This is a genomic window from Corynebacterium sp. HMSC036D02, assembly GCF_001836165.1.
Lineage (GTDB): Bacteria > Actinomycetota > Actinomycetes > Mycobacteriales > Mycobacteriaceae > Corynebacterium.
This window is the reverse complement of sequence record NZ_KV827674.1, coordinates 1-43,644: the sequence shown is the minus strand read 5'-3', so window position 1 is coordinate 43,644 and position 43,644 is coordinate 1. Positions and strand designations below refer to the sequence as shown.

Below are 43,644 nucleotides of genomic sequence, written 5' to 3'. Positions count from 1 at the left end.
TATAGATGCATTCACCGCCTGAACTCGCCTCAAGATCTGGGCAGAACTTTGGCAACAACGACAGTTGGCTCCTGGACTTAAAGCAAGAAGAATGCCCCTCCTGCCCGAGGTGGGGCAGAAGGGGCTGGAGGGCTTGGGGCTTTGACGCTCTAAGCCTTATTCCTCGTCAGACTTAGTCCTCATCGGAGGACGTGGAGGTGGTGGCCGTCGGGTCATCGAGCTTCAGCTCGCGAGCTGCCTTCTCCACGGTGCTGCGCTCCACCTTGCCCTCGCGGGCCAGGCCCTCGAGAACGCCGACGACGATGGACTCGGCGTCGGTGTTGAAGTAGCGGCGGGCGCCCTCGCGGGTATCAGAGAAGCCGAAGCCGTCTGCGCCTAGGACGATGTAGTCACCCGGGACGTAGGGGCGGATCTGCTCCTGCAGGTCCGTGGCGAAGTCGGAGACACCGACGAACGGTCCCTCGAAGCCCTTGAGCTGGGAGGTGGCGAATGCCTCGGTCGGCTCAACGCCCTTGCGCAGTGCTTCCTGGTTGCGGGCGGCGCCGTCGCGAGCCAGCTTGACCCAGGAAGTGACGGAGAACAGCGAAGCCTTGACGTCGTAGTTCTCAGCCAGGATTTCCTGTGCGCGCAGGGCCTCGTACATGCCCACACCGGAAGCCAGGATGTTGGCCGGGATGGAGCCGGACTCGGCGGTGTTGTAGTGGTAGATGCCCTTGTGCAGGCCCTCGACGTCGAGGTTCTCCGGCTCGGCAGGCTGCTTGACCGGCTCGTTGTACACGGTGATGTAGTACATGATCGGCTCGTTGTCCTCGCCGTACATGCGCTCGATACCGCGCGGAACCAGGTGGGCAATCTCGTAGCCGAAGGCCGGGTCGTAGACCTCCACGGCCGGGTTGGTCGACGCCAAGATCGGGGAGTGGCCGTCCATGTGCTGCAGGCCCTCACCGGTCAGGGTGGTGCGGCCGGCGGTCGCACCAATGATGAAGCCGCGGCCCAGCTGGTCGCCGGCAGCCCAGAAGGCATCGCCGGTGCGCTGGAAGCCGAACATCGAGTAGAAGATGTACAGCGGAATCATCGCCTCGCCCTGGGTGGCGTAGGACGTCGCTGCTGCGGTGAAGGACGCTGCAGCACCAGCCTCAGAAATACCCTCGTGCAGAATCTGGCCGTCGGCAGCCTCGCGGTAGGAGAGCATGAGGTCATGATCCACCGGGACGTAGTTCTGGCCGCGCGGGTTCCAGATCTTGAGAGTCGGGAACCAGGAGTCCATACCGAAGGTGCGGGCCTCATCCGGAATGATCGGAACGACGCGCTTGCCCAGCTCCTTGTCACGCATGAGCTCCTTGAAGGTACGCACCAGAGCCATGGTCGTGGCAACGTCCTGCTTGCCGGAACCCTTGCGAACCGAGCGTAGCTTGGACAGATCCGGGGCGGTGAGAGTCTCGAAGTTCTCACGGCGCTCCGGCAGGAAGCCGCCCAGCTCTTTACGACGCTCCAGCATGTACTTGATCTCCGGAGCATCCTTGCCCGGGTGGTAGTACGGCGGCAGGTACGGATCTGCCTCGAGCTGCTCGTCGCTGATCGGGATGCCCTGCTTATCGCGGAAAAGCTTCAGATCCTCCAGCGTCAGCTTCTTCATCTGGTGGGTCGCATTGCGGCCCTCGAAGTTGTGGCCCAAGCCGTAGCCCTTAATGGTGTGGGCCAGGATGACCGTCGGGCGGCCGGTGCCTGCGTAGCTCAGCGCCTTGTCGTATGCGGCGTAGATCTTGCGGTAGTCGTGGCCGCCGCGGCGCAGTGCCCAAATCTCATCATCGGACATGTCCTCCACCAGCTTGAGCGTGCGCTCATCGCGGCCGAAGAAGTGCTCGCGCACGTAGGCGCCGTCGTTAGCCTTGAAGGTCTGGTAGTCACCATCAGACGTGGTGTTCATGATGTTGACCAGGGCGCCGTCCTTATCGGCTTCCAGCAGCTTGTCCCAGCCGCGGCCCCAGACAATCTTGATGACGGACCAGCCGGCACCGCGGAAGAAGGACTCCAGCTCCTGAATGATCTGGGTGTTACCGCGCACCGGGCCGTCGAGACGCTGCAGGTTGCAGTTGACCACGAAGGTCAGGTTATCCAGCTCGTAGAGGGAGGCCATCTGCAGCAGACCGCGGGACTCCGGCTCATCCATCTCACCGTCACCCAGGAAGGCCCACACGTGCTGCTTGGAGGTGTCCTTAATTCCGCGCTTCTCCAGGTACTTGTTGAAGCGTGCCTGGTAGATGGCGTTGATGGGGCCAAGGCCCATGGACACAGTGGGGAATTCCCAGAAGTCCGGCATCAGACGCGGGTGCGGGTAAGAAGGCAGGCCATTGCCCTCACCGCGGGAGTGCTCTTGGCGGAAGCCATCGAGGTCCTCCTCGCTCAGGCGGCCCTCCATGAAGGCGCGGGCGTAGACACCCGGGGAAGCGTGACCCTGGAAGAAGACCTGGTCACCGCCGGAGGGATCATCCTTGCCCTTGAAGAAGTGGTTCAGGCCCACCTCGTACAGCGGGGCAGCGCCCGCGTAAGTAGAGATGTGTCCGCCGACGCCGATACCCGGGCGCTGTGCGCGGTGCACCATGATGGCCGCGTTCCAGCGGATCCAGCGGCGGTAGCGCTTCTCCAACTCCTCATCGCCCGGAAACTCCGGCTCCAGGGAGGTGGGGATGGTGTTGACAAAATCCGAGGACGTCAGGGACGGCAACGGCACGCGCTTTGCGGTAGCGCGCTCGAGAAGACGCAGCATGAGGTAGCGTGCGCGCTCCGGATCGGAAGAATCGAGAAGACCGTCGAGGGAGTCCATCCACTCGCGGGTCTCCTCTGGGTCGGAGTCATGCAGGTATGCTGCCACGCCATCGCGAACGATGGGGAAGTTGGAGTCGCCGTTGTGGGCGTCCAAGTCGGCCATTAAATCCTCCTGGTTCGTAGTACAAAGATCTTTCTCTAGGATACGCGCCCCTTTCAAGGTGGGTCACTCGGAGGCCCCCACGGGTGGTTTTATGGGGGAAAATGTCCACCTCTGGGCAAGATCGGGGGCGGTTCGACGCGAAAAAGTGCACCGTAGACGTTAAAATACTCTGCATGACATCAACGACTTCATCGGAAGGAACTCAGCGAGTGACGGGATTTGCAGCCAAGCTCGGTATCGAGGAGGGCCAGATTGCCCTGGAACTTGGCTGGGACGAGGACTGTGACTCCACGATTTCTGAGTCCATCGAGGACGTGTTGGGGGAGGACTTCCTCGAGGAGGAGACCGACGAGCTGTGTGACCTTGTGCTGCTGTGGTGGCGCGCGGAGGACGGCGACTTGGTCGATGGGCTGGTGGATGCCACCCGTCCCCTGGGTGATTCCGGCCGCATCTGGCTGCTGACCCCGGGCGCTGGAAAGCCGGGCAACCTGGAGCCGGGTGAGATCTCCGAATCCGCACAGCTGGCCGGCCTCGTACAGACCAAGGCCGAGCGCCTCGGCGAGTGGCAGGGTTCGTGCCTTGTGGCCCGTGGCTACACCAAGAAGCCCTAAGGAATAATCGCAGGATATACCTGCTCAGGCGACATTCGCAGCGGCGAATCATACCCCGATTTGTTGCTGCGGGTGCCTATGGGCTAATCTTGTTCGAGCACACCAAGTGCACTGCGGCTTTAGCTCAGCTGGAAGAGCAACTGGTTTACACCCAGTAGGTCGGGGGTTCGATCCCCTCAGGCCGCACCAGGTCAGGGCCACTTTCCACATTCGTAGGAGGTGGCCCTCACGCAATTCCACGACAATTCCACGACATCCCACGAAGCCCCTCATCCATACGGCCCGCCACCTCATCAAGGTCACCATCAAACAAATCCGCATACGTGTCCAACGTGAGCATCGCAGACTTGTGCCCCAACTGCTTTTGCACCGCCTTCACCGACGCACCGGAGGACACCATCAAGCCCGCCGCCACATGGCGCAAACCATGCGGGGTTAGCCGCCCAGGAATACGCCCATCCTCCACACAGCGTTTCACCGCATGAGCGAAGAAAGACGTATGTCCCAACGGGCGCAAGCACCCACCACTAGGACGCTCCCATACAAACTCATCCGGCCCCTTACCTTCAATCGCCCTCTCAATAAGCGGCATAATCGACGCAGGAACCGCCACCGTCCGCTGCTCCCACGACTTCGGCTCCATCGGCACCCACTCACCCGCATCATCACGAGCAATGGCCTGCGCCACCGTCAAACGACGACGCAGAACATTCACATCCCGCACCCTAAGGCCCGCCAACTCACCCCACCGGATACCGCACGTGCCTAGCACCGCGATAATGTCACCACGCGGGCCGCATTCACGCACCAGGGCGTTGAGCTGTTCCTGTGTCAGATACACCTTCACTGGGCCGGGTTTCTTCGGTAGCTTGATACCCTTGGCGGGGTTCTTGCGCATCAACCCGTCATTGACGGCGACTTCTAGAATCTGCATGAGCACCGCATGACAGTTCAGGACGAGGGTTGCTGATGGCGTGCTATCCTCCTCCCCATCGTCGCCGCGCCCGGGGCGGTACTTCTCTATTGACCCTACCCAGGCTTGCACTTCGGACGGCATGATACTGGCAACCTGCCGATGGCCCCACTGGGGTTTAACGTGGTACTCCCACGCGGAGTGAAGCTGGCGGCGGTAGTTGGGTTTCCGAGGTGCGAGGGTGGCCCACCATGCGGCGTGTACTTCCTCGACTTTGATACGCCCGGCGTTGGGGTCGATCCAGTCTTGTTGGTGCATGTGAGTGGCGTTGATGTCCGCCCACTTTTGCGCTTCGTTCTTGGTGCGGAATCCTTGTTTGGTGTGTCTCTTGCCGTCAGGGCCACGGTACTGTACTCGCCACGCCCTACCTTTTGCGGCCTTGTACGACCTAATAGATGCCATTATGCTTTCTCCTTGTTAGCCAGGGCTGAAAGAACGCCCCGGGCGACAACTCCGACCCCAAAACGGGGTTCGTGTTCCGGCCTTTGGTGCTCCTCCACTTCCACATGTTGAGCGCCAGGGCCGGTCTTGTTTTATGCTGTTGCTGGGCCCACATCCCCCCGGTTGGGCCTAGGGTGCCTTCGCGTATTGAGCTCAGCTCCGTGAAGGCATTCCTAGTTCTTGAGGCACTTTTGTGCCGCGCCGGTACCGTCGAACGGTCCGCCGGGGGTTTCCGGCCAGTTGAATAGGGACGCAGTGCCAGACGATGCTGCGGTAATTGGCCCGCCGCCATCTAATGCGGTAGTGAAGTCAGCGGAGAAAGGTTCATCCTCGCCCTCCCACTTGATGCTGGCGGCGACGAAGTTGTTGTCCACGCCCTGGACCATGACTGCTTTTTCGACGGTGGCGTGCGCCCCGTCATCCCACAGGTCACCGTCCATGATGCGGCTCATGGTGTCGTCGGGGACGGGCAGGCATTCCCATTCTTGGCCGGCGTGGCTGACGGTGGGCTGCTCTGGTGCGGCTTCTTCGGTGGGTTTTTCCTCCTCTGGTTGTTCCTCTTCTGGATGCTTTTCGGCTGGCTGCTCTGCCTGCTCCACGGTGGTTTCCTCTGGCTCGCTGGCCTCGTTGTTGGTGCTGCCTTCGCGGAAGAGTGCGGAGACAAACATGATGCCGAAGATGATAAGGGGGAGTACCCACCACTTCTTCCACCACGGCTTCTTAGGCTTCTTGGATGGGGTGCTGTTGGTCATGTGAGAGTCCTTTCATAGAGAGATTGCCAAGTTTTGAGAACTTTGACCGTCACGCCGAGCTCGTGAGCGATGAGTGAAGGTTGTGGTCCGTAGAGTGCTTCTGCTGCTGCGTATTCAGTGGGGGAGACGAGGATGCGGGCCGCAAAGCGGTCGGCGCGTAGCTCGTGTGCCCCGTGGTGGCCGGGCGGGTCACCGTAGTGCGCGTGCCCTAGCTCGTGGGCTAGGGAGCACAGGGTGGTGACATCGTCCATGCCGACGCGCAGGGTGATGGTGTGTTTGTGGGGGAGCCATGCGGCTTTAGGCCCGCCACGGTGCCACCTGATGCGGTAGCCCCGGGCCTGCGCCACGTCGATTAGGGCGTCAAGGTTAATCAATCAAGTCTTCACCTCGTTTCTCGCGCTCTGCCTGCTCGTCGGGGGAGGAGTCAGCGGCGTGCGGGATGCTGTCATCCCACTCCATGACGGTGCCGTCATCCTCATCCGGTAGTGAAGCATGCGGGTCGGACACGACGGATAGATTGTGCGAACCAAGGTTCGTAAGTCCTTGCGCGATTTCGGCCCACTTGTACGGATTCGAATCTGCTTCCAGGGGGCCAGTAAATGCTTGCCATTGTTCGTTGGACATTGTGTCCTTGAGCGTTTTTAAGAGTTGTGTTTCCACGGCGTCAAAACGAACTTCAATCATCTTCTGGGCCTCAAATACATCATTCAGTCTCTTCTCTAACTCTTGAGCGACTTGACGTCGCTGTTGAGCTGAATCGTTTGTTCCCGCCTCTTCCTCGGTTATAAATTCGGCTTCCACAAGAGCTTCTAGAACGTTGAGGTTGAAGGCGCGGGCGAACTTAACGACGAATTCGGGGTCTGCTTTAGCTCCGCTTTTCCAGCGGGTGAAGGCGCTTTGGTTGAAGCCTGCTTTTTTGGCGGCGTCGCGCATTGTCATGTCTCCGATTATGGGCTCGATGTAATCCCACCAGCGTGTTGAACTCATGCCTCTAACCATATTTGCGCACGCGCAAAAGTGCAAGTGATTGTGGCAAAGCAAAGAAAACTTGCGCAGGAACAAACACTGATGTAGTTTCATTTGTGTAAGCCCAAACAGGGTTTGCTAAAGAACAAACAAGGAGGTTGCATGACTTTCCTTCATACAGTTCGAGTCCGCAAAGAGTGGCTAGAGAACGCAGTCAATGAAGCAGGAGGCATCGCAGCCCTCGCAGAAAAACTTGATTGCGCACCATCCACAATTAGCCGCCAACTCAACGACAGGGCAGAAGCCGGGCCGCGCCTCATCGGCTCAATCCTCGCGAACTTCCCCGTCACATTTGAGGACGTATTCGACGTAACCGAAGAAGAAATGCGCATACGACGAGTTCGAGTTCGCTCCGTCGCATAAGAAAAGGCCCGGTGCTGGAACACCGAGCCAAAAGAGAGTTAACAACAAGGAGATTAGCACAATGGGAAACCAGCTAGTAACTATTCCGGTGCCTGGCACCTCAACCCCCATCATGGCAGTGCAGCATGACGGCACGGAATGGGCCGCTGCTCGCCACATCTGCGACGCGCTTGGCATCGACTGGAAGAGCCAGCATCGCAAGCTCAAGGACAAGCCATGGGCAACCATGGTCAGTTTGACCACGGTTGGCACCGACGGCAAGAACCGTGAAATGGCGATGGTTGACCGTCGCACGCTCACCATGTGGCTCGCCACGATTAACGGGTCGATGGTCTCTGAGACGGTTCGCCCGATGCTTGAGGCTTACCAGCTCGAAGCCGCTAACGCCCTCGACGCCTACTTCCACCAAGGCGGCGCCATCAACCCCCGCGCCGAAGAACACCAACTAAACGCGCTCATGCGGCAGTCGCAGATGCAAATGGAACTCTGCCAAGCAGCGAAGGGGCTTATCCACCCTGACCACCTGGAAGCAAAGGCCCGCATCGTCCTGGCCCGTGGCTTGGGCGAAGCCCCGGAACTCGACCCGAAGACCCGGCCTCTGTACACCGCGGACTTCCTCAAGTCCAAGAACCTGTCCACGAAGAAGATGAAGTCCGTGGCGCCAATGTTCGGCAAGCGCATGAAGGCGCTGTACACGCTTGAGCGCGGTCGTGAGCCGGAAAAGTACGACCTCACCCTGTCGAACGGTCAGGTGCGCCAGGTCAACGGCTACACCGAAGCAGACCGACCGTTGATGCAGCGCGTCTGGGACCAGTACTACGCCACCGCATAAAAGAAAACCCCGCCGAAGCGGGGCCAAAACAATCTATTTAGGAGACTACATCATGGGTGAACTAATTCCCATTCAAGACCGTGACGGCATTCAGGCAGTCATGGGCCGCGACCTACACAAGTTCCTGGAAGTGTCGGAGCGATACACACAGTGGTTCGCCCGGATGGAGGAATACGGCTTTCTTGCAGGTCAGGACTTTATCCGAGAAACCGGAAAAAGTACCGGTGGGCGCCCATCTGTAAACCACATCATCAACCTGGACATGGCTAAGGAAATCTCCATGATTCAGCGCACGGACAAAGGTAAGCAGGCTCGCCAGTACTTCATCGAATGCGAGCGCAGGGCGAAGGAACCAGCGCAGCTGTCCCCGGAAGAGCTCATGGCTCGGGCTATCAAGGTTGCTGACAGCACCATTAAGGAGCTGGAGGCAAAGACCGCAGACCAAGCCCTTGCACTCGAAGCCGCGAAGCCAAAAGTGGAGTACTACGACCACTGCGTATCCATCGAGTCCGACGTCATGACCGTCAAAGATTGGGGCGCACACTTCGGGCTGACTGAGCCACAAGCTCGTCAGAAACTTCTAGACGCAAAAATGATTTACCGCAAGGTTCAGACCCGCGAATGGTCATCTCGCAAGGGTGACGTGGTTGACCGCAACGAATACCGCGCCTATGCCGCATACCGGAATCTGTTTGACCTGCGCGCCCAGCACAATGCCCCGCGCTACCACAACGGGCAGGTGCGCCAAACACTGTACGTGCGGGCCGGGTGGGCAATCACCGTAGCCAAGAATGCCGGCATTGAGGTGGACCGCTCTATCTATGACATCTTGCCGGAGTCTGCCTAATGGGCATCTCAGACAGGCGCTACAAGTAGCCCGAAAGAAGGAACCAATATGCCCACCATCACTCGCACCCACTTCGAAGGTGCAACTCCGATCACCGAAAGACTGCCGCACAACACTCTTGCGGAAGCGGTGGAAGCCACCCTTGCCCATGCCCGCGAGGAATACCGCCACGTACACGTGAAACGCATGGACAACACCAGCGCAGACCTGTGGGCCTGCAATAACCCTGACTGGCCTTCCTTCGGTCAAGGGTTCTACCTCGAAACACTATAGCCCGACTTAGCAGGCATGGGGAGTGCAAGCCTCCCCACGGGCACCAGGCCGCTAGCGCCCTCACTAGGGGATAGCTGAGGGACTAGCAGGCCGTGATGAATGACAACTGAATAGTGAAGAGCGCCGGATGATACCGGCCCCGTGAGCATGGTTCTTAGATTGCGATGACCGGGGCGAACCGTGAGGTAGGCACCCCAACGTGGTTGGGAGGGAACGAGCGGCGCTGACATAAATACACGCTTCGCTGGCGGAATCGGCAGACGCACCGCACTCAAAATGCGGCACCCATTGAGGTATCCGGGTTCGAATCCCGGGCGAAGCACTCAGGCCAGAAAGGTTATTGATTCATCACTTATTGCCTATATCGCTGGTGATGATTCTTGCAAGCAATATCGGGGTTCGATTCCCCGGCTGGCCACGAGGGGTTGTTAAGCGCATTCTTCCTGCACTAAGGCGAAATGGAGCGTCAAGGTTGTAACCCGCGGGGTCGGACACTGCTCGCTTGGCTCTGCATACCTGCAACCCCACATAAGAATGCCCCCGCGACTGCACTGAAAAATGCGCGGGGGCTTTGCTCTGTCCACCAGAAAGGGACACCCATGAATACTACACCGGCTTGGCTCACCGTTAAGGATGCCGCTGAGTACACGGGCCTGCATGCCGAAACGATCCGCATTTTGATGCGGCGCGGCGAGATTGAGGCCCGCAAGCCGGGCAAGACCTGGCGCACAACAACCACCTGGCTCGACCAGTACATGAATCAAGGAGCAGCATGAAACGACTACTCAAACACATCTTCCACCGCAGGCACCGCGCCTACTCGCCACGTTTCTACATGATGCGGAGGAGCTGACATGCGGGAAATCACCATCGACCAAGCCATCGCGCATTTCAAAGACATTGAGGGCCGGTACCGCGCCCTGTACACCATGACCCGACTGCCGGAGAGTATCCGCCGCCGCATCAAAGACAACGCGGCACAAGCCCATCTTTTGGCCACCCTGGCTGAGAAAGAGAAAAGGAAAATTGAACATGGATTCTAAACGACCTCCCCGCACGTCCCCTGATGCTCGTCGTGTTGCTTACTGGCAGGATGTCGCTGCGAAACGCACAAGGTTGGCTTGGGCTACCGGCATTCTTGGTGGCCTCGTCGGTTTCGTCGCCCACGCTTTCATCAGTATGCCGCCGGTGTGGATGTGATGACCAGTATCCATAAAGACCTCATCACCGGCGTGTGGCACGTACGCGAGGGGGACGCGGTGTTTCCCGCTGCAAGTTGGGGTGAAGCCCTGCGCTTTGTGCACGAGATGGGGGAGCACCGCACCAAGAACAAGCCCGTGAAGAAGCGGGTGCGGAGCAAGCCCACCAAGGGGCAGATTGTGGCCGAGGAATATGAGCATTTTGAGATGATGCTTGGCCCGAAACTCGCTGTGCAGCGGCTTGCCGCTGTGTACCACACCACCCCGAAGACGATTGAAAGACATATTCAACGATGGAGCTCACCCCAGCACGATTTAAGCGTGGCCGCTGGTGGGTAAACATCCCACGCCCCACCTCTTTTAAGACGCAGCCGGAGGCCACGAAAGCGCTCGTTGCTTACCGCGATGAGCACGGCTGTCTCTACCACGCCTGCACCCGCATCGGAACTGATGACCTTGATTTGGGGCGTGGTTTCCGGTTCTGCGATGAGCATGCCCGCCACGCGAAGAAGATTCTCAACACCCAAAGGATGACATGAATACACCGAATAAGATGCCGCAACATTTGACCAGTATCACCCCGCACTTCCTCTACATGGAGCCGTTGATTGAAGAGGCGGACGACGTGATGCAGGCCTTCATGGACCGTGGCTATGAGCCTGACATTGCGTGCACGCTGACTGACATGACTTTGGCCCGCTATGACGAGAAGGGAAAGAAGTGAGACGCTACGAACCGGCAGACAACGAGGACTGGCTGGCGTTTCGTCAAGGAAAGTTGACCTCGACGGAGTTGGCGCGCCTGCACTGTAGTAGGAATGCCGCAACGTGGCATGAGGTGCGCGACGCTAAGGAACATGGCTCGAAGTTCCACGGCAACCAATACACAGAGTGGGGCAGCGCCCGCGAACCACTCCTGGCCCAGGTGCTGATAGACGAAGTTGATTCACGCCTCGTCTACAACGCGGAGCCACAGACCATCTTCCTACCCGATGATGAACGCCTGTCCTGCACCCCAGACCTCTACGCCGAAGACCTAGAAGTCATTGGGGAGATTAAGACCAGCACTGAGCCGTTTCAAGGTGGCCGCTGGCATGACTGGTGCCCTAATCAGTACTACGCACAGATTCAGGCAAACATGCACTACACCGGGGCAGAAGCCTGCGCCCTGTTGGTGGAGGTACATGAGGACTTCACGCCGGTAGCCCTCGACCACCGCACCATCCTCTACGACCCGAAGTTCGCGCAGGAGTTGATGGACACCGCCGCTGAGTGGTTCGCCTGGTTGGATGGCACCACACCAGAGTGGATGGGCGAAATCACCAGCCTCGACCAGGTGGACAACGTCACCGACCTTGTTGCCCAATACGCCATGCTCACCGCCGAAGTCGACGACCTCAAGAAGCGCATCAACGCCCTCAAGGCGGAAATCCTGGCGCTGACCGGTGACTCACACACCGGTGATTACGGCGGCTACCACCTCACCGTCTCCACCACGCAACCAAGCAAGGTGTTTGATTCTGCCGCGTTCCGAAAAGCGCACGCAGACCTCTACACCAAGTTCAAGACCAAAACCCGCGAAGGCTACACACGCCTCACTATCAAGGAGCAGTAATGACTGACATTTCCACCTACAACCCAGACCAAACCCCAACCCTCTACGACCCCAACAAGGCACCAACCCTCATGGAGAAGGGCGTGGCCAAGCTCCGCCAGCACGCTGAGCTGAAAGCCATGGCATTCGACTACGCCGACTTCATCACCAAGACCGGCGCATGCCCCACCATCTACAAGAACAAGCCCATGGATGCCGCCGCCGCCATCATCCGTGGTACCGCCCTGGGCTTCGACCCCGACGGGGCACTGGAAGCATTCTTCGTCATCAACGGTAAGACCGGCATGTACGCCCGCGCCATGGTCGCGGTGGCGGAGAACGCGGGATGTGAGCTGTGGGAGGTCGAAGCCTCTGACGAGTCGGTGACGTGGGCAGGCCGTAAGCCTGGTGGGCCTGAGCAGTCGGTGACGTGGACGATGGAGCGCGCTAAGAAAGCGGGCTATGTATCCAATAAGCGTTATGGTACGAATCCACAGGAGATGCTGCGCTCTAAGTGCCAGGCTGAGCTGTCTCGCATGATTGCTGCCGGGCCGCTGATGGGCCTTTACTCAGAGACGGAGGACGCGGCGTTTACCCCGAAGCCGGTGACGGCTACCGCGACTCGTGAGGATGTGCGTGCGAAGGCTGAGGCTGCGCCGGTGCCTGCGTTGACCACGAAGAAGGAGCCGGTGGTGGTTGATGATGACCTCATCAACGATGTTCGGGAGACTTTGGAGAGTTTCACCACCTCGGAGCAGGTCAACGATTTCGCCGCCAACCTGAAGCAATCAGGTGAGGTACCAGACGAAGTAATGGACTTGTGCCGCGCCCGCTGGCAAGAGCTGGAAGGGGAAAAGTAGATGGTCAACCACATCACGATTAGCGGCAACCTGACGAAGGAACCTGTGCAGCGCTTCACCCCCAACGGTAAGTCCGTTGTGGAGTTCACCATCGCCCACAACACGAGGCAGTACAACCAACAATCCCAGCAGTGGGAGGACGGCGAACCCTGCTTCATCGACGTGACATTTTGGGGCAAGAAGGGAGAGAACTTCCTCCACGACTACACCCAAAACGGCAAACGCCCCATCATCGTCCTAGGCAGTCTGAAGCAAGACCGCTGGGAAGACAAAAACACCGGCGACAAGCGCAGTAAGCACAAGATTAACGCCGATGATGTCACCTTCATCCCACGCGGGCAGGGCCAGGGAGCGCAGCAGTCTTCGGCTCAGCAGCAGTGGAATCAGGCCGCGTCCCAGGGCCAGACCGCCACTACGGGGGCGTGGGGTGACCCCGCACCCGTAGGCCAGCAAGGCGAACCTCCCTTTTAGGTGACTGGTATGGATGCCGCCTACTACCAAGAAAAGCTGAAAAAGCTAGAGGGCAGACTCCTCGCCTACGCCTACGACATCGACCACCTCAAGCACTACAGCAACGATGATCCAACCCCCGCAGAATTGCAAGACCTCGGGGCAGCAGATATGGCCAAAGCGGCTGCACACGTCATCGCCCTCATCAGACGAGGCGAGTACTGATGCCCTACCAGGAGATGGCGGCGGCAGACCTACCTAATCACAGGGTTTGCCGCATTGTCCTGGACCCCGACACGTATGACCCCACCCTGGTGCCCGACCGCCTGGTCTACGCCACCCAAGACGGCGACTACGTGTACGGGGCAACCCGCGACGGGCGCTTCGCCCTTAAAGCAACCTCCACCGTCCTCGTCGACCCCACCGCATGACCCCGCTGTTAGGACCTCGATAGTCCACAGGCGGGGTTTATTTCAGCCCCAACGGACTTTAACCCATGCCTAACCCTGACCACCGTGCTCGCGAAGACATGCGCGCCTGGCTCGAATCCCAAGACGTGTACTGCGCCACGCCCATGTTCCTCGACGCACTCATCCAACTGTTCCAAAGCATAGAGAAAGGAGGAAAAGAAGATGAGGGATTTTGCTCAGATTAAGTTGTCTATCTGGAACGATGATTCGTTCCTTGACCTGAGTAACAACGCTCAACTGCTGTATTTTGTGCTCATCTCGCACCCCACCATGAACCGCGCCGGCGTGGGAACGTGGCATGCGGGCCGTCTGGCTGGGATGTGCGCGTCCTGGACGCGGCAGGATGTTGAGCGTGCTGCCTGTGAACTTATTGATGGTCGTTTCATCGTGGTTGATGAGGATACGGATGAGTTCTTGGTGCGGACTTTTGTGCGGCATGACGGGTTGATGAAGCAACGGAATTTGGCGACGACGATGGCGCGTGAGTTTGCTGCTGTGGGCTCGAGGGCGATTAAGGGTGTTGTGGTGTGGGAGCTTCGGAGGCTGCATGAGGAGCACCCAGAGTTTAAGGGTTGGGGGTCTGATGAGGCGTTGGCGTTGTTGAAGAAACGCGCTATTGACCCTTCCATTGACCCCTCGGTTTACCCTTCCATTCACCCTAAGGTTGACCCTAGCGTTGACCCCTCGGTTGACCCTTACGTTAAGGGTGCCGTTGACCCTAAGGTTGACCCTTCCAGTGACCCTAGCGTTAAGGGTGAACCTAAGGGTTCGGTTGACCCTAGCGTTGACCCTAGCCCTACAACCACAACCACAACCACAACCTTTTCTAGACGTTCGCAGAGGGTGGAAACGCAGGATGGGGTTGAGGGGGTTCGGGGGAGAAGGGGAAACCAAACCACCGCCAACGAAGGTGCGGAGTCGGACGCATCGAACCCCCCTCCTGAAAGTCTCGACGAGTTGGCGGCGGCTTACGCCGCACGCACTCGTTGCCCGAAGCATCGTCACATCCCGGATGGGGAGTGGGTGGATGAGCCGTGCCGTGAATGCCAAAAGTTGCGTGAGGGCACTGAGGCGGAGGATGCCCGGGCCGCTGAGGCTGAGAAGGAAGCCCGCCGCGCCGCGATTGATGCCTGCGACCTGTGTGACGACAACGGCATGAGGTATGAGGCGGGGGAGGCATGGCGCTGCGACCACAACACCGCAACACCCCCAAATCATGGCCCAGCAGCCCCACAGAGCGACAAACAGCCCGCCGATGGGCAATCACCCCAAACCAACACCCAAACACGCCAGAAACGAAAGAAAGCGCCATTTTGAGCAGAACACGAAAAACCGCAAAACAAGCCGGCGCACGCTTTGAGCGCTCCATCGCTGACTACCTCGCCGCCAACCTCGATGACCGCATAGACCGCCGCGTCAAAACCGGGGCGAAAGATTGCGGCGACATCGCCAACGTCCGCGACAGCCACGGCGCACGCATCGTCATCGAATGCAAAGACTACGGCGGACGACTCCAACCAGCCCAATGGCTACGCGAAGCCCACCAAGAAGCGCTGAATGACAACGCCTACGCCGGCATCGTCATAGCCAAACGCAAAGGCACCACCAACCCCGCCGACCAATACGTAATCACCGACCTCGCCACACTCACCCAACTACTCAAAGGACCAGGACAATGACCGAAGACGACTACTGGGAGCGGGTGCGTGACATCCGCAAAGACGACCAGATTCTGTACGACGAGCGCTACACACCGAAGGAAGAAAATCCTGACAACTGGCGGCAGCGTGACCCGATTGTGCTTGGCCCTCATGACGAGTTCCTAGTCATCGGCGCTGTGCGCTACGCCCGTGGCCGCGCCACCTACACAGTCAAGGAGACCGTGGACTGGGTCATTAAGCACTGGGATGACCTGTCGGACAACACGCGCCGTGTCATCGCCCGCGACGTGCGGGAAGAATGCCGCAACAGGCGCGACACCTACAGCCAGCGCACCACCCTCACCCGAATCGACGACCCCGACTGGAACCGACTCTTAAACCACATCAAGGAGAGCAAATGACTGAACTAAACCGAGAACAAATCGAAGCCGCGCACTACGCCGTAGAAAGGCTCGCACGCCTGGCAACAAAGCCCGGGATTGTACCCCTGAACGAAGGGATAGTAGAGGACTATCAGGAAATGATCCTCAAAGCGCTGCCACCACGACCCCGCCCCACAATGGCTGACGTGGTATGGAACGATGAAGAGCACTTCTTGGCCGAGGCGAAAATAAAGAATGGGCCGCTAGTAGCCATGATTGGGGAGGTCCGAGACCAGTGGATCATCTGCATCCCTATTGAGACTGATCCCTCATTGCTGTGCAAGAGAACGGAGTTTGAGGGATACCTCACACCGACCGGCAAGCGCTACACCCTCACAGAGGTGCAGGAATGAGCACTGGCCCTTGGCATCGCTGGTTTGCATGGTACCCCGTCAGAACTGAAGAGCATGGCTGGCGGTGGCTACGCACCGTAGAACGCGCACTGCACTACCCGCCAGACATACCGTTCGCCCCTTCACCATTCTGGGTCTACCGCCCCACCGCCAACAACCGACACGAAACGGAGAACACCGATGACTGACCTGAGCACCACCAACCTGAAGCGCCTACTGGCTGAAGCCGCACCCGGCCCGTGGCGCTTCAGTGAGGGCATCGAAGATACCCCATGGGGAACCGAGGAAATCATGCACGAAGTCTACGCCGCAGAACGATCCCTGTTTGGTGTCTGTGGTGACTCTGTGACGGATGAATACCCCGGAAATTTGCCCCTCGCAGCAGCCGCCCCAGACCTCGCACAGGAAGTCCTACGCATGAGGGAAGAGCTTATTGCCTGGGCTAACGACGAAGCGCAAGCACACAACGCCCTAGTGAAGCAAGCACCGGAAGCAGGCGGCGCAGGAATCATCACCACCCACAAGACCATCTATAACCGAATCTTGGACATCCTAGGAGACCACAATGGATAAAGACAAGCTTCACCGCGCCCTAGCGCACATCGCTGCTGGTGCCGACAAAATGGCCCAAGCCGTGCAGGTAATCCAAGAGGTCTACGCCCTGGGTGGTGCCAGCCAAGACGCAGCCAAAGCACTCGCAGACGCGGGCCTACTCACCCCAGACCCGCCCGAGCCATGCATCTACCCGGACACGGGAGAACACGAATGGCACATGGAAGACGGCTACGTGAGCGTGGAAGGCGGCATCATTCACGTCATCCACGACGAAGCAGGGGATGACCGGGAGCCAGTGGAGCTAGACCCTGACCCTGGTGAACTCCGCTTCTCCACCACCACCAAGGGGCGTGAGACTGCCTACGCAATCCTCGCCGCCTGCGACCACAAGGACGCACAAGATGACTAACTACGACCAAGCCCTCCACGTGCTTGAAGCCGCCCGACGGCCCGGAGACCTCCGCATCCACCCGAATGATGCGGTAGAAGCACTCGCACAGGCGGGACTCCTAGCACCAGACCTGCCGGAGGCGAACGACCCAAGCATTTTCGTACCCGACGGCAAGGGCTGGCTGCTCGACGACGAAAACGGCCCTGTTGTGTGGACGGCACCTGGCGGGCTGGTCATGGTGCAGCGAATCGAACCCGGCGACCTCACACCAGACGAAGCCAACGCCTTCGCCCTCACCGTCCTCGCAGCAGCCCAATACGCCAAGGAGCAAGAGCATGGTTAATATGGTTGGCTTTCACCACAAGGAACCGGAACACAACACGGCAGGAGTGGGCGAGCCAGGGTATTTCGTGAAAATCCGACCCACACCCACTGCACAGTATCCACTGTGTGCGAGAGTTCGCACCCCTACCGGAGGAATCATCTTCTACACCCCAGAAGAAGCCACAGAATGGTCAGACACCCCACACCGACACATGGCCGAAACCTACATCAAATGGACAAAGGACACCACCAATGACTAATCAAGAACGCGCAGCACGAGAAGCAATGGAGCAAGACAATGGCTAGAATGGTACACGGACACGTGACCATCATCAAAGAATACGGGGACGGCTATCAGGAACCGCATTCAGCGTCTATTGATTGTGCATGCGGTGCGCATATCTGGGATTGGATGCAGTACTACGCTGAAGCTCCCGACTGGGAGCAGAACTGGCTAGACCACCTTACAGTTGTTCAACATTGGATAGACCCCACGCCTATTTATGCGGAGCTCGGGGATGACTATGAGGTTACGTACTCACATCTAAATCAAGAGCTAATACACTTCGGCCGCATTGATTGCAGTATCCCCGGCGTGAGACGCGAAACGGCAGGTGTATTCTAATGACTAAGACACTTGCGGATATGACCGTAGAGGAACGCGCCGAATGCGTAGGTATGTGGGGCAACCATACATTTTGGGGCCAAGTGCTCATTTCAATCACTGACGGCGTGCAATTTCGCGGCGTAAATGTGGAGATCATTTGCTTTGTTGACGGGCGACCCGTGCGCGAATGGGCAAGCACGAGTGAAGTCACCCCGCGCCCCGACCTGCCCCGCGCCTGGGCACCCGACGGAACACCACCAACAGGCCAGTGGGAGCACGCCGAATACCTCGGAGACCACAAAGGCATGACCGATGTGTACTACTTCGACGGCGACCCCACACACCGCCGCTGGATAGGGGAATGGGAGGAAGCATGAGCCGGTGGAGGGTCTACAAAGACAACGAGGATAGGGCATGGCGGTGGCTAGCGACACCCGATCACGCCAGCTGGTGGGAGGAACCCCAAGGGCGCCGCTTCCCGCAGTGGGGCATGGCCGTGGACTACGCCGACCATATGGCCCACCTCCCGCTACCCAGGCCCACCGGGCACCCTATTGAGGTAGCGGAGGCGCTACAAGCCCTCGGCTACAAGCAGGAGGAACAAGCATGAGCGTTGACGAGCAACAGTTCCGTGACACCGCACGACGCCTAGGCCAGCTCTACACCCAACTACATGAGCTGAAATACGCCCGCCCCAAACCACCCGAAGTACGGGTAATGAAGCCAGCGCCTGGCCCGCAATCCCCGGGCAATTGGTTGTACGTCGCCACATACATCGACCAAGAACAAAAGCTAAGAGAGGTTGCGTTCAACGCCTTCGCTGACATTGGCGTACGCATCCACGACACAGACGCAGCAGCACCACGCCTCTGCCAACTCCTGGCCTTTCACGCACAAGCAGCCAGCGAACTCAACTGGGCCACAGACCTCCACGACGAACTCCAAAACCAAACCCGAATCATTGATAGGAGATGCAACCCACCACAACCCAACACCATCGCCAAACAACCCGAACCCAGGCACGGCGCAGAACACACCGCCCGCCAACTCAGAGCACGCGGCATCCCCACAACCGCCGACACCATCCGCGGATGGGCACGCCACGGACACATCACCCAAACCACCATGCCCAACGGGAGAGCAGGATACCTACTCACCGAAGCCCTCAACCACGCCCGCCACCACTAGCACTATTCCCCACTTCCGGTGTACAATCGACGCGACGACACTTCATACCCTGGCAACAGCCGGGGTATTTCGCGTTTTAGGGGGACACGCCATGGGCTGGGCCGACACACGCCACCAAAAGAAACTCGCCGCAGACTTCAAAGCCAAATGCACCAAAAACAACACCCCCTGCCACCTCTGCGGCCAACCCATCGACTACACCGCCCCACCCCAAACCCCAGACGCCTTCGAACTCGACCACTACTACCCACGCAGCACCCACCCCGAACTCACCGAAGACCCCGCCAACTTCCGAGCCGCACACTCCAACTGCAACCGCAGCCGCGGCAAAGGAACCGCGGTGTTCGCGCTTGGTAGCCAGTCCGAGCAGTGGTGACTGGTCGAGGGGTAGGCCCTGAAAATCACGGCAGAAGTAGGCGACGGACGCCTCCGGCGGGGTGAGGTGTCCTCTCTCCCCGAAGCTCGAAGGGGGGCTCGCGCAAGAAGGAGGTATGACCAGTGGCTTTACGGCATGGTTACCCGACAGAAGACGACATTGAGGACGTTGAAATCGGCGATTTTGAGCGTATGCGGGATGCAGTTCGGAAGTCTGTTGAGACGGCGGACCATCTCGAGGATTCTGACGAGGCTGATATTCAGTTGGCGTATCGTTTGGCGGACATTATTGATGAGGCGCGGGCGTCTGGGGACCCGGACGCGATTCATAAGACCGCGTTTGGTCCGATGCCGACGTTGCATAAGGTGCTGACGTCGTTGGGGCTGAACCCTGAGGGGCGTGACAAGCTTGGGTTGAACTCGCAAGAGGACGACGAGGATTGGTAGGCCGTGGCGCCCTTGGTTGGTTCCACGGTGCCGCGGATGTTTACCCCGCCGCTGCGTGAGCTGACGCCGGAGACGTCGTGGGGCTTCGACGTCGTTTGGTTTGCGCGTGAGATTCTTTGTCAGCCGTTGTCACCGTGGCAAGAGTGGCTGGCGATTCATTGCCTTGAGCTCATGCCCCAGGAGCAGGTCAAGGAACTCTATCCGGATGACCCGTCGGTGTGGGGGGAGGAGATACCTCGGTTTAAGACCATTTTGGTTCTGGTGGCTCGGCAGAACGGTAAGACACATTTCGCGAAGGTGCTTATTAAGTGGGCGCTGTTCCGCAAGCGCCTGCGCTACATTCTCGGCGCCGCCCAAACGAAGAATGACGCCTATGAGCTGTGGGAGGACATCGAGAAGGAGTGCGATGAGAATCCGCGTTTGAAGAAGCGGATGAAACGCACTTCGTTTGCTCATGGCTTCGAGGCGTTACGCTCGAACTGGGGTGTCTACCGGATTGCGGGCCTGGACCGAAAGGCTGGGCGCGGCAAGACGGCGAACATGCTCTACATGGACGAGCTTCGTGAGCATAAGGATTGGGCTGGCTGGTCGGCGTTGTCGTCGACGACGAACTCGCCGCTGGTTGGCTTCAATGTGGCTACGTCGAATGCTGGTGATGCACGTTCGGTAGTGCTGCGGCATTTGCGGGATACGGCATCGAAGGCGATCCGTGAGAAGCGGACTGATAAGGCGACGTTGTTCATGGCCGAGTGGTCGGCTGACCCTGACCTTGACCCTTCCGATAAGCAGGGTTGGGCGCAGGCAAACCCGGACTTGGGAAGTAGCCGGTTGACGGTGCGTGATATTCAGGCCGAGTTTGATACCAAGACGGAGGCAGAGTTCCGAACGGAGAACCTGTGCCAGTGGGTTGATGTTCTTGCCCCGTCGAAGTTTCCGGAGGGGTCGTGGGCTTCGTGCTTGGATTCGGAGTCGCGGCGCACTCCGGGCGCCAAGGTACATGTCGGCCTGGATGTTGCAGTGGACCTGAAGGCTGCGCACATCGTTGGCGCGATGAAGCGCCCGGACGGTTTATGGCATATCGAGTTGCTGGCGTCGCGCCCAGGTATTGATTGGGTGACTGGGTGGCTGGAGCAACGCCTTGAATCATCCGATTGGTTTGACGGTGAGGTCGCGGTACAAGCTCGCGGTGCTCCCGTAGGCACGCTCATTCCGCGGTTGCGGGAGGCGGGTCTTACGGTGCGCGAGTGGGCTGGACCTGACCTGACTCAGGGCACTTTGGCGTTCTATGACCTGGTTGCTCAGTCGAAGCTGCGCCACCGCGGCCAGCCCGCGCTTGATGCCGCCGCCACGGGCGCGCAGGACCGGCGCGCTGGCGATGCGTTCATGTGGGACCGCTCGAAATCAGTGGGCGATGTTGCCCCAATTGTGGCCGCGACCGCGGCTGTTTGGCTTGCCTGTCAGCCGGAGGCAGAGCCGCCGAAACAATCGGCGTACGAGACGGCGGATTTGATGATTCTTTAGGAGGTGTTTATGGGGCTTCGTGAGTGGCTTGGCTTCAGTAAATCGACGATGCTGCCGGAGCCAGGCGAGTTGCAAGCGCCGATTGTGTCGGCGTACATGGACGACCTTCTGATGCAGATTCGGAATCAGTCGCCGGCGGACTTGTGGCGTTCGCAGCCGTATCTTCGGATGGTGATTTCGTTCCGTGCGCGGAACGTTGCTCAGATTGGGTTGCACGCCCTGGAGTTGATGCCGGATGGTGGGCGTGAGCGGGTGCGCTCCGGGCCGATTGGTGCGCTTCTGCGCGAACCGAACCCTGACCAAACTTGGTACGAGTTGCTGTTCGGTTTGGTGTCTACGTTTGACCTGTACGATGAGGCGATTCTCTACATTGCCGACGATGGGGAGAAGATTCTGCTGCGGCATATCCCGAGGAATTGGATTCTTCAGTGGATTGACGCGGATGCCTATGGTGTTCGTGGCGCTCGCGTGCATTTCCCTGGTGATGATGTTCATGGGCGGATTGTTCCTGAGGACAATTTGATTCGTATTCATGGGTGGTCGCCGGAGGATGAGCGTTTTGGGGCGTCGCCGATTGAGGCGCTTCGGGTGATTCTCGAGGAGCAGGTTCAGGCGCAGATTTTCCGGCTGCAGATGTGGAAGCGTGGCGGGCGTGTCGGTTCTTATGTGACGCGTCCGAAGGATGCGCCGGATTGGACTCCGGAGGCACGCCAGCGGTTCAAGCACTCTTTCCAGGCGGCGTTCACGGGTGAGAGCGGGTCGCAGGCTGGTGGTGTTCCGGTTTTCGAGGACGGTATGGAGTGGCGAAAGCTGTCTGTTACCGCCCATGAGGAGGAGTTCGTGGAGGCGTCGAAGCTGGCGCTGACCACTGTGGCCGGTGTGTATCACGTCAACCCGACGATGCTCGGCCTACTCGATAACGCCAACTACTCCAACGTGAAAGAGTTCCGTAAATCGTTGTACGGCGACACGTTGGGGCCGCTTCTGAAGCAGATTAGCGAGAAGCTGAACGCCCGAATCCTGCGCTACGTGTCAGAGCGTAGCTATCTCGCTGAGGAGCATCCGAATCTGGAGAATGTCTATTTCGAGTTCAATCTTCGGGAGAAGCTCCAGGGCAACTTCGAGGAAGAGGCCGCGGTTCTTGGCGGGGCAGTCGGCGGGCCGTTCATGACGGTCAACGAAGCGCGCTCACGCCAGAACATGCCGGCGGTTCCGGAAGGCGACCGCCTCATCCAGCCGCTCAACCTCGGGTTGAGGGGTGATGAGGAGTCTTCTGGAGACCAGGAGGTGGTTGATCCGCCGGATGACCAATCAGCTTTACCTGAAGGGGAAGAAGAATGACAGTAAAGAGCGTCATCGCTGAGGTTAAAGCCCTCGGCGATGGAGAAAAGGCCGAGTTTGAGGCGTACGCGTCCGTGTTCGGCAACCGTGACAGTTACGGGGATGTCGTGCAGAAGGGTGCTTTTGCGGCTTCGTTGAAGGCATGGGACGAAAAGGGTGCTCCGATTCCGCTGTTGTGGGGCCATAATATGGCCGATCCGGACTTCAATATCGGCATGGTGACCTCCGCTGAGGAGGATGAGCACGGGCTGAAAGTGGTCTGCGAGCTTGATACCGACTCGCCGAAGGGTGCGCAGGTGCACCGCCTGCTCAAGCAGGGTCGTGTTCGGGAGATGAGCTTTGCTTTCGCCGCTACGTCTAGTGAGTATGGCGAGCTTGATGGTAAGAGCGTGCGGTTCCTCAAGGAAGTGGACCTGTTTGAGGTGTCCGTCGTGCCGCTCGGCGCGAATCCGGAGACCGAGGTGCTGGCAGTGAAGTCCCCGACGGTGAACCTGACACTGCCGGAGACGCTTGCCGAACGCTTCCTGGAGGTTCTGGGCGGGAAGTCCCTGGGCGGGCCACCGGGAACTGATGAAGAAGACGATGACGATGAAGATACCCCCGATTCTGAGGATGGGTCCTCGGATGAGGGGGTTTCGTCATCTGGGGTCACTGATAGCGGTGGCGAGGACGAGCCCGGCGAGGATGCCGGTGAATCCGATGAAGACGATGAGGGCGAGGAAAGCCGCAAGGCTGACCTCGACCGATTCGAGACCATGTTCCGCGCCGTGGGGCGCGACTAGACGAAAGGAACCATCAACATGAATGTTGAACTGCAGAAGCGTCGCGCCAAGCTGGCCGACGAGGGTCTTAAAATTGTCGCTGAGGCTAAGGCCGCGGGCGCTCCGTCCGAGGACCAGCTCGCCCGCCTCAGCGACCTCGAGGCCGAGATTGCCACCGTGGACGCTCAGCTCAAGGCCGCCGAGAACTTTGGCACCTACGAAACCCTGTTCAAGGGCATGCCGGAGGCCAAGAAGGAAGAAGCCGCCCGTACCCTGGGCGAGCACTTCCTCAAGTCCGCAGGCGACCTGTCTATCCTGCGCGACCGCTCTAACTCCACTGTTTCCGCGACGGAGTTCAAGGCGAACACGGATACCGTCACCACCGCTGGTGATGCACTGACCCCGGTTCTCACCGATGTGGACCAGACCGTTGTCCACGGTAAGCGTGACCGTCCGGTTCTGGCTGACCTCCTCGGCTCCGGAACTATCTCCGGCAACGCCATCAGCTACTTCATTGAGGGCGCGTTCGAGGGCGACTTTGGCACCGTGGCTGAGGGCGCGCAGAAGCCGCAGGTGCACGTGGCGAACCCGACCGCGGTGACTGACCCGCTGCGCAAGATTGCCGCATGGATCACCATCACCGACGAGTTCCTCGAGGATCTTCCGTTCCTCAAGTCTGAGATTGATAACCGCCTGCTGTACAAGCTGGCCATCTTCGAGGAAAAGCAGCTGCTGTCCGGTGACGGCATGGGCAACAACATCAAGGGCCTGCTCAACCGCGACGGCCTGCAGGTGGATACCGCCGCCTCCATTGACGAGGTGCCGGACAAGGTGTTCTCCGCTACCACGAAGGTCTCCCTGGCCACTGAGCTGACCACCGATGGCGTGATGATTAACCCGGCTGACTATGAGCCGATTCGCCTGAAGAAGGACGGTAATGGCCAGTACTACGGTGGTGGCTTCTTCCAGGGCGCGTATGGCAACGGCGCCGTCATGGAGCAGCCGGGTCTGTGGGGCCTGCGCACCGTGGTCACCCCGGCCATCCCGAAGGGCACCGTCCTCGTTGGCGCGTTCGGCCTGGGCGGCACCGTGTACCGCAAGGGTGGTGTGCGCGTGGAGGCTACGAACACCCACGCGGATAACTTCACCACCAACAAGGTGACCATCCGCGCTGAGGAGCGCCTCGCCTTGGCAGTGCGCTACCCGTCCGCTTTCGTCAAGCTGACCGTAGGCGGTGCTGAGTCCTAATGAAGCTCTACAAGCGCATCGGCGAGAACGGCTTTGAGCACATTGTTCAGGCCGAGTCCGACGAGGTAGCGGCTCACATGGGGCTGCTGCCTTATCAGGCAGAGACGAAGGAGCGGAAGCCCGCTAACAAGGCTGGTCGTGGAGCAACCAAGGCCGCTAAGCCGGAACCGAAGGAGTGAGGTAAATGACTGAGCCGCTAGAGACCCCAGAGCTGACGCCTGCGCAGGTCACGGCCCTATCTGGCGGCTTGGTACCTGCCTCCACTCCTGGGCTGGCGGAGAAAATCAGTGCCACGCTCGCCGGCATTCGCAGACTCTGCGGCTGGCACGTGTTCCCCGTGAAGGAAGAAACGATCACCGTTGATGCGTTCGGTGGGACGCTGCTGCGTCTACCGACGATGCACGTGGAAGACATTTCCCGCGTTGTTATCCGCGGCGCCGAGGTTGATTCTTCTAGCTTTGGGTGGTCTCAGTCCGGGATGCTCGAGCTCTACGAGGGGGAGTTTCCCGACCGGTTTAGGTCGGTTGAGGTGACTCTGCGCCATGGTTTCGACCAGGCCCCCGACCTATTGCGCATTGCTGCCGAAATCGTCCAGCGGTCGGTACTCGCTGGTACAGGCGGCAACGTCAGCGTTGGCGGTATCAGCGTGGGCGCCCCGGCTGGTGGCGGGGGCGGTGGGTCCATCACCCCGATGGCTACTGAGTGGCGCATCATCGACCAGTACAAGCTGCGTGAGTGGCCATGATGCAGCTGATTTTCACCGAGCGGGTTGAGATTCTTCGCCCGCGGCGTATCCGTGGCGACTATGGCGGCTTCGTCGAATCCTGGGATGACCCGGAGGTCATTCCTGTCGCCGCGCCAGTCAGTGTTCAGCAGGTGTCCACGAGTGAGGACGAGACAGGCAGTAGCCAGCTCGTCGTGACGAAGTGGCGCCTGTACTCACAGCCGCCCCATTTGCTTGACGAGCTCGAAACCAATGACCGCATTCGGGTTATTGGTGGGGTTGGTGGCACGTGGGTGGTAGGCGACCCGGAGCACTGGCGTGGGCCACTACTTCCGCACACTGAGGTTGATTTGGAGGTCTACCGTGGCACGAGTCGAGCTTGATACTGACGCAATTTTCCAGCAGGTAATGAATACCAACGCGGTCCATGCGAAAGTGCACAAACGTGCGGCCAAGATTTCCACCAAGATTCGCCTTGACCTGAATAAGGCCGGGATTGAGGCCGGTGTGGAGGTCAAGGAGTACGCGCACGCGAATGGCCGCTTTGGCCTAAACATCGTTGGACACGTTGACGACAAGGACGCTCGGCGTGCTGGCCGCATTGCCCGCCGCGCAGGAAGGAGTGTACGCCGATGAACGACGTTGACATCCTCAAGTTTGCTATCGACGCGGTGGCGGAGGTTCTCGGAGATGAGTTGTGGGTGGCGGATCATCTACCGCCCGCGGACGAGCTCGAGAAACTGACCCCCGCCGTCACGGTTGACCTCCTCCCCGGCAGTGAGGTCGTGCCGTGGGGAGCGGACAAGGGCGAGTACATCTCGGAAATTATTTCCCTTGATGTGGAGGTCGTCGGGGTGTCTCGCGCTCAGTGCACGCCGGTAGGGGACAGGGTGCGCGCCGCGCTGCACCAGCTTCCGTTCCTAGAGGGCAGCGGTGTGAAAAGCGTGGACTGTCCGCGTTTTTCTACGCGTGAGGATATTAACCCGCAGCTCCGGGTCTTGGGGGCTGTAGTCGATTTGATGGTGCTCAAGACCTAGACAAGCACCGTCGCTTAAGTTTCCATCCCGTTCGGGTCGTGCGGCCTGGGCGGGTTTTCTATGCCCAATCATTCTTTGAAAGGAATACATCATGGCAGACCAGAAGACTCTGGAGGGCTTTAACGCCCGCAAGGCCCGCGTTGGAATGACCGGAGCTGTCCGCTCCTCCGTCCTCGGCACCGAACCGGTACCGTTCGGCGAAAAGTACAACACCGATACCCATTACAACCTGGGCTACATCTCCCCGGACGGTCTGGAGATTAGCTTCGATGAGGATAAGCAGGAATACATTCCTTGGCAGGAAGTTTCCGCAATCCGCACCGACATCACCAAGGCTGTGAAGTCCGTCAAGCTGACCCTGTGGGAGACCGGCATTGAGAACTTCGCGAAGTTCCTTGGCGTGTCCGAGGACGCGCTGGAGGACCAGGGGGACGGCTCCTTCGCCTTCTACGAGGACGCCCTGCCGCAGTTTGGCCACGAGCACCTGCACATTGATGTTGTCGATGGTGACAAGGCGCTGCGCCTGGACCTGTTGGATGCGCAGATTACCGAGCGTGGCTCGATGGTCTTCAAGAAGGACGAGATGTTCGGCCTGGAGGTCACCTACACCTCCTACCCGGCATCCTATGAGGACTACAACGCCTCCCTTCCGGAGGGTGTGGGTAAGACCGCTCGTTGGCAGATGAACTCCGCGTGGGCTACTGGCGGTGCGAACACGTCCGCAGCTACGGACGGTTCCACTCCGCTGTCTATCTCCACGAGCTCGCTGCCCGCCGGTAAGCAGAACGCGGAGTACAACGCGACCGTGGCGGTCAAGGGCGGCAAAGCTCCGTACACCTACGCGGTGTCCACCGGAAATCTTCCGGCAGGCCTGTCCTTGAACGAATCGACCGGCGCTATCACCGGCACGCCGACCGCTGCCGGAGAGTCCACCTTCACCGTGAAGGCGACTGACACGGGCAAGCTGTCGGCAACTAAGCAGCTGACCATCAACGTCACTGCTGCCTAACTCACCTTCCTTGGGGTAGGGGTGCGGGAACTAAAAATTGGCTGGCCCGCCCGCTCCCCGCAAAAACTTTTCCGCACTAAAGGGCCAGCCACCCTAAGACTTTTGAAAGGGGACCAGCCATGTCCAATATCAATCTTGACGCCCTCATTGAGCAGCGCGCCGAAGCTACCGGCTCCAACAAGGGCCGAATCCCGTTCGACTTCAAGGGCGAAACCTACGACTTCCAGGACCCGCTGACTCTGACCGACGAGGACAAGGAAGAGCTGCAGGCCATTGATTGGGAGCCTGACCTTGCCGCCTGGTACATGGGCGATGAGCAGTACGACAAGTTCCTCGCCGCAGGCGGCTCCTCGAACCTGTGGTTCCTCGTGTTCAACGAGTACATGGAGCGTAATCAGGATATTGATTCTTCGGGAAAAGGTACTCGACTGAATCGCTCCTCGCGTCGTTCGGCGGCCCGGAAGCCGCGGAAGCGTCGCTAGAAGCCCACTACGGGAAAGACGTTCTCGGCCAGTTCTACCGCGGGGACATCACCCTGCGGAAACTACGAGTTCTGCTAGAGGGTTTGCCGCCGGACGCGCCGGCGTTCTGGCTGGAAACCCCGAACGGGGCGCGTACCCCGTGGACTCTGGCGGACGCTCAAATCTGGCGCATGTTCTGGGCTACGGCCACCGCCGCCACCGGCTTGTCCGGTGTGGATAAGGGCAAAACCATTTTTGACAACATGCCCCAGTTCCCGTGGTCGAAACCTGTTAACCAATCGTCTTATGGCTCCTTTGGCGACCATTCGCCGGAGGAAGTCTTGGACTATCTCGACTCGCTTTAGGAGGCCGTCATGTCCGATGCCGTGTGGGTACCAGTCAATGCTGAGATGAAGGGGTTCATCGGCACGCTGGTTAAGGAGGCGTCGGGCGCGGCGAAAAAGGGCGGCGAGATTGTCGAGAAGGAGTTCGCCGCCAGTGGTAAGCGCGCCGGTGAGTCCATGGCTAGTGGGCTGCAGGCGTCTGCGGCGAAAGTCTCCCAAGTCTCCACTAAGCTCGCGACGGCGCGTAAGGCTGAGGCCCAGGCGGCGTCAGACGTCGGTGTTGCGGAAGCGAAGCTGGAGAATCTGCGTAATTCCGGCAATGCTAAGGCTTCGGAGTTGGCGCGGGCGGAGCAGCAGCTCGAGACCGCGAAGAATAAGCAGTCTGACGCCGCTGTCCGCGTGGCTCGTGAGGAGAAGAACCTCGAGGCTGCGCGTAATGGCGGGGAGACGAAGTCTCTCGCATTGTCTCGGGCCGAGGACCAGCTGGCGAATGCCCGCACGTCGCAGCAGACCGCGTCGGCGAAGATTCGCACCGCTGAGGTTGAGCTGGATGAGGCTCGGGCTAAAGCGAAGGCTAAGTCTGATGCACTCAGGGATGCCGAGGGCAACCTCATGGGTACCCGTCGACTCTACGGCGAGAACTCGAAGCAGGCAGCAGCTGCGGAGAAGGAATTCAACGCGGCGCAAAAGCAGTCCGCTACGGCTAATAATCAGGTTGCTACTGCTGAGGGAAAGGTGAAGCGCGCTCGTGCAGAATCGCAGAGCGCTGCAGATACCTTGAAGGCTAAAGAGCTGGGTCTGAAGGCCGTGCAGGAGGATTTGGCGCGGTCTTCTGAAGATGCTGCAGCTAAGACCGACAAGATGGGGGATTCTTTCAAGGGGGCGGCTGGAAAGGCCGCTGACTTCGCCGGTAAGTACAAGGTCCATGCTGCCGCAGCTTTGGGTGGTATTGGGCTTATAGCGAAGGAATCAATTGATTACGCTTCGGAAGCCGAGCAGTCGTATGGTGCCGTTGAGTCCATCTTTGGGGACCATGCTCAGGGAATTATCTCCGCGTCTAAGGGTGCGGCTGAGGCGGTCGGCCTGTCCGGGCGCGAGTATCGCGAATTGACGTCGTCGACGGGCGCGATGCTGAAAAACATGGGCATGCCCATGGATGAGGTGGCGGACAAGTCTCAGAACCTTGTGGGTGTGGCTGCCGACTTGGCGGCTACTTTCGGCGGGTCGACGAAGGATGCCATTGAATCCGTCAACGCGCTTATGCGTGGTGAGGCTGACCCCATCGAGAAATATGGTGTGTCGATTAAGCAGTCTGACATCAATGCCCGTATGGCTGCTAAGGGCCTGGATAAGCTGACTGGTGAGGCAGCGAAGCAGGCGCAGGCGCAAACGCTGCTGGAGATGCTGACGGAGCAAACGTCGTCGGCTCAGGGCCAGTTTGCTCGCGAGACTGATACCGCTGCGCATAAGCAGCAGGTGGCGACTGCAAAGCTGAATGATGCGAAGGAAGCTATCGGTACGGGCCTGCTGCCGATGTTCGCGTTAGCGGCTGAGAAGGCGGCACAGTTCGCCGGGGTGGTCGGTAAGCACCCGAAGGTGTTTATTGCTTTGGGTGCGGCTATCGGCATCGTTGCGGGTGCGATTGTGACATTGGCAGCGGTCGCCCCGATTTTTACCGCGATTAGTGGTGCCGCTGCCGCTGCGAAGATGTCCATGTGGGGATATGTCGCTGCGCAGGCTGCAGCGATCGCCCCAATTCTTGCAGTGGTCGCCGCGGTGGCTGCGGTTGGTGTGGCACTGTGGGCGTTTTTCACGAAGACGGAGACGGGCCGCAAGATGTGGTCTGCCTTTACCGATGCGCTGGCTGCGGGCTGGGATTGGGTAGTCGAAAAGTTCAAGGCAGGCCTTGATTGGGTTCAGTCCACGTTCGGCCCGGTGTTTTCCCAGATTAGTGAGACTGTTTCCAGCGCGTGGGATGCCACGGTAGAGAAGGTCACCGGGGCGGTTGACCGCGTTAAGGAGATTGTTTCCGGGGCGCTCGACTTTTGGAAGTCTGGTGACACGACTGACTACGCCCAGGCATTGGGCATGAACCCGGACTCTCCCGTCTTCACGTTTCTGCAGCTCTTCCGCGTCAAACTCATCGCGCTGAAGGACTTCGCCATTGTGGCGTGGGACTTTATGAAGGCCAAGTGGGGCGAGTTCACGGTAGGCTTCGGCCAGTTCTATCAGACCTGGATCGCCCCTGTCGTGTCCGTCATGGGCACGGTGTTCCAGGTGCTGGGCACCGTGGTGATGGGTGCGCTACAGGGCATCTGGACGGGGATGCAGTTCGTCGGCAGTGTCATCTCCACAGTGTGGTCCTCGGTGATTCAGCCAACGCTGTCTGTCTTTATGTCGGCGGTGCAGGCCGTGGGCTCGTTTGTCGCCCCAATCTTCATGGCCATCATTGGCGGCGCGTTCCGCACCATGGGCACGCTCATCTCCAGCATCTGGAGCGGAGTCATTAAGCCCGCATGGGATTTCTTCCGCAACGCTGCTGGTCTTTTGGCGGACGTGTTGACGGGTAATTTCTCGAACATCGGGAATCGTTTCTCGTCGATGGGTGACGCCATTTCCAACGTGGTGCGCGGCACTATTAACACGGCGATGAACCTCTTCAAGTCCATTTTTGAGGCAGCGAAGGGAGTGGCTGCAGCATTCGCCCAGTCCATCGGCAACATGGTCAACTCCGTCCGCGGCAAGATTGGCGAGATGATGGGCGTGCTCGGCCAGATTCCGAGCAAGATTCAGGGTGTCTTCGCCTCCGCTGGTACGTGGCTGGTGAATGCCGGCAAGAACATCATCAACGGCCTGATTAATGGCATTAAGTCCATGTTTGGTCAGGTCGGCAATGCCATTGGTTCGATTATGCCGGACAAGATTCGCGGCATGCTCGGCTTCATGGACGGCGGTGTCGTCATGGCTGAGGGTGGAATCACCCGCGCCTACATTGACGGCGGCATCGACAAACTTGAGCGTTACGCTAACGGTGGCGCTCGTGAGGACCACCGGGCGCAAATCGCTAAGGGTGGTGAGTGGCGTGTGTGGGCTGAGCCGGAAACCGGTGGTGAGTCCTACATCCCACTAGCCAAGTCGAAGCGCAAGCGCTCCACCCAGATTCTTGCCAAGACGGCTGATATTTTCGGCTTGTCTGTCGTGGACAAGAAGGGGCAGCTTATACAGCCCGGCTCCGCTTCACAGGTAGCCCCCGCACGAGCCCAGTACTTCGCCGAGGGTGGTATCACCTCTAAGGATTTGCGGGCCTTTGCAGAAGGCGCTCGAGTCAATGGCTATCAGGCGTCGCGCTCTCTTGAGGGCGCGCCGTACGTGTTTGGCGGGTCGAACTGGGGCGATTGCTCCGGCACCGCGTCGGCTTTCGCCGCGCTCGCCAGCGGCCTGAACCCGTTCCCGCGTAAATTCTTCACAGGTGATGAAGCTGCGTGGCTGTCCTCACATGGATTCCACCGAGGGCGCGGTAAGCAGGGTGACCTGCGAATCGGCTTTAAGAATGGTGGCCCGGCTGGTGGGCATACTGCTTCGACGCTGCCCGACGGCACGAACGTGGAGATGGGCGGAGCTCGTGGCAACGGTCAGATTGGTGGTCGTGCTGCTGGCGCGTGGGACTCGTACTTTAACGAGTTCTTCTATAAGACCATTCAGCCGCCGAAGCCGCCGAAGATGAATACCATTCTCGCCCAGAATGAGCTGCCGGACGGCACAAGCATGACCCTTGACGGCGTTCCCGTCACGGTGAGTGCAGATGAGACCACTGGTAGCACTGGTGAGAGTACGGTCACGGTCGCGTTGTCCCCGGAGGATGCGGCCAAGGCTACCGCGGCGAAGGGCCTGGGCGACCAGTCCATTTTGGACTTCGCGGTAGACGGCATCTTCGACATGCTGGGCATGAAGGATTCTGTCCTGAAGAAACTGCTGACCACCAAGGGCAATGATCTCCTACCGAGCGGGGACAGTATTGTCACCACCCGTGAGGTTCGGGACCAGGCGCGCACTAGCGTGGCGGCGAAGAACGCCCAGTCGATTGAGAACGATGCGCTTAAGAACGCGGCGCCGTCGACGATTGCTAAGGATGCTCAGCTGCGGATTGAGCCGGAGAAGAAGGCTAAGACTGCGGAGTGGGGTCAGTCGTTCTTTGCGAGTGAGATTGCTGAGGCGGCTAAGCGTCTTGGTGTGGGTGCTAAGGGCGCGAAGATTGGTGTGGCTACGGCGCTTGTTGAGTCGGGTAATCCGATGAAGATGTGGGCGAACAAGGCGGTGCCGGAATCGCTCAAGTATCGTCACGATGCTGTTGGCTCCGACTACGACAGCGTTGGTTTGTTCCAGCAGCGTAACAACGGCGCTTGGGGCGAAGTGTGGCAGCGCATGGACCCGTACGAGAGTGCGGCCATGTTCTTCCGTCAGCTGCACACCTTCGAGTGGCAGGACATGGAGCCGGGTGCTGCGGCGCAGAAGGTTCAGGTCTCCGCTTTCCCGGGCCGCTACGCGCAGCAGATGGGCCTTGCCGAGGAGTTGGTCAACAAGACCGGCGTGTTCGGCGGCGGCGGTTCTGCAGCTAAGCCGGAGGTTCAGCTGAAGGGTGCGTTCCAGGAGTTCTCATTCGCGTGGGATGGTGCCGACGGTGGCATGGTGGATACCTCCCTGCTTTTGCGTAGTGAGGATGCCGCTAAGGCGACCCTCAACCTGGTTGAGGAGCGCGGAAAAGCGAAGACCGGTGTCGCGGCTAAGAATGCTTCGCCGGTGGCCTCCTACAAGCATCTGATGACGACCGGTGACTACGACGGGCGTATGGCCCAGATCGGCATTCATGAGGATGATGACCTCGTCGGGGCTGTCATTGATGCCCGCCGCGCTGGCGCCGTCTTCGACAGCGGTGGCCTCGGCTACGGCAAAGGGCTACTGCCGAAGGACGTTATAGAGCCTGAGCGTGTACTGTCGCCGCACCAGACTCGCACTTTCGATGACCTTGTGTACAAGGAGTTGCCGAAGAAGCGCGAGGATGGCGGCGCTGGCACGACGGTGGTTATCAACCTCGACGGTCAGGAAGTCCTGCGCCAGCGCGTAGACAAGGTTGAGGGCGAGCTCAACATCAACACAGAGGAACTGGGAAGGCTGCGGCGCCGCACGAGCGTGGCCGTGGCTGGCACGACTAGGGGAGGTGCAATGTAATGGAATTCTTCGACCCGCGGTCCATCTACCGCGACCCGATAACGATTACCCTGGTCGCCCCCTCTGGTGACCAGTTTCGGATTGCTGACCCGCATCAGCGTGGGCAGCAGTCCGTGCTTCTCCTGGCGGAGGGCTTCGACGGTGGTGAGGGAAAGGTGGATCATACGACCCGTGAGACGGTGACGCGCTACGGTGTGCGCCGCACCGGGTTCAAGGTCCCGCCGATTTCCGGCAGTCTAAAGGTTCTCGTTACTGATGATGCTGAAGATTTGTCTGTGGCGTTTCGTCGGTGGCGTGCGGCGTGGTCTTATACGACTCCGGGGAAGTTGAAGGTGGAGTGGCGTGATGGGCATACCTCGGAGATTGAGGTGGTGCTCGCGGACGCTGCTCCTTTGCCTTCTTCTTTCGTGGGGTTGCATGTTATGGAGGACCAGATTAAGTGGGAGAACTTTTCTGGCGTCTGGACTGGGGGTGTTAGGACATACGCCGGTAACGTCACTGTGACGACTCCCGGCGACTTGCCCCCGAAACTCCGGCTGAAATGGGACGGTCGCTCAACCAGATTCACCTTGCCGAGCGGTCTTTCCGTGAGTTTGGGTAGTGGCCCGGGCACTCGGTGGATTGATTTGGAGCGCGGCATGCAAGGCCAAGTCACCGACGAGGACGGCAACGTCGACACCGGAACCTGGTCATCGCTGCGTGGCGTGCTCGTGGGGGAGACGCTGCAGCCACACACAAAGAATAGTTTCCAGTTGGGCGCGGGACTGACCCTAGAGGTCACCCCGCGCTTTCTTAGCCCGTGGAGGTGACCCTGTGGTTAATTGGCAGCAGCACAAGGCAACCCGTGAGGCCGTCATGCGGGTCCATGGCCAGTACGTCGGCCTGTACGACAAAAACTGGGAGCCAGTCTTAGACATTGAGGACTGGGTAGACGCTGAGTGGGGCGGCACTTTCGCCGACGTGGGCAACATGTCCATGACGCTGCCGGGTGAGATTTCGCCCGGCGTGGTCAACCCCGTGGTGGACTACCTACTGCGCGATGACCTCCGCCGCTTAGACGAGGGTGGCCGGTTGGATGCCCTCATCCACGGCGCTGTGCATGTCGTGGTGGAGCGGCCCGGGCTGCGCCGCCGCTGCTACCGTATCCTTGAGACTAATCCGCGTGGTGGCGACCCGCAGGGTAACCCCGCCGAGGTGGAATTGTCCGGCGTGGACTCGATGGAGCACCTAAAGCACTTGCCGCTGTGGGCGGACCCGGCGAACCGCTCGAAGGTGGTGCAGCTGCAGTGGGAGGACAGGCAGGACGGCAGTGCCGAGAAGGTTAGCCGTAAGCTCATTGGCCGTAACCTCATCGGCTATCAGCAGCCGTCGCTGCTGGACAACATGTTTTCATGGACTGATAGCTACACGTCACCTAGCCAGTGGCGTGGATTCAATCCGTCGATGCATCCGGTGATTTGCTCTCCGGTCATGTCGGGCACCCGGTCCGAGTGGTGCATCGTCTCTGCCAGGTGGGATAACGCCTGGGACCTACTCAAAGCGACGTGGGCGGCGGCGGGTGTGCAGCCTTTCGCGTGGCTCTGGTTGCCGGGCGACCCGCAGCCTTTCCCGTCCTACACGACGCTGTCGTTGCCGACGACGATTATTGACTTCGCCCCCAGGGCCACAGTCACTGGCGCCGCCGGTATCGTCGGGCAGGCTTTCCGGCAGTTGAAGCGCACGATTAGTAGCGATGATTTCATCACCTCGACGACGGAGTTTGCGGATGTGGATGTCCGCAATGCGGACGGGCGTAAGCCGTGGGTGGTGTACACCCTGATGTGTGCGCCGAGCGTGAAAATACGCAAGTCCACAGACCACCGCTTCCTCGTGGGTGGTAAATCCCCGGACATTGTGAACAAGGCCGCAAATATTGGTGTGAAGACACTGGTGGCTGCGATGGTGGCGGGTATCCCCGGGATTGGCCCGGTTATTGCTGAGGCGATTAAGGGTGGTGGGGAGCTGCTCGCTGAGCTGTCCGCAGACCGCTTGTTTGTCCTCAACGAGTACGTAGACAAGAACCGCCAATTCCACTACGGGCGCTCACGTTTCACCGCGATATCCAAGCCGGGCGAGGCCAACACAGTCGACTCTTTGCAGAAAGCATGGCAGGCGAAGCAGGAGACCGAGGGCGGCATTAGCGCTGAGTTCTCCATTGACTCGCCTGACCCGTACCTACCAGGCCGCGACTTCGACCTAGGCGACACCATTGGTGTCACCGCGTGGGGCGTCGTCTGGGCCGCTTACGTCAGTGGGTTGACGTGGACCTCGAAACCAGGGCAGGAAGTTGGCTGGACATTGCGTATCGGTGACTACGCCTCGCTCGCATCACCTGGCGAGCTGTACCAGGCCAACAAAGAAAACATTCGTGCTGTCATTGGTCGTCTGGCTGTGACTAAGGGAGGATAATCATGGATTACCGCTACATTGTGCCCACAGAGGTACCAGAGTCGGAGCACCCGTACGCTGGATTGTTCCTCGGCATCGTTCCAGAAGGCTACGAAACACGGGCCGCACGCCACATCTTCGATGAGCTTGGTGCTCGCTTCGAGGTGGGGGAGCCGGATACCATCACCCTTAGCTGGGCGGTGGATTTCGATACCGATAGTGACCGCACCCGCGCCAACGTTGGGGACATCATGGACATGGTGGTTCCTGGTGCTGATAGGCGTGGTGTGCGCATCGTGGAGGGCGCCCTCCCGCCTGGTATCCGGCTGGAGCGCCACACCGGCAAACTCGTCGGAGTGTTCTCCCGCCCTGGCTTGTATGACGTGACCCTCACGCTTGGCCCGGCGGTGAAGCTTGACCCGCTCGGCGGGTCTGGCACACCGGGTGAGCAGGTGGCGTGGATACCCATAGGGCAGCAGCGTGCGCGGGCTGAGTCATCGACCCCCGCGCCTAAGACTCTGGCTGACCTTACCGCCCTTGAGCTTTCCCAGCTCGCTGCTGAGGCGATGCGTCTAGAGCGCTTGAAGGCGATGGAGGAGCTAGACAATGGGTATTAGGCCAAAGTCTGGAAGCCCGACTGAGGGCAAATACCGCATCGACGGCTCCCACATCGCTAACGGTCTTGTAGAAGACTCACGGCACACCGGCGAGCAAGCAGGGCAAGCCATCGTGGAGATTTCAGCGCAAGCAGATTCCGCGAACAAAGGAACTGCTGAGCTTGCCAAGCGAGTGACTGCCCTTGAGAAGCGGAACACTGTCACCAAAGATGCCCAGGGCAGGATACAAACCGCCGACCCCGCTGCTGATGGGGACGCCGCTACTAAACGCTACGTCGATGAGACAGCTAAGAAGCAATCAAACAGCGCTGTCCTCACATCTGGGGAGAAGACGGGTTCATGGGCGCCGTGGAATAAAACCACGTGCCCGCCATGGCTCACCATCGGATCCAGCTCGCTCATCATTCCGGAGGGGCGTTGGCGAATCGAAGTGCTTAAAGGCCAAGTTGTCATCTACGAGAACGGGGCACTGAAAGACCGAGCTCCTGCCGGGTGGGATGGGGTGATTCTTGGTTCCTCCCAGGTCTATGACGGAACCGGAAACGCCACCCTCATCGTGACCAAGCTATACTAGTACGCCCCCTACAAAGGAGAAATCAATGGCAGTGAAGCTGAAAGGCAAACTCACCGACATTACCACTCGACCGGTGGAGGATGTCACTTCGGTGTACGTAAAGTCACCTGTTATTCGTGCAGGTGATGAAGGGGCACTGACCACTAGCCAGCCGCAAAAAGTAGCAGTTAGCACGTCCGGCGATTTCACGGTCACTACTGTGGCCGGCAAAGGCTGGCTATATGTTGAAGGCCCTGGCTGGTCTGACTCTATTCCGTTCGTCGCCGCCGAAGGAATGAAACTTTTCATCGAGGCGTGGGCGAATGCGTCTAGCTCGGGTGGCGTGTACGCCATCATTAAGGAGCTCATTGATGCGATGGGTGGCGCCACCGAGCAGGAGCTCCAGGACTTGGTTCAGCAGGCGAAGATGTATGCGGATGCTGCTTCTCGTGCTTCTGCTGCGGAGTCTGTGTGGGATAAGGGGATGATTTCCGCAAAGACGGATATTCTGTCTCTTTCGCCGGGCCGGTATGGGCTTATGTCTGCTTCTGTGGCGTCGTCGATGGGGCTGCCAGGAAATTCTGCTGGTGTGCTTGTGGTGGATTATTTGGATGGGCCGAATGGTCGTTTGTCTGGTCGTTTCTGGTGGGAGTATCAGGACTCCACGTATGGGCGTATCTGCTATTCGGCGTCATCCTATAACGGTAATTTCCGTGGTTGGCAGTCAGATACGTGGCACAAAATGCCGCTGACTACTGCGGATAGGGTTGTGGATTTGCCGCCGGGCCGCTACCCAGTCACGACGGAAGATGTAGCTAAGGCGCTGGGCTTGCCGTGGGCTGGCATGGGCTACCTAGAGATGGAATGGCTCGGCACGAGCGCATATCAGCGTGTGGACTGGTGGACGGGTGTGAATCCTACTCATCATTGGCGCATCTCTATTTACAACAAGGTTCTGGATAAGGCAGCGTGGGAGCACTTGCACGGTGCAGATGCCGGGGAGGGGAGCAATTACCAGCTGGCTGGTGCGGAAGCGGCTATCGAAGCCATGCTCACCACCCACGACCCCACTGCCTCCTATGAGTCTGACCATGCCGCCCTGGTGGGTGACTTGAAGCGCAGGGTTGGCCCCGTCAACGTAGGCGATGCTGGTGCGCTCGCGTTGGTGTTTGACCACGGAACTACAGCTTTCCGCGAGTGGGTGTGGCCGGAGCTGAAAAAGCGTAACTTGGTGGGCACGATGGCCCTATGCCCAGAAGTCCACCTGGACGATAAGGGCGACTCTCGCCACCGCGCCACCAACGACGAAATCAAATCCTGGGTGAAAGACGGTCTGGTAATCGCGGGCCACTCCGGTGACCATATGGGCGCGAAAACCACGACGGACATTTACCGCCAAATCGTCGTCTCCAAGCAGGTACTCGAAACCAAGCTGGACACTAAGGTGGATTGTTGGGTGCAGCCCGGCTACTCCCTCTCCGATGGGAACTACGGTGGCTTCGGAACAGGGCAGAGCGCCGCCGACTACACCGGCACGCTCGCAGGCCGACTACTCCAGCAAACTTACCCCGTCATCACCGGCTACGTAGGCGACGATTACCTGTACCCCATGCAGGAGCTACCAGTAGGTGTGCAGCGCACCATCATCGAGAAAAAAGACACCGTAGCCCAAGTCCGCGACTACGTACAGCAAACAGCCGACCAGGGCCTAAAGCACATTAGCTTTATCCACCCCTACGCCCTACCAGAATCGTCTGACATCTACGCCACCAAGCAGGACTACATAGATTTCCTCGACCTCGTAGCCGAGCTACGAGACGCCGGAAAGTTAAAAGTTCTCACATTGCCGCAACTTGCAATCGCAGAAAAATAACACACTAAGCCCCGTTGACCGCCAAGGCCACGGGGCTTTAATCATGTTCAAAAGGAGGGCGAAATATGGCTACTCACCCGATGAAGCAGGGCACCTATCAGGTATCTAGCGGCTACGGCCCGAGGTGGGGCACGTTCCACGCGGGACTGGATTTCGCGGCACCGATTGGCACGCCGATTTACGCGGCAGCAGATGGTGCCGTGGTGGAGGGCCGGGAGCGCTACAACGTATCCGGCTTCGGCTCGTGGATATGGCTCGACTGCCAAGACAGCGTCGGCAAGGATTTCATCTACGGGCACGTCAAGCACGACGGCATTCTGGTTAAGGCCGGTGACCGTGTACGCGCAGGCCAGCAGATTGGCGTGGTGGGCAACGAGGGCGAGTCCACTGGCCCGCACCTGCATTTCGAGGTGTGGGGGTCGCCAGGTCGCCTAGGTGGCGCTCACCAAGACCCAGCGCCCTACCTTGCTAACGCCGCGCAGCCGGGGGAGGCGCAGCCCGGCGGGGCGGTGGCTCGTCCTGTGGGGAAGCAGGGCGGCACCATCTTCGGCGTGGATGTATCTGAGCATCAGAACGGCATGAGCCTGGCGCAGGCGAATCTCGAAGGTCTCGAGTTCGCAATCATCCGCACCACGGACGGCACGTATAAGGATCGTTGTTACCGGTCGCACCTTGAGGATGCGGAGGGCGCTGGCATGCTCACCGCCGCGTATCACTACCTCCGTAACCCGTCGGAGGGTACGACGATTCAGCAGCAGGTGCAGGCCTCCCTGGAGGTCATGGGCGATGCGAAGCGCCCGATGTGGATTGATGTGGAGACCAACGCGGGCCTTCATGTTGACCACATCCGCCAGTGCAAGGCTGAGTTTGAGCGCCGGGGCGTGCGCGTTATCGGCGTGTATTCCTATGTGCCCTACTGGGAGGGGCGCATTAGCCCGAGTGAGCCGGACAGCCACGAGTTCGGCGCGTTCTGGGTCGCAGCCTACGGCGCCAACCCGAGGGGCAAGCCCCGTGAGATTTACCCAGGCGACCACCACCGCCAATGGGACTACCCGCTGGGTAACCAGAAGCCCGCGCTCTGGCAGTTCGGCAGCAACGCCCTTGTGGCCGGTCATGCGGTGGACATCAACGCCTACCGGGGCACGCGGGCAGAGCTGGAAGCACTATTCACAGGAAAACAAGAGCAGGAGCTAAGCATGGCCGACATACAAAGAATCCTCGACCACATCGACCGCAAAACTGAGGAGACCAAGCGCTACGTCGATATCCGTATCACCGACCCTATTGGCTCGGATGTGAAGGATATTCGGCAGCAGCTGACCGGCGGGCGCGACAAGATTGTCCGCGAGGACGGCACCGTAGATATTGAGGCCTCGTACCCCGGCTGGAAGCACCTAGGAGTAAACGAGAAGGGCAAGGGGATTACCCCCGTTGACGCGCTGGCCCTCATGATCCAGATTCTTGTCCGTATTGAGCGCAAGCTCGACCAGCTCCTAGGAGGCAAGCGATGACACGACCGTCCCCGATGCTCACCGAGGTGGGCGAGTATGTGGCTGGCGCGGTGGCTGCGGAGCTTGTGGCCCAGCCATGGTGGCTGCGGCGCAAGGCGACCATCATGCTGGTGCTGCAAGCCCTGGCGTGGTTGGCAGGTATCCTCCCCGTCGTGCTGTCCGACTCCCCGGAGTGGTTTATCTTCGTCGCCGGTGGTGTCGGCTTCATACTCACCACGCTTCTGAACGCCCTGACGGTAGACGGTGTGACCCCAAGCATGGCGGGCCGGTTGGCGGAGCAAGCCCAGGCCGCAGAAGCCGAGGACGCCCCGCCCACGCTGCCGGTGTACACCGGGCCAACCACAGCGGCGGAGTGACGCCATGACGCGCACCCTTAAGCTGATTATCGCCGCGCTCGCGTTCCAAGAGGCATCACGCGGCCTGGATTACCTTTTTGGAGACAGCAGGCCCGGCACCGGCGTCTTCGAGATAGACAGCATTGGCCCTGCCTTTGCCTGGGGATTGGCGTGTGTCCTCGCCGCCCTGGTCATCACCGCAGGTTTGGTGACGCGCAGGGATAACATCGTCCGCTCAGGGGCGATGCTGTCGGCAGCTATCTACATCGCCTTCGCCCTCATGGTGGTGGACAATGTGTATGCGGACGACGCGATAGATGACTGGCGGTATCTCACCCTGTACCTCAGTGCCGCGTTCATCTGGGGAGTCATTGCTTGGGCGCTCACCGTACGCATGGCAGTCGCGAAAAACCGGAAGGAGCATAGTGCAGATTGACGAAATCCTCACGTTCCTATCCGGTTCCAAGAATCCGCTCGGGTTCTTCCTCTCCATCGCTATCATCCTCGCCTTCGTGAGCGGCCTGTTCTCAAAGGCGGCGGAGAACTACGGCGGCATCATAGGTGCAGCCGGCAAGGCACTTGCCCGCCACAAGCAGGCAGCGATCGCCGCCGATGAGGCCAGCGTTGCGCGCCGCCTCGACCGGATGGAAGAGACGATTCAGAACCTGGATGAGGAAGTGGGGGAGCTACGCGCCAAGGACAAAAGCCACCACGAGTATCAGCTCTATGTAGCTGCCTACTGGCGCAAGCTCCAATTCTGGGCCGTGGAGAAGGACATTACTTTGCCACCGCCGCCGATGATGACGTACCCGGAGTGGAAGATAAGCACCTACCCCGACACCAACTAGACTTGTGAAAGTCTTTGAATTTTGCCCCTCACCCCACAGCGGGGTGGGGGTCCTTTTCTGCGTTTTATAGGTTATCCCGCTCCCACGCTTGCAGCTCCACACCAGGGGAGCGCTGCACCAGCTCACGCACATCAGACATGTGCTCCTGCCAACGGCGCACAGTCCACCGCACATTAGTATGCGAGCACCCATTCATCCGGCTAATCGCAGACCAGGATTCACCCTCCTCCCACATACGCCACCATCGTGCCGACCGCTCCCCACCTTTGTGTGACCGATAGGTGTTAATCCTGGCGCACAGCTCACTACATGTAGGCACCACCATCCGTGTCTTCATCGGGGGACGCCCACACACCACACAGGGTCGAATCCTCTTCTTCGCCCCCTTGATATTCTGCCGTGCACGCTGCGCATGGACCTCGATGTCCACGCCCCGGCGCTTGAAAGCAGACTCGTCGCGGGCGTGGGACGCGGCAGTGGGGTCACGCTTCGCCTCAAACTTCTTCCACCCCTCAGACCCCACGCGGGCTTTCGCCTTCTTCGACTGCTTAGCGCTGACCTCCGGCGACACCAAGGGAATCTTTTGGGGGATGCCGTGCTTCTCCCTGTACTCGTCAGCGGTCACCTCATGGGTAATGGCCACATGCGCCGCGAGGGACTTGTACATACGCCCACACTCGTGGCACAGGATGCGCTCATCATCTCCGTCGATGATGCCGTACCGGCCATGCCCGTCTTTGTCCCCGACGTTCATTAGCGCTGCACCATTTTGCTGATGGCCTGCTTGGACACCCCGGCGGCGCGGGCCACGCTGGCCTGGCTAGCCCCAGCAGCAATAGCAGCACGGATTGCTTTGTCACGCTCACTACGTAGGGCGTCAGCGGTGTCGGCGGCGTCCTGATAGTCGGCGGCAGCTTCTTCGAGGGTGGCGAGCTGGCGCTGTCCTAGGTCGCCGGCGTTGCGGGCGGACTTCACGGCACCGATGAGGAAGTCAGCGTCATCGTCTCTGAGCTCGTCCTCGTCAATGTCACGCTCCTCTAGCTCTTCGAGTTGGGTGATGTAGGTGCGTAGCGCGTCCTCAGCTGCGTCGGTGTCCATGTCGAGCATGTAGTGGAGAGTTTCAGCCAGATTGTTGATGGTGGTCATGGCGGTTCCTTTCTGGTTGTGGTTGGTGTTTCTTGGTGCCCGGCGGGGGAGTCGAACCCCCGCATGGTGACCGTCCGGGCTGCTGGGTTAGAGGGCGTTGGCTTCGACGATGCCCCAGAAGTCGGCATCCTCGTCGAGGTAGAAACCTTCGCCTTCGGTCTTGATGAGGGCGTCGGCGATAGTGTCCACGTCGTGCTCGTTGGCGTACTCGCCGAGTGGTTCGATGATTTCGCGCTGTACTGCTTCGTTCCAGGTGGTGTAGGTGGTCATTGTTCTTGTCCTTTTCTTTGTGCTCTCTGCCTTACACCCCTAAGTATAGTCACTACGGTTTACAAGTCAAGCGGGTTGACGTGTGTTAGTGGTCACATTTTAGGGGTGGTGACACCAATACCGTCGAGGCCCCAAAATCCCACGACAATCCCACGACATGCGCCACCGTAAACCGCTGTAAACGGCTGCAAACGACTGTATAGACGAAAACGCAGAAACCCCCTCCCACCAGCATAAACGCTAGTAGAAGGGGGTGGCGTGGAAGTGCCCCAACTGGTTTACACCCAGTAGGTCGGGGGTTCGATCCCCTCAGGCCGCACAAAATGAAACCCCTTTCCGTTAAGCCGGAGAGGGGTTTCGTCGTGCTCGGAGGGCGCCCGCGGGTGCTCTAGGGCGAAGGCCGCTTTGGTGGTCGGTGCAGGCCTAAACGACAAAACGTGTTGTTTTCCG

At 59.5% G+C, this 43,644-nt stretch carries 60 protein-coding genes and 2 tRNA genes; 53 read left to right on the top strand and 9 right to left on the bottom strand.

Annotated elements, in window-relative coordinates:
• Positions 1 to 172: 172 nt before the first annotated feature.
• Entirely contained in the window at positions 173 to 2,929 is a 2,757-nt protein-coding gene (gene aceE / locus HMPREF2743_RS05015) for a pyruvate dehydrogenase (acetyl-transferring), homodimeric type (RefSeq protein WP_070447484.1), read from the bottom strand.
• 173 nt (positions 2,930 to 3,102) lie between these two features.
• On the opposite strand from aceE, the gene HMPREF2743_RS05010 reads away from it, so the two are divergent.
• A complete protein-coding gene (locus HMPREF2743_RS05010; protein ID WP_046647091.1) occupies positions 3,103 to 3,540 on the top strand; it encodes a DUF3052 domain-containing protein in 438 nt (145 codons plus the stop codon).
• Between the two features lie 113 nt (positions 3,541 to 3,653).
• Positions 3,654 to 3,729, top strand: a tRNA-Val gene (locus HMPREF2743_RS05005).
• 37 nt (positions 3,730 to 3,766) lie between these two features.
• On the opposite strand, the gene HMPREF2743_RS05000 is transcribed toward HMPREF2743_RS05005, so the two are convergent.
• The 4 genes from HMPREF2743_RS05000 to HMPREF2743_RS04985 form a co-directional block, all read right to left on the bottom strand.
• Positions 3,767 to 4,915 (bottom strand): site-specific integrase, encoded by a 1,149-nt coding sequence (locus HMPREF2743_RS05000; protein WP_070818311.1) that lies wholly within the window; start codon positions 4,913 to 4,915, stop codon positions 3,767 to 3,769.
• Between the two features lie 212 nt (positions 4,916 to 5,127).
• Positions 5,128 to 5,706, bottom strand: a complete 579-nt coding sequence (locus tag HMPREF2743_RS04995) for a hypothetical protein (protein WP_070818310.1) — start codon at positions 5,704 to 5,706, stop codon at positions 5,128 to 5,130.
• Positions 5,703 to 6,080: an ImmA/IrrE family metallo-endopeptidase gene (locus HMPREF2743_RS04990; protein WP_141761395.1), complete on the bottom strand. Its 378-nt coding sequence runs from the start codon at positions 6,078 to 6,080 to the stop codon at positions 5,703 to 5,705. The genes HMPREF2743_RS04995 and HMPREF2743_RS04990 overlap by 4 nt, the downstream gene beginning before the upstream one ends.
• Positions 6,073 to 6,693 (bottom strand): helix-turn-helix domain-containing protein, encoded by a 621-nt coding sequence (locus tag HMPREF2743_RS04985; RefSeq protein ID WP_141761394.1) that lies wholly within the window; start codon positions 6,691 to 6,693, stop codon positions 6,073 to 6,075. The genes HMPREF2743_RS04990 and HMPREF2743_RS04985 overlap by 8 nt, the downstream gene beginning before the upstream one ends.
• A gap of 141 nt (positions 6,694 to 6,834) precedes the next feature.
• Here HMPREF2743_RS04985 and HMPREF2743_RS04980 point away from each other — a divergent pair, with 141 nt between their 5' ends.
• The 16 genes from HMPREF2743_RS04980 (at position 6,835) to HMPREF2743_RS04920 (ending at position 13,580) form a co-directional block, all read left to right on the top strand.
• Positions 6,835 to 7,095, top strand: coding sequence for a helix-turn-helix domain-containing protein (locus tag HMPREF2743_RS04980; RefSeq protein WP_070443447.1), 261 nt, complete (start codon positions 6,835 to 6,837; stop codon positions 7,093 to 7,095).
• Positions 7,096 to 7,156: 61 nt separating this feature from the next.
• On the top strand, positions 7,157 to 7,927 hold the full coding sequence (locus HMPREF2743_RS04975) for a phage antirepressor N-terminal domain-containing protein (RefSeq protein ID WP_070818308.1): 771 nt from the start codon (positions 7,157 to 7,159) through the stop codon (positions 7,925 to 7,927).
• Between the two features lie 52 nt (positions 7,928 to 7,979).
• On the top strand, positions 7,980 to 8,774 hold the full coding sequence (locus HMPREF2743_RS04970) for an antA/AntB antirepressor family protein (protein WP_070818307.1): 795 nt from the start codon (positions 7,980 to 7,982) through the stop codon (positions 8,772 to 8,774).
• A 48-nt stretch (positions 8,775 to 8,822) separates the two neighbouring features.
• Entirely contained in the window at positions 8,823 to 9,047 is a 225-nt protein-coding gene (locus tag HMPREF2743_RS04965) for a hypothetical protein (RefSeq protein WP_070818306.1), read from the top strand.
• A 238-nt stretch (positions 9,048 to 9,285) separates the two neighbouring features.
• Positions 9,286 to 9,369, top strand: a tRNA-Leu gene (locus HMPREF2743_RS04960).
• Positions 9,370 to 9,646: 277 nt separating this feature from the next.
• On the top strand, positions 9,647 to 9,823 hold the full coding sequence (locus HMPREF2743_RS12740; RefSeq protein ID WP_168167314.1) for a helix-turn-helix domain-containing protein: 177 nt from the start codon (positions 9,647 to 9,649) through the stop codon (positions 9,821 to 9,823).
• Between the two features lie 78 nt (positions 9,824 to 9,901).
• Positions 9,902 to 10,090, top strand: a complete 189-nt coding sequence (locus HMPREF2743_RS04955; RefSeq protein ID WP_070818305.1) for a hypothetical protein — start codon at positions 9,902 to 9,904, stop codon at positions 10,088 to 10,090.
• Positions 10,080 to 10,247 (top strand): hypothetical protein, encoded by a 168-nt coding sequence (locus HMPREF2743_RS12735; RefSeq protein ID WP_168167313.1) that lies wholly within the window; start codon positions 10,080 to 10,082, stop codon positions 10,245 to 10,247. Before HMPREF2743_RS04955 ends, HMPREF2743_RS12735 begins: the two co-directional genes overlap by 11 nt.
• Positions 10,247 to 10,585 carry a hypothetical protein gene (locus HMPREF2743_RS04950; RefSeq protein ID WP_070818304.1) on the top strand — a complete coding sequence of 113 codons (339 nt, stop codon included), beginning with the start codon at positions 10,247 to 10,249 and terminating at the stop codon, positions 10,583 to 10,585. Before HMPREF2743_RS12735 ends, HMPREF2743_RS04950 begins: the two co-directional genes overlap by 1 nt.
• The gene (locus tag HMPREF2743_RS12615) at positions 10,540 to 10,785 is read left to right on the top strand and encodes a hypothetical protein (RefSeq protein WP_141761393.1); all 246 of its coding nucleotides are present in this window, start codon (positions 10,540 to 10,542) and stop codon (positions 10,783 to 10,785) included. Before HMPREF2743_RS04950 ends, HMPREF2743_RS12615 begins: the two co-directional genes overlap by 46 nt.
• Positions 10,782 to 10,970, top strand: coding sequence for a hypothetical protein (locus tag HMPREF2743_RS04945; protein ID WP_070563876.1), 189 nt, complete (start codon positions 10,782 to 10,784; stop codon positions 10,968 to 10,970). Before HMPREF2743_RS12615 ends, HMPREF2743_RS04945 begins: the two co-directional genes overlap by 4 nt.
• A complete protein-coding gene (locus tag HMPREF2743_RS04940; RefSeq protein WP_083321605.1) occupies positions 10,967 to 11,860 on the top strand; it encodes a YqaJ viral recombinase family protein in 894 nt (297 codons plus the stop codon). Before HMPREF2743_RS04945 ends, HMPREF2743_RS04940 begins: the two co-directional genes overlap by 4 nt.
• The gene (locus HMPREF2743_RS04935) at positions 11,860 to 12,699 is read left to right on the top strand and encodes a hypothetical protein (protein ID WP_070818302.1); all 840 of its coding nucleotides are present in this window, start codon (positions 11,860 to 11,862) and stop codon (positions 12,697 to 12,699) included. The genes HMPREF2743_RS04940 and HMPREF2743_RS04935 overlap by 1 nt, the downstream gene beginning before the upstream one ends.
• On the top strand, positions 12,700 to 13,170 hold the full coding sequence (locus HMPREF2743_RS04930) for a single-stranded DNA-binding protein (protein WP_070818301.1): 471 nt from the start codon (positions 12,700 to 12,702) through the stop codon (positions 13,168 to 13,170).
• Entirely contained in the window at positions 13,171 to 13,374 is a 204-nt protein-coding gene (locus HMPREF2743_RS04925; protein ID WP_141761392.1) for a hypothetical protein, read from the top strand.
• Positions 13,374 to 13,580 (top strand): hypothetical protein, encoded by a 207-nt coding sequence (locus HMPREF2743_RS04920; protein WP_070818299.1) that lies wholly within the window; start codon positions 13,374 to 13,376, stop codon positions 13,578 to 13,580. The genes HMPREF2743_RS04925 and HMPREF2743_RS04920 overlap by 1 nt, the downstream gene beginning before the upstream one ends.
• Before the next feature lie 159 nt (positions 13,581 to 13,739).
• On the opposite strand, the gene HMPREF2743_RS12730 is transcribed toward HMPREF2743_RS04920, so the two are convergent.
• Positions 13,740 to 14,168 (bottom strand): hypothetical protein, encoded by a 429-nt coding sequence (locus HMPREF2743_RS12730; RefSeq protein ID WP_168167312.1) that lies wholly within the window; start codon positions 14,166 to 14,168, stop codon positions 13,740 to 13,742.
• A 764-nt stretch (positions 14,169 to 14,932) separates the two neighbouring features.
• Between HMPREF2743_RS12730 and HMPREF2743_RS04910 the strand changes: the two genes are divergently transcribed.
• The 35 genes from HMPREF2743_RS04910 (at position 14,933) to HMPREF2743_RS04745 (ending at position 41,778) form a co-directional block, all read left to right on the top strand.
• A complete protein-coding gene (locus HMPREF2743_RS04910; protein WP_070818297.1) occupies positions 14,933 to 15,298 on the top strand; it encodes a restriction endonuclease in 366 nt (121 codons plus the stop codon).
• A complete protein-coding gene (locus tag HMPREF2743_RS04905) occupies positions 15,295 to 15,681 on the top strand; it encodes a hypothetical protein (RefSeq protein ID WP_070818296.1) in 387 nt (128 codons plus the stop codon). Before HMPREF2743_RS04910 ends, HMPREF2743_RS04905 begins: the two co-directional genes overlap by 4 nt.
• Positions 15,678 to 16,055 (top strand): hypothetical protein, encoded by a 378-nt coding sequence (locus HMPREF2743_RS04900; protein ID WP_070743469.1) that lies wholly within the window; start codon positions 15,678 to 15,680, stop codon positions 16,053 to 16,055. The genes HMPREF2743_RS04905 and HMPREF2743_RS04900 overlap by 4 nt, the downstream gene beginning before the upstream one ends.
• Positions 16,056 to 16,235: 180 nt before the next feature.
• Entirely contained in the window at positions 16,236 to 16,628 is a 393-nt protein-coding gene (locus HMPREF2743_RS04895; protein ID WP_070818295.1) for a hypothetical protein, read from the top strand.
• Positions 16,621 to 17,019 carry a hypothetical protein gene (locus tag HMPREF2743_RS04890; RefSeq protein WP_070818294.1) on the top strand — a complete coding sequence of 133 codons (399 nt, stop codon included), beginning with the start codon at positions 16,621 to 16,623 and terminating at the stop codon, positions 17,017 to 17,019. Before HMPREF2743_RS04895 ends, HMPREF2743_RS04890 begins: the two co-directional genes overlap by 8 nt.
• Positions 17,012 to 17,344: a hypothetical protein gene (locus HMPREF2743_RS04885; protein WP_070818293.1), complete on the top strand. Its 333-nt coding sequence runs from the start codon at positions 17,012 to 17,014 to the stop codon at positions 17,342 to 17,344. Before HMPREF2743_RS04890 ends, HMPREF2743_RS04885 begins: the two co-directional genes overlap by 8 nt.
• Complete coding sequence (locus tag HMPREF2743_RS12610; RefSeq protein ID WP_141761391.1) at positions 17,337 to 17,585, top strand: hypothetical protein; 249 nt, start codon at positions 17,337 to 17,339, stop codon at positions 17,583 to 17,585. The genes HMPREF2743_RS04885 and HMPREF2743_RS12610 overlap by 8 nt, the downstream gene beginning before the upstream one ends.
• Positions 17,586 to 17,647: 62 nt before the next feature.
• Positions 17,648 to 17,950: a hypothetical protein gene (locus HMPREF2743_RS04880; protein WP_141761390.1), complete on the top strand. Its 303-nt coding sequence runs from the start codon at positions 17,648 to 17,650 to the stop codon at positions 17,948 to 17,950.
• Positions 17,950 to 18,309, top strand: a complete 360-nt coding sequence (locus tag HMPREF2743_RS04875) for a hypothetical protein (RefSeq protein ID WP_070818291.1) — start codon at positions 17,950 to 17,952, stop codon at positions 18,307 to 18,309. Before HMPREF2743_RS04880 ends, HMPREF2743_RS04875 begins: the two co-directional genes overlap by 1 nt.
• A complete protein-coding gene (locus HMPREF2743_RS04870; protein ID WP_070818290.1) occupies positions 18,306 to 18,542 on the top strand; it encodes a hypothetical protein in 237 nt (78 codons plus the stop codon). Before HMPREF2743_RS04875 ends, HMPREF2743_RS04870 begins: the two co-directional genes overlap by 4 nt.
• On the top strand, positions 18,539 to 19,120 hold the full coding sequence (locus HMPREF2743_RS04865) for a hypothetical protein (RefSeq protein ID WP_070818289.1): 582 nt from the start codon (positions 18,539 to 18,541) through the stop codon (positions 19,118 to 19,120). The genes HMPREF2743_RS04870 and HMPREF2743_RS04865 overlap by 4 nt, the downstream gene beginning before the upstream one ends.
• Before the next feature lie 91 nt (positions 19,121 to 19,211).
• The gene (locus tag HMPREF2743_RS04860; RefSeq protein WP_070818288.1) at positions 19,212 to 19,496 is read left to right on the top strand and encodes an HNH endonuclease; all 285 of its coding nucleotides are present in this window, start codon (positions 19,212 to 19,214) and stop codon (positions 19,494 to 19,496) included.
• 122 nt (positions 19,497 to 19,618) lie between these two features.
• The gene (locus tag HMPREF2743_RS04855; RefSeq protein ID WP_070818287.1) at positions 19,619 to 19,942 is read left to right on the top strand and encodes a terminase small subunit; all 324 of its coding nucleotides are present in this window, start codon (positions 19,619 to 19,621) and stop codon (positions 19,940 to 19,942) included.
• Between the two features lie 3 nt (positions 19,943 to 19,945).
• The gene (locus HMPREF2743_RS04850; RefSeq protein ID WP_141761389.1) at positions 19,946 to 21,463 is read left to right on the top strand and encodes a terminase large subunit; all 1,518 of its coding nucleotides are present in this window, start codon (positions 19,946 to 19,948) and stop codon (positions 21,461 to 21,463) included.
• Between the two features lie 9 nt (positions 21,464 to 21,472).
• Positions 21,473 to 22,804, top strand: a complete 1,332-nt coding sequence (locus HMPREF2743_RS04845) for a phage portal protein (protein WP_070818285.1) — start codon at positions 21,473 to 21,475, stop codon at positions 22,802 to 22,804.
• A complete protein-coding gene (locus tag HMPREF2743_RS04840; protein WP_070818284.1) occupies positions 22,801 to 23,586 on the top strand; it encodes an HK97 family phage prohead protease in 786 nt (261 codons plus the stop codon). The genes HMPREF2743_RS04845 and HMPREF2743_RS04840 overlap by 4 nt, the downstream gene beginning before the upstream one ends.
• A gap of 18 nt (positions 23,587 to 23,604) precedes the next feature.
• Positions 23,605 to 24,813 carry a phage major capsid protein gene (locus tag HMPREF2743_RS04835; RefSeq protein WP_070818283.1) on the top strand — a complete coding sequence of 403 codons (1,209 nt, stop codon included), beginning with the start codon at positions 23,605 to 23,607 and terminating at the stop codon, positions 24,811 to 24,813.
• Positions 24,813 to 24,992, top strand: a complete 180-nt coding sequence (locus HMPREF2743_RS04830) for a hypothetical protein (RefSeq protein WP_070818282.1) — start codon at positions 24,813 to 24,815, stop codon at positions 24,990 to 24,992. Before HMPREF2743_RS04835 ends, HMPREF2743_RS04830 begins: the two co-directional genes overlap by 1 nt.
• 5 nt (positions 24,993 to 24,997) lie before the next feature.
• On the top strand, positions 24,998 to 25,558 hold the full coding sequence (locus HMPREF2743_RS04825; RefSeq protein WP_070818281.1) for a hypothetical protein: 561 nt from the start codon (positions 24,998 to 25,000) through the stop codon (positions 25,556 to 25,558).
• Positions 25,555 to 25,920: a hypothetical protein gene (locus HMPREF2743_RS04820; protein ID WP_246824466.1), complete on the top strand. Its 366-nt coding sequence runs from the start codon at positions 25,555 to 25,557 to the stop codon at positions 25,918 to 25,920. Before HMPREF2743_RS04825 ends, HMPREF2743_RS04820 begins: the two co-directional genes overlap by 4 nt.
• Entirely contained in the window at positions 25,901 to 26,173 is a 273-nt protein-coding gene (locus tag HMPREF2743_RS04815) for a hypothetical protein (RefSeq protein WP_070818280.1), read from the top strand. Before HMPREF2743_RS04820 ends, HMPREF2743_RS04815 begins: the two co-directional genes overlap by 20 nt.
• Positions 26,170 to 26,574, top strand: a complete 405-nt coding sequence (locus HMPREF2743_RS04810; RefSeq protein WP_070818279.1) for a hypothetical protein — start codon at positions 26,170 to 26,172, stop codon at positions 26,572 to 26,574. Before HMPREF2743_RS04815 ends, HMPREF2743_RS04810 begins: the two co-directional genes overlap by 4 nt.
• A gap of 91 nt (positions 26,575 to 26,665) precedes the next feature.
• Complete coding sequence (locus HMPREF2743_RS04805) at positions 26,666 to 27,583, top strand: Ig domain-containing protein (RefSeq protein WP_070818278.1); 918 nt, start codon at positions 26,666 to 26,668, stop codon at positions 27,581 to 27,583.
• Positions 27,584 to 27,702: 119 nt separating this feature from the next.
• Positions 27,703 to 28,065: a hypothetical protein gene (locus HMPREF2743_RS04800; protein WP_070818277.1), complete on the top strand. Its 363-nt coding sequence runs from the start codon at positions 27,703 to 27,705 to the stop codon at positions 28,063 to 28,065.
• Between the two features lie 83 nt (positions 28,066 to 28,148).
• Positions 28,149 to 28,409, top strand: coding sequence for a hypothetical protein (locus HMPREF2743_RS04795; RefSeq protein WP_070818276.1), 261 nt, complete (start codon positions 28,149 to 28,151; stop codon positions 28,407 to 28,409).
• Between the two features lie 9 nt (positions 28,410 to 28,418).
• Positions 28,419 to 33,614 (top strand): hypothetical protein, encoded by a 5,196-nt coding sequence (locus HMPREF2743_RS04790; RefSeq protein WP_070818275.1) that lies wholly within the window; start codon positions 28,419 to 28,421, stop codon positions 33,612 to 33,614.
• Positions 33,614 to 34,423: a hypothetical protein gene (locus HMPREF2743_RS04785; RefSeq protein ID WP_070818274.1), complete on the top strand. Its 810-nt coding sequence runs from the start codon at positions 33,614 to 33,616 to the stop codon at positions 34,421 to 34,423. Before HMPREF2743_RS04790 ends, HMPREF2743_RS04785 begins: the two co-directional genes overlap by 1 nt.
• Before the next feature lie 4 nt (positions 34,424 to 34,427).
• Entirely contained in the window at positions 34,428 to 36,062 is a 1,635-nt protein-coding gene (locus HMPREF2743_RS04780) for a Gp37-like protein (RefSeq protein ID WP_070818273.1), read from the top strand.
• 2 nt (positions 36,063 to 36,064) lie between these two features.
• A complete protein-coding gene (locus tag HMPREF2743_RS04775) occupies positions 36,065 to 36,658 on the top strand; it encodes a hypothetical protein (protein WP_070497610.1) in 594 nt (197 codons plus the stop codon).
• On the top strand, positions 36,648 to 37,232 hold the full coding sequence (locus HMPREF2743_RS04770) for a hypothetical protein (RefSeq protein ID WP_070818272.1): 585 nt from the start codon (positions 36,648 to 36,650) through the stop codon (positions 37,230 to 37,232). Before HMPREF2743_RS04775 ends, HMPREF2743_RS04770 begins: the two co-directional genes overlap by 11 nt.
• 25 nt (positions 37,233 to 37,257) lie before the next feature.
• Complete coding sequence (locus HMPREF2743_RS04765; protein WP_070818271.1) at positions 37,258 to 39,084, top strand: polysaccharide deacetylase family protein; 1,827 nt, start codon at positions 37,258 to 37,260, stop codon at positions 39,082 to 39,084.
• A gap of 65 nt (positions 39,085 to 39,149) precedes the next feature.
• A complete protein-coding gene (locus HMPREF2743_RS04760) occupies positions 39,150 to 40,595 on the top strand; it encodes a peptidoglycan DD-metalloendopeptidase family protein (RefSeq protein ID WP_083321604.1) in 1,446 nt (481 codons plus the stop codon).
• Positions 40,592 to 40,951, top strand: a complete 360-nt coding sequence (locus HMPREF2743_RS04755; RefSeq protein ID WP_070818270.1) for a hypothetical protein — start codon at positions 40,592 to 40,594, stop codon at positions 40,949 to 40,951. Before HMPREF2743_RS04760 ends, HMPREF2743_RS04755 begins: the two co-directional genes overlap by 4 nt.
• Before the next feature lie 4 nt (positions 40,952 to 40,955).
• Positions 40,956 to 41,366, top strand: coding sequence for a hypothetical protein (locus tag HMPREF2743_RS04750; protein ID WP_070818269.1), 411 nt, complete (start codon positions 40,956 to 40,958; stop codon positions 41,364 to 41,366).
• Positions 41,356 to 41,778, top strand: a complete 423-nt coding sequence (locus tag HMPREF2743_RS04745) for a hypothetical protein (RefSeq protein ID WP_070818268.1) — start codon at positions 41,356 to 41,358, stop codon at positions 41,776 to 41,778. Before HMPREF2743_RS04750 ends, HMPREF2743_RS04745 begins: the two co-directional genes overlap by 11 nt.
• 64 nt (positions 41,779 to 41,842) lie before the next feature.
• Here HMPREF2743_RS04745 and HMPREF2743_RS04740 read toward each other — a convergent pair whose 3' ends face one another.
• From HMPREF2743_RS04740 to HMPREF2743_RS04730, 3 genes are all read right to left on the bottom strand, one after another.
• On the bottom strand, positions 41,843 to 42,532 hold the full coding sequence (locus tag HMPREF2743_RS04740; protein ID WP_070743379.1) for a MucR family transcriptional regulator: 690 nt from the start codon (positions 42,530 to 42,532) through the stop codon (positions 41,843 to 41,845).
• On the bottom strand, positions 42,532 to 42,924 hold the full coding sequence (locus tag HMPREF2743_RS04735; RefSeq protein ID WP_070818267.1) for a hypothetical protein: 393 nt from the start codon (positions 42,922 to 42,924) through the stop codon (positions 42,532 to 42,534). Before HMPREF2743_RS04735 ends, HMPREF2743_RS04740 begins: the two co-directional genes overlap by 1 nt.
• A gap of 87 nt (positions 42,925 to 43,011) precedes the next feature.
• Complete coding sequence (locus tag HMPREF2743_RS04730; protein WP_070743385.1) at positions 43,012 to 43,194, bottom strand: hypothetical protein; 183 nt, start codon at positions 43,192 to 43,194, stop codon at positions 43,012 to 43,014.
• Positions 43,195 to 43,644: the final 450 nt, after the last annotated feature.

What these genes read in the sequence shown, in the direction of transcription:
- aceE (WP_070447484.1), bottom strand. Translation starts at nt 2,929, where the DNA reads ATGGCCGACTTGGACGCCCACAACGGCGACTCCAACTTCCCCATCGTT.
- HMPREF2743_RS04835 (WP_070818283.1), top strand. Translation starts at nt 23,605, where the DNA reads ATGAATGTTGAACTGCAGAAGCGTCGCGCCAAGCTGGCCGACGAGGGT.
- HMPREF2743_RS12610 (WP_141761391.1), top strand. Translation starts at nt 17,337, where the DNA reads ATGGTTAATATGGTTGGCTTTCACCACAAGGAACCGGAACACAACACG.
- HMPREF2743_RS04985 (WP_141761394.1), bottom strand. Translation starts at nt 6,693, where the DNA reads ATGAGTTCAACACGCTGGTGGGATTACATCGAGCCCATAATCGGAGAC.
- HMPREF2743_RS04735 (WP_070818267.1), bottom strand. Translation starts at nt 42,924, where the DNA reads ATGACCACCATCAACAATCTGGCTGAAACTCTCCACTACATGCTCGAC.
- HMPREF2743_RS04970 (WP_070818307.1), top strand. Translation starts at nt 7,980, where the DNA reads ATGGGTGAACTAATTCCCATTCAAGACCGTGACGGCATTCAGGCAGTC.
- HMPREF2743_RS04730 (WP_070743385.1), bottom strand. Translation starts at nt 43,194, where the DNA reads ATGACCACCTACACCACCTGGAACGAAGCAGTACAGCGCGAAATCATC.
- HMPREF2743_RS04875 (WP_070818291.1), top strand. Translation starts at nt 17,950, where the DNA reads ATGACTAAGACACTTGCGGATATGACCGTAGAGGAACGCGCCGAATGC.
- HMPREF2743_RS04870 (WP_070818290.1), top strand. Translation starts at nt 18,306, where the DNA reads ATGAGCCGGTGGAGGGTCTACAAAGACAACGAGGATAGGGCATGGCGG.
- HMPREF2743_RS04755 (WP_070818270.1), top strand. Translation starts at nt 40,592, where the DNA reads ATGACACGACCGTCCCCGATGCTCACCGAGGTGGGCGAGTATGTGGCT.
- HMPREF2743_RS04950 (WP_070818304.1), top strand. Translation starts at nt 10,247, where the DNA reads ATGACCAGTATCCATAAAGACCTCATCACCGGCGTGTGGCACGTACGC.
- HMPREF2743_RS04810 (WP_070818279.1), top strand. Translation starts at nt 26,170, where the DNA reads ATGAACGACGTTGACATCCTCAAGTTTGCTATCGACGCGGTGGCGGAG.
- HMPREF2743_RS04965 (WP_070818306.1), top strand. Translation starts at nt 8,823, where the DNA reads ATGCCCACCATCACTCGCACCCACTTCGAAGGTGCAACTCCGATCACC.
- HMPREF2743_RS04825 (WP_070818281.1), top strand. Translation starts at nt 24,998, where the DNA reads ATGACTGAGCCGCTAGAGACCCCAGAGCTGACGCCTGCGCAGGTCACG.
- HMPREF2743_RS04935 (WP_070818302.1), top strand. Translation starts at nt 11,860, where the DNA reads ATGACTGACATTTCCACCTACAACCCAGACCAAACCCCAACCCTCTAC.
- HMPREF2743_RS04845 (WP_070818285.1), top strand. Translation starts at nt 21,473, where the DNA reads ATGGGGCTTCGTGAGTGGCTTGGCTTCAGTAAATCGACGATGCTGCCG.
- HMPREF2743_RS04895 (WP_070818295.1), top strand. Translation starts at nt 16,236, where the DNA reads ATGACTGACCTGAGCACCACCAACCTGAAGCGCCTACTGGCTGAAGCC.
- HMPREF2743_RS04885 (WP_070818293.1), top strand. Translation starts at nt 17,012, where the DNA reads ATGACTAACTACGACCAAGCCCTCCACGTGCTTGAAGCCGCCCGACGG.
- HMPREF2743_RS04760 (WP_083321604.1), top strand. Translation starts at nt 39,150, where the DNA reads ATGGCTACTCACCCGATGAAGCAGGGCACCTATCAGGTATCTAGCGGC.
- HMPREF2743_RS04975 (WP_070818308.1), top strand. Translation starts at nt 7,157, where the DNA reads ATGGGAAACCAGCTAGTAACTATTCCGGTGCCTGGCACCTCAACCCCC.
- HMPREF2743_RS04995 (WP_070818310.1), bottom strand. Translation starts at nt 5,706, where the DNA reads ATGACCAACAGCACCCCATCCAAGAAGCCTAAGAAGCCGTGGTGGAAG.
- HMPREF2743_RS04830 (WP_070818282.1), top strand. Translation starts at nt 24,813, where the DNA reads ATGAAGCTCTACAAGCGCATCGGCGAGAACGGCTTTGAGCACATTGTT.
- HMPREF2743_RS04750 (WP_070818269.1), top strand. Translation starts at nt 40,956, where the DNA reads ATGACGCGCACCCTTAAGCTGATTATCGCCGCGCTCGCGTTCCAAGAG.
- HMPREF2743_RS04820 (WP_246824466.1), top strand. Translation starts at nt 25,555, where the DNA reads ATGATGCAGCTGATTTTCACCGAGCGGGTTGAGATTCTTCGCCCGCGG.
- HMPREF2743_RS04805 (WP_070818278.1), top strand. Translation starts at nt 26,666, where the DNA reads ATGGCAGACCAGAAGACTCTGGAGGGCTTTAACGCCCGCAAGGCCCGC.
- HMPREF2743_RS04905 (WP_070818296.1), top strand. Translation starts at nt 15,295, where the DNA reads ATGACCGAAGACGACTACTGGGAGCGGGTGCGTGACATCCGCAAAGAC.
- HMPREF2743_RS04860 (WP_070818288.1), top strand. Translation starts at nt 19,212, where the DNA reads ATGGGCTGGGCCGACACACGCCACCAAAAGAAACTCGCCGCAGACTTC.
- HMPREF2743_RS12615 (WP_141761393.1), top strand. Translation starts at nt 10,540, where the DNA reads ATGGAGCTCACCCCAGCACGATTTAAGCGTGGCCGCTGGTGGGTAAAC.
- HMPREF2743_RS04765 (WP_070818271.1), top strand. Translation starts at nt 37,258, where the DNA reads ATGGCAGTGAAGCTGAAAGGCAAACTCACCGACATTACCACTCGACCG.
- HMPREF2743_RS05000 (WP_070818311.1), bottom strand. Translation starts at nt 4,915, where the DNA reads ATGGCATCTATTAGGTCGTACAAGGCCGCAAAAGGTAGGGCGTGGCGA.
- HMPREF2743_RS04775 (WP_070497610.1), top strand. Translation starts at nt 36,065, where the DNA reads ATGGATTACCGCTACATTGTGCCCACAGAGGTACCAGAGTCGGAGCAC.
- HMPREF2743_RS04785 (WP_070818274.1), top strand. Translation starts at nt 33,614, where the DNA reads ATGGAATTCTTCGACCCGCGGTCCATCTACCGCGACCCGATAACGATT.
- HMPREF2743_RS04770 (WP_070818272.1), top strand. Translation starts at nt 36,648, where the DNA reads ATGGGTATTAGGCCAAAGTCTGGAAGCCCGACTGAGGGCAAATACCGC.
- HMPREF2743_RS05010 (WP_046647091.1), top strand. Translation starts at nt 3,103, where the DNA reads ATGACATCAACGACTTCATCGGAAGGAACTCAGCGAGTGACGGGATTT.
- HMPREF2743_RS04930 (WP_070818301.1), top strand. Translation starts at nt 12,700, where the DNA reads ATGGTCAACCACATCACGATTAGCGGCAACCTGACGAAGGAACCTGTG.
- HMPREF2743_RS12735 (WP_168167313.1), top strand. Translation starts at nt 10,080, where the DNA reads ATGGATTCTAAACGACCTCCCCGCACGTCCCCTGATGCTCGTCGTGTT.
- HMPREF2743_RS04800 (WP_070818277.1), top strand. Translation starts at nt 27,703, where the DNA reads ATGTCCAATATCAATCTTGACGCCCTCATTGAGCAGCGCGCCGAAGCT.
- HMPREF2743_RS12740 (WP_168167314.1), top strand. Translation starts at nt 9,647, where the DNA reads ATGAATACTACACCGGCTTGGCTCACCGTTAAGGATGCCGCTGAGTAC.
- HMPREF2743_RS04840 (WP_070818284.1), top strand. Translation starts at nt 22,801, where the DNA reads ATGACAGTAAAGAGCGTCATCGCTGAGGTTAAAGCCCTCGGCGATGGA.
- HMPREF2743_RS04740 (WP_070743379.1), bottom strand. Translation starts at nt 42,532, where the DNA reads ATGAACGTCGGGGACAAAGACGGGCATGGCCGGTACGGCATCATCGAC.
- HMPREF2743_RS04920 (WP_070818299.1), top strand. Translation starts at nt 13,374, where the DNA reads ATGCCCTACCAGGAGATGGCGGCGGCAGACCTACCTAATCACAGGGTT.
- HMPREF2743_RS04890 (WP_070818294.1), top strand. Translation starts at nt 16,621, where the DNA reads ATGGATAAAGACAAGCTTCACCGCGCCCTAGCGCACATCGCTGCTGGT.
- HMPREF2743_RS04980 (WP_070443447.1), top strand. Translation starts at nt 6,835, where the DNA reads ATGACTTTCCTTCATACAGTTCGAGTCCGCAAAGAGTGGCTAGAGAAC.
- HMPREF2743_RS04865 (WP_070818289.1), top strand. Translation starts at nt 18,539, where the DNA reads ATGAGCGTTGACGAGCAACAGTTCCGTGACACCGCACGACGCCTAGGC.
- HMPREF2743_RS04955 (WP_070818305.1), top strand. Translation starts at nt 9,902, where the DNA reads ATGCGGGAAATCACCATCGACCAAGCCATCGCGCATTTCAAAGACATT.
- HMPREF2743_RS04790 (WP_070818275.1), top strand. Translation starts at nt 28,419, where the DNA reads ATGTCCGATGCCGTGTGGGTACCAGTCAATGCTGAGATGAAGGGGTTC.
- HMPREF2743_RS04900 (WP_070743469.1), top strand. Translation starts at nt 15,678, where the DNA reads ATGACTGAACTAAACCGAGAACAAATCGAAGCCGCGCACTACGCCGTA.
- HMPREF2743_RS12730 (WP_168167312.1), bottom strand. Translation starts at nt 14,168, where the DNA reads ATGCAGCCTCCGAAGCTCCCACACCACAACACCCTTAATCGCCCTCGA.
- HMPREF2743_RS04945 (WP_070563876.1), top strand. Translation starts at nt 10,782, where the DNA reads ATGAATACACCGAATAAGATGCCGCAACATTTGACCAGTATCACCCCG.